This is a genomic window from Streptomyces sp. NPDC048420, from assembly GCF_040651535.1.
Classification (GTDB): Bacteria; Actinomycetota; Actinomycetes; order Streptomycetales; family Streptomycetaceae; genus Streptomyces.
Genome location: NZ_JBEZKG010000006.1, coordinates 177,799 through 232,359, shown reverse-complemented (window position 1 = coordinate 232,359; position 54,561 = coordinate 177,799). Strand labels below are relative to the sequence as shown.

The 54,561-nt window shown below is 68.0% G+C and carries 60 protein-coding genes and 1 pseudogene; 25 read left to right on the top strand and 36 right to left on the bottom strand.

The window, feature by feature from the left end; translation table 11 throughout:
• Nucleotides 1-120: 120 nt before the first annotated feature.
• The 4 genes from AB0D34_RS12740 to AB0D34_RS12725 all read right to left on the bottom strand — a co-directional run bounded on the left by AB0D34_RS12740 (nucleotide 121) and on the right by AB0D34_RS12725 (nucleotide 4,428).
• Nucleotides 121-1,611 (bottom strand): aldehyde dehydrogenase, encoded by a 1,491-nt coding sequence (locus tag AB0D34_RS12740; RefSeq protein ID WP_362660659.1) that lies wholly within the window; start codon nucleotides 1,609-1,611, stop codon nucleotides 121-123.
• 142 nt (nucleotides 1,612-1,753) lie between these two features.
• Nucleotides 1,754-2,158, bottom strand: coding sequence for a nuclear transport factor 2 family protein (locus AB0D34_RS12735; protein ID WP_362660656.1), 405 nt, complete (start codon nucleotides 2,156-2,158; stop codon nucleotides 1,754-1,756).
• Nucleotides 2,155-3,120, bottom strand: coding sequence for a PDR/VanB family oxidoreductase (locus tag AB0D34_RS12730; RefSeq protein WP_362660653.1), 966 nt, complete (start codon nucleotides 3,118-3,120; stop codon nucleotides 2,155-2,157). The genes AB0D34_RS12735 and AB0D34_RS12730 overlap by 4 nt, the downstream gene beginning before the upstream one ends.
• A 9-nt stretch (nucleotides 3,121-3,129) precedes the next feature.
• Nucleotides 3,130-4,428, bottom strand: a complete 1,299-nt coding sequence (locus AB0D34_RS12725; protein ID WP_362660650.1) for a Rieske 2Fe-2S domain-containing protein — start codon at nucleotides 4,426-4,428, stop codon at nucleotides 3,130-3,132.
• A gap of 220 nt (nucleotides 4,429-4,648) precedes the next feature.
• Here AB0D34_RS12725 and AB0D34_RS12720 point away from each other — a divergent pair, with 220 nt between their 5' ends.
• Together AB0D34_RS12720 and AB0D34_RS12715 are read left to right on the top strand one after the other, a co-directional pair.
• Nucleotides 4,649-5,290: a TetR/AcrR family transcriptional regulator gene (locus AB0D34_RS12720; protein WP_362660647.1), complete on the top strand. Its 642-nt coding sequence runs from the start codon at nucleotides 4,649-4,651 to the stop codon at nucleotides 5,288-5,290.
• A 128-nt stretch (nucleotides 5,291-5,418) separates the two neighbouring features.
• Entirely contained in the window at nucleotides 5,419-5,841 is a 423-nt protein-coding gene (locus AB0D34_RS12715) for a heme-binding protein (RefSeq protein WP_126276563.1), read from the top strand.
• Nucleotides 5,842-5,905: 64 nt separating this feature from the next.
• Here the strand turns inward: AB0D34_RS12715 and AB0D34_RS12710 are convergent, their stop codons facing one another.
• Nucleotides 5,906-6,787: a LysR substrate-binding domain-containing protein gene (locus tag AB0D34_RS12710; RefSeq protein WP_362660644.1), complete on the bottom strand. Its 882-nt coding sequence runs from the start codon at nucleotides 6,785-6,787 to the stop codon at nucleotides 5,906-5,908.
• A 71-nt stretch (nucleotides 6,788-6,858) separates the two neighbouring features.
• Between AB0D34_RS12710 and AB0D34_RS12705 the strand changes: the two genes are divergently transcribed.
• From AB0D34_RS12705 to AB0D34_RS12695, 3 genes are read left to right on the top strand one after another with little or no spacing between them, the layout of a single operon-like run.
• The gene (locus AB0D34_RS12705) at nucleotides 6,859-8,064 is read left to right on the top strand and encodes a thiolase family protein (protein ID WP_362660641.1); all 1,206 of its coding nucleotides are present in this window, start codon (nucleotides 6,859-6,861) and stop codon (nucleotides 8,062-8,064) included.
• Entirely contained in the window at nucleotides 8,061-8,756 is a 696-nt protein-coding gene (locus AB0D34_RS12700; protein WP_362660638.1) for a 3-oxoacid CoA-transferase subunit A, read from the top strand. The genes AB0D34_RS12705 and AB0D34_RS12700 overlap by 4 nt, the downstream gene beginning before the upstream one ends.
• Nucleotides 8,753-9,403, top strand: coding sequence for a 3-oxoacid CoA-transferase subunit B (locus tag AB0D34_RS12695; protein WP_362660635.1), 651 nt, complete (start codon nucleotides 8,753-8,755; stop codon nucleotides 9,401-9,403). The genes AB0D34_RS12700 and AB0D34_RS12695 overlap by 4 nt, the downstream gene beginning before the upstream one ends.
• Before the next feature lie 80 nt (nucleotides 9,404-9,483).
• On the opposite strand, the gene AB0D34_RS12690 is transcribed toward AB0D34_RS12695, so the two are convergent.
• The gene (locus AB0D34_RS12690) at nucleotides 9,484-10,560 is read right to left on the bottom strand and encodes a lipocalin family protein (protein WP_362660632.1); all 1,077 of its coding nucleotides are present in this window, start codon (nucleotides 10,558-10,560) and stop codon (nucleotides 9,484-9,486) included.
• 350 nt (nucleotides 10,561-10,910) lie between these two features.
• On the opposite strand from AB0D34_RS12690, the gene AB0D34_RS12685 reads away from it, so the two are divergent.
• Entirely contained in the window at nucleotides 10,911-11,567 is a 657-nt protein-coding gene (locus tag AB0D34_RS12685; protein WP_362660629.1) for a TetR/AcrR family transcriptional regulator, read from the top strand.
• A 735-nt stretch (nucleotides 11,568-12,302) separates the two neighbouring features.
• Here AB0D34_RS12685 and AB0D34_RS12680 read toward each other — a convergent pair.
• From AB0D34_RS12680 to AB0D34_RS12615, 14 genes are all read right to left on the bottom strand, one after another.
• Complete coding sequence (locus AB0D34_RS12680) at nucleotides 12,303-12,653, bottom strand: hypothetical protein (protein WP_362660626.1); 351 nt, start codon at nucleotides 12,651-12,653, stop codon at nucleotides 12,303-12,305.
• 3 nt (nucleotides 12,654-12,656) lie between these two features.
• On the bottom strand, nucleotides 12,657-12,782 hold the full coding sequence (locus AB0D34_RS12675) for a hypothetical protein (protein WP_362660623.1): 126 nt from the start codon (nucleotides 12,780-12,782) through the stop codon (nucleotides 12,657-12,659).
• A gap of 349 nt (nucleotides 12,783-13,131) precedes the next feature.
• Nucleotides 13,132-14,298 (bottom strand): citrate synthase/methylcitrate synthase, encoded by a 1,167-nt coding sequence (locus AB0D34_RS12670; RefSeq protein ID WP_362660620.1) that lies wholly within the window; start codon nucleotides 14,296-14,298, stop codon nucleotides 13,132-13,134.
• Between the two features lie 1,413 nt (nucleotides 14,299-15,711).
• Entirely contained in the window at nucleotides 15,712-16,356 is a 645-nt protein-coding gene (locus tag AB0D34_RS12665) for an HAD hydrolase-like protein (RefSeq protein WP_362661013.1), read from the bottom strand.
• A gap of 91 nt (nucleotides 16,357-16,447) precedes the next feature.
• Nucleotides 16,448-17,728 (bottom strand): hypothetical protein, encoded by a 1,281-nt coding sequence (locus AB0D34_RS12660; protein WP_362660617.1) that lies wholly within the window; start codon nucleotides 17,726-17,728, stop codon nucleotides 16,448-16,450.
• A 44-nt stretch (nucleotides 17,729-17,772) separates the two neighbouring features.
• Entirely contained in the window at nucleotides 17,773-18,945 is a 1,173-nt protein-coding gene (locus tag AB0D34_RS12655; RefSeq protein ID WP_362660615.1) for an ATP-grasp domain-containing protein, read from the bottom strand.
• A gap of 101 nt (nucleotides 18,946-19,046) precedes the next feature.
• Entirely contained in the window at nucleotides 19,047-19,913 is an 867-nt protein-coding gene (locus tag AB0D34_RS12650; protein ID WP_362660613.1) for a hypothetical protein, read from the bottom strand.
• The gene (locus AB0D34_RS12645) at nucleotides 19,910-20,587 is read right to left on the bottom strand and encodes a VUT family protein (protein WP_362660611.1); all 678 of its coding nucleotides are present in this window, start codon (nucleotides 20,585-20,587) and stop codon (nucleotides 19,910-19,912) included. The genes AB0D34_RS12650 and AB0D34_RS12645 overlap by 4 nt, the downstream gene beginning before the upstream one ends.
• A gap of 56 nt (nucleotides 20,588-20,643) precedes the next feature.
• Nucleotides 20,644-21,630, bottom strand: coding sequence for an L-histidine N(alpha)-methyltransferase (gene egtD / locus AB0D34_RS12640; protein WP_362660608.1), 987 nt, complete (start codon nucleotides 21,628-21,630; stop codon nucleotides 20,644-20,646).
• Complete coding sequence (locus AB0D34_RS12635; RefSeq protein ID WP_362660605.1) at nucleotides 21,627-22,826, bottom strand: MFS transporter; 1,200 nt, start codon at nucleotides 22,824-22,826, stop codon at nucleotides 21,627-21,629. Before AB0D34_RS12635 ends, egtD begins: the two co-directional genes overlap by 4 nt.
• A 62-nt stretch (nucleotides 22,827-22,888) precedes the next feature.
• Complete coding sequence (locus AB0D34_RS12630) at nucleotides 22,889-23,302, bottom strand: hypothetical protein (RefSeq protein ID WP_362660602.1); 414 nt, start codon at nucleotides 23,300-23,302, stop codon at nucleotides 22,889-22,891.
• On the bottom strand, nucleotides 23,299-24,315 hold the full coding sequence (locus tag AB0D34_RS12625) for a hypothetical protein (protein ID WP_362660600.1): 1,017 nt from the start codon (nucleotides 24,313-24,315) through the stop codon (nucleotides 23,299-23,301). The genes AB0D34_RS12630 and AB0D34_RS12625 overlap by 4 nt, the downstream gene beginning before the upstream one ends.
• A gap of 158 nt (nucleotides 24,316-24,473) precedes the next feature.
• Nucleotides 24,474-25,667, bottom strand: a complete 1,194-nt coding sequence (locus tag AB0D34_RS12620) for an MFS transporter (protein ID WP_362660597.1) — start codon at nucleotides 25,665-25,667, stop codon at nucleotides 24,474-24,476.
• 713 nt (nucleotides 25,668-26,380) lie between these two features.
• Complete coding sequence (locus tag AB0D34_RS12615; protein WP_037620213.1) at nucleotides 26,381-26,740, bottom strand: hypothetical protein; 360 nt, start codon at nucleotides 26,738-26,740, stop codon at nucleotides 26,381-26,383.
• 560 nt (nucleotides 26,741-27,300) lie between these two features.
• On the opposite strand from AB0D34_RS12615, the gene AB0D34_RS12610 reads away from it, so the two are divergent.
• Nucleotides 27,301-28,059: a hypothetical protein gene (locus tag AB0D34_RS12610; RefSeq protein ID WP_362660594.1), complete on the top strand. Its 759-nt coding sequence runs from the start codon at nucleotides 27,301-27,303 to the stop codon at nucleotides 28,057-28,059.
• Nucleotides 28,060-28,107: 48 nt separating this feature from the next.
• Here AB0D34_RS12610 and AB0D34_RS12605 read toward each other — a convergent pair whose 3' ends face one another.
• Nucleotides 28,108-28,230 carry a hypothetical protein gene (locus tag AB0D34_RS12605; RefSeq protein WP_362660591.1) on the bottom strand — a complete coding sequence of 41 codons (123 nt, stop codon included), beginning with the start codon at nucleotides 28,228-28,230 and terminating at the stop codon, nucleotides 28,108-28,110.
• Nucleotides 28,231-28,982: 752 nt separating this feature from the next.
• Between AB0D34_RS12605 and AB0D34_RS12600 the strand changes: the two genes are divergently transcribed.
• From AB0D34_RS12600 to AB0D34_RS12585, 4 genes are all read left to right on the top strand, one after another.
• A complete protein-coding gene (locus AB0D34_RS12600) occupies nucleotides 28,983-29,927 on the top strand; it encodes a zinc-binding dehydrogenase (RefSeq protein ID WP_362660589.1) in 945 nt (314 codons plus the stop codon).
• 284 nt (nucleotides 29,928-30,211) lie between these two features.
• A complete protein-coding gene (locus tag AB0D34_RS12595) occupies nucleotides 30,212-30,916 on the top strand; it encodes an IclR family transcriptional regulator C-terminal domain-containing protein (protein WP_362660586.1) in 705 nt (234 codons plus the stop codon).
• Between the two features lie 105 nt (nucleotides 30,917-31,021).
• Nucleotides 31,022-31,378 carry a hypothetical protein gene (locus tag AB0D34_RS12590; RefSeq protein ID WP_362660583.1) on the top strand — a complete coding sequence of 119 codons (357 nt, stop codon included), beginning with the start codon at nucleotides 31,022-31,024 and terminating at the stop codon, nucleotides 31,376-31,378.
• 21 nt (nucleotides 31,379-31,399) lie between these two features.
• A complete protein-coding gene (locus AB0D34_RS12585; RefSeq protein ID WP_362660581.1) occupies nucleotides 31,400-31,936 on the top strand; it encodes a hypothetical protein in 537 nt (178 codons plus the stop codon).
• A gap of 36 nt (nucleotides 31,937-31,972) precedes the next feature.
• Here the strand turns inward: AB0D34_RS12585 and AB0D34_RS12580 are convergent, their stop codons facing one another.
• The 6 genes from AB0D34_RS12580 to AB0D34_RS12555 form a co-directional block, all read right to left on the bottom strand.
• Entirely contained in the window at nucleotides 31,973-32,185 is a 213-nt protein-coding gene (locus AB0D34_RS12580; protein ID WP_362660578.1) for a DUF6233 domain-containing protein, read from the bottom strand.
• Nucleotides 32,122-32,352: a hypothetical protein gene (locus AB0D34_RS12575; protein ID WP_362660576.1), complete on the bottom strand. Its 231-nt coding sequence runs from the start codon at nucleotides 32,350-32,352 to the stop codon at nucleotides 32,122-32,124. Before AB0D34_RS12575 ends, AB0D34_RS12580 begins: the two co-directional genes overlap by 64 nt.
• Nucleotides 32,353-32,458: 106 nt before the next feature.
• Complete coding sequence (locus AB0D34_RS12570; protein ID WP_362660573.1) at nucleotides 32,459-33,865, bottom strand: hypothetical protein; 1,407 nt, start codon at nucleotides 33,863-33,865, stop codon at nucleotides 32,459-32,461.
• 79 nt (nucleotides 33,866-33,944) lie between these two features.
• On the bottom strand, nucleotides 33,945-34,736 hold the full coding sequence (locus AB0D34_RS12565; RefSeq protein ID WP_362661011.1) for a DNA ligase: 792 nt from the start codon (nucleotides 34,734-34,736) through the stop codon (nucleotides 33,945-33,947).
• A 290-nt stretch (nucleotides 34,737-35,026) separates the two neighbouring features.
• On the bottom strand, nucleotides 35,027-35,398 hold the full coding sequence (locus AB0D34_RS12560; protein ID WP_133933615.1) for a DoxX family protein: 372 nt from the start codon (nucleotides 35,396-35,398) through the stop codon (nucleotides 35,027-35,029).
• Between the two features lie 100 nt (nucleotides 35,399-35,498).
• Entirely contained in the window at nucleotides 35,499-36,173 is a 675-nt protein-coding gene (locus AB0D34_RS12555; RefSeq protein ID WP_362660570.1) for an SDR family oxidoreductase, read from the bottom strand.
• 101 nt (nucleotides 36,174-36,274) lie between these two features.
• On the opposite strand from AB0D34_RS12555, the gene AB0D34_RS12550 reads away from it, so the two are divergent.
• Nucleotides 36,275-36,967 carry a TetR/AcrR family transcriptional regulator gene (locus AB0D34_RS12550; RefSeq protein ID WP_362660567.1) on the top strand — a complete coding sequence of 231 codons (693 nt, stop codon included), beginning with the start codon at nucleotides 36,275-36,277 and terminating at the stop codon, nucleotides 36,965-36,967.
• Nucleotides 36,968-37,042: 75 nt separating this feature from the next.
• On the opposite strand, the gene AB0D34_RS12545 is transcribed toward AB0D34_RS12550, so the two are convergent.
• On the bottom strand, nucleotides 37,043-37,690 hold the full coding sequence (locus AB0D34_RS12545; protein WP_362660564.1) for a response regulator transcription factor: 648 nt from the start codon (nucleotides 37,688-37,690) through the stop codon (nucleotides 37,043-37,045).
• The gene (locus AB0D34_RS12540) at nucleotides 37,687-38,910 is read right to left on the bottom strand and encodes a sensor histidine kinase (RefSeq protein ID WP_362660561.1); all 1,224 of its coding nucleotides are present in this window, start codon (nucleotides 38,908-38,910) and stop codon (nucleotides 37,687-37,689) included. Before AB0D34_RS12540 ends, AB0D34_RS12545 begins: the two co-directional genes overlap by 4 nt.
• A 179-nt stretch (nucleotides 38,911-39,089) precedes the next feature.
• On the opposite strand from AB0D34_RS12540, the gene lgt reads away from it, so the two are divergent.
• Entirely contained in the window at nucleotides 39,090-39,956 is an 867-nt protein-coding gene (gene lgt, locus AB0D34_RS12535; protein ID WP_362660558.1) for a prolipoprotein diacylglyceryl transferase, read from the top strand.
• Nucleotides 39,957-39,987: 31 nt separating this feature from the next.
• A complete protein-coding gene (locus tag AB0D34_RS12530) occupies nucleotides 39,988-40,410 on the top strand; it encodes a DUF6069 family protein (RefSeq protein WP_362660555.1) in 423 nt (140 codons plus the stop codon).
• A 94-nt stretch (nucleotides 40,411-40,504) separates the two neighbouring features.
• Here the strand turns inward: AB0D34_RS12530 and AB0D34_RS12525 are convergent, their stop codons facing one another.
• Entirely contained in the window at nucleotides 40,505-40,708 is a 204-nt protein-coding gene (locus AB0D34_RS12525; RefSeq protein WP_194038405.1) for a hypothetical protein, read from the bottom strand.
• On the opposite strand from AB0D34_RS12525, the gene AB0D34_RS12520 reads away from it, so the two are divergent.
• Complete coding sequence (locus AB0D34_RS12520) at nucleotides 40,707-40,994, top strand: DUF6207 family protein (protein WP_362660551.1); 288 nt, start codon at nucleotides 40,707-40,709, stop codon at nucleotides 40,992-40,994. The genes AB0D34_RS12525 and AB0D34_RS12520 overlap by 2 nt on opposite strands.
• Before the next feature lie 278 nt (nucleotides 40,995-41,272).
• Here AB0D34_RS12520 and AB0D34_RS12515 read toward each other — a convergent pair whose 3' ends face one another.
• The 5 genes from AB0D34_RS12515 to AB0D34_RS12495 all read right to left on the bottom strand — a co-directional run bounded on the left by AB0D34_RS12515 (nucleotide 41,273) and on the right by AB0D34_RS12495 (nucleotide 44,128).
• Nucleotides 41,273-41,626, bottom strand: a complete 354-nt coding sequence (locus tag AB0D34_RS12515; protein WP_362660548.1) for a DUF6233 domain-containing protein — start codon at nucleotides 41,624-41,626, stop codon at nucleotides 41,273-41,275.
• A 270-nt stretch (nucleotides 41,627-41,896) separates the two neighbouring features.
• Nucleotides 41,897-42,124 (bottom strand): hypothetical protein, encoded by a 228-nt coding sequence (locus AB0D34_RS12510; RefSeq protein WP_362660545.1) that lies wholly within the window; start codon nucleotides 42,122-42,124, stop codon nucleotides 41,897-41,899.
• 302 nt (nucleotides 42,125-42,426) lie between these two features.
• Nucleotides 42,427-42,609, bottom strand: a complete 183-nt coding sequence (locus tag AB0D34_RS12505; RefSeq protein WP_362660542.1) for a hypothetical protein — start codon at nucleotides 42,607-42,609, stop codon at nucleotides 42,427-42,429.
• A complete protein-coding gene (locus AB0D34_RS12500) occupies nucleotides 42,606-43,541 on the bottom strand; it encodes a hypothetical protein (protein ID WP_362660539.1) in 936 nt (311 codons plus the stop codon). The genes AB0D34_RS12505 and AB0D34_RS12500 overlap by 4 nt, the downstream gene beginning before the upstream one ends.
• Before the next feature lie 158 nt (nucleotides 43,542-43,699).
• Nucleotides 43,700-44,128: a hypothetical protein gene (locus tag AB0D34_RS12495; RefSeq protein WP_362660536.1), complete on the bottom strand. Its 429-nt coding sequence runs from the start codon at nucleotides 44,126-44,128 to the stop codon at nucleotides 43,700-43,702.
• 338 nt (nucleotides 44,129-44,466) lie between these two features.
• Here AB0D34_RS12495 and AB0D34_RS12490 point away from each other — a divergent pair.
• The 7 genes and pseudogenes from AB0D34_RS12490 to AB0D34_RS12460 all read left to right on the top strand — a co-directional run.
• Nucleotides 44,467-44,643: pseudogene (locus AB0D34_RS12490) on the top strand (IS5/IS1182 family transposase); the annotation flags it as partial.
• Between the two features lie 405 nt (nucleotides 44,644-45,048).
• Entirely contained in the window at nucleotides 45,049-45,393 is a 345-nt protein-coding gene (locus tag AB0D34_RS12485; RefSeq protein ID WP_362660533.1) for an SH3 domain-containing protein, read from the top strand.
• Between the two features lie 388 nt (nucleotides 45,394-45,781).
• Nucleotides 45,782-46,150, top strand: a complete 369-nt coding sequence (locus tag AB0D34_RS12480; protein ID WP_362660531.1) for a hypothetical protein — start codon at nucleotides 45,782-45,784, stop codon at nucleotides 46,148-46,150.
• A gap of 625 nt (nucleotides 46,151-46,775) precedes the next feature.
• Nucleotides 46,776-47,135, top strand: coding sequence for a GNAT family N-acetyltransferase (locus AB0D34_RS12475; protein ID WP_362660528.1), 360 nt, complete (start codon nucleotides 46,776-46,778; stop codon nucleotides 47,133-47,135).
• A 282-nt stretch (nucleotides 47,136-47,417) separates the two neighbouring features.
• The gene (locus tag AB0D34_RS12470) at nucleotides 47,418-48,005 is read left to right on the top strand and encodes a hypothetical protein (protein ID WP_362660525.1); all 588 of its coding nucleotides are present in this window, start codon (nucleotides 47,418-47,420) and stop codon (nucleotides 48,003-48,005) included.
• Nucleotides 48,002-48,964 carry an alpha/beta fold hydrolase gene (locus tag AB0D34_RS12465; RefSeq protein ID WP_362660523.1) on the top strand — a complete coding sequence of 321 codons (963 nt, stop codon included), beginning with the start codon at nucleotides 48,002-48,004 and terminating at the stop codon, nucleotides 48,962-48,964. Before AB0D34_RS12470 ends, AB0D34_RS12465 begins: the two co-directional genes overlap by 4 nt.
• Before the next feature lie 317 nt (nucleotides 48,965-49,281).
• Nucleotides 49,282-49,770, top strand: a complete 489-nt coding sequence (locus AB0D34_RS12460) for a hypothetical protein (RefSeq protein WP_362660520.1) — start codon at nucleotides 49,282-49,284, stop codon at nucleotides 49,768-49,770.
• A 52-nt stretch (nucleotides 49,771-49,822) separates the two neighbouring features.
• On the opposite strand, the gene AB0D34_RS12455 is transcribed toward AB0D34_RS12460, so the two are convergent.
• Entirely contained in the window at nucleotides 49,823-50,878 is a 1,056-nt protein-coding gene (locus AB0D34_RS12455; protein ID WP_362660518.1) for a hypothetical protein, read from the bottom strand.
• Nucleotides 50,879-51,468: 590 nt separating this feature from the next.
• Between AB0D34_RS12455 and AB0D34_RS12450 the strand changes: the two genes are divergently transcribed.
• From AB0D34_RS12450 to AB0D34_RS12440, 3 genes are all read left to right on the top strand, one after another.
• Nucleotides 51,469-51,795: a hypothetical protein gene (locus AB0D34_RS12450; RefSeq protein ID WP_362660515.1), complete on the top strand. Its 327-nt coding sequence runs from the start codon at nucleotides 51,469-51,471 to the stop codon at nucleotides 51,793-51,795.
• Between the two features lie 154 nt (nucleotides 51,796-51,949).
• The gene (locus tag AB0D34_RS12445) at nucleotides 51,950-52,699 is read left to right on the top strand and encodes a hypothetical protein (protein ID WP_362660512.1); all 750 of its coding nucleotides are present in this window, start codon (nucleotides 51,950-51,952) and stop codon (nucleotides 52,697-52,699) included.
• A gap of 413 nt (nucleotides 52,700-53,112) precedes the next feature.
• Nucleotides 53,113-54,387 carry a hypothetical protein gene (locus tag AB0D34_RS12440; RefSeq protein ID WP_362660509.1) on the top strand — a complete coding sequence of 425 codons (1,275 nt, stop codon included), beginning with the start codon at nucleotides 53,113-53,115 and terminating at the stop codon, nucleotides 54,385-54,387.
• The last annotated feature ends 174 nt before the right edge of the window (nucleotides 54,388-54,561 follow it).

Sequence of the window (54,561 nt, the reverse complement as noted above, 5' to 3'; positions counted from 1 at the left end):
CCAGCCATGCCGCTCCCAGCGCCGGACTGAACGCCGCGGCAAGGAACCACGGCCGGGGGAGCAGTGGCCGCGGGCGGGGCGCACGCCGAGTGACGTGCGCCCCATGGTCTTGTCGCATCATCAGATGGGGTAGTGGCGGGATCCGGACTGGATGGTGATCCAACGCAGCTCCGTGAACTCCTCCAGCGCGGCGCGGGAGCCGAAGCGGCCCCAGCCGCTGGCGCCGACACCGCCGAAGGGCATCTGGGGCTCGTCGTGCACGGTGGCGCCGTTGATGTGACAGATGCCGGACCTGATCCGGCGGGCCACGTCGAGCGCCGCGGCCGCGTCCTTGCCGAAGACCGCGGCTGAGAGGCCGTACTCGGTGTCGTTGGCCACCGCGACGGCTTCGTCGGTGGAGTCCACCTCGATGATCGAGACGACCGGTCCGAAGGACTCCTCGCTGTAGATGCGCATGTCCGGGGTGACACCGCGCAGCACGGTGGGCTTCACGAACAGGCCGTCGGCCGTGCCGCCGGTCAGGATCTGCGCACCCTTGTCACGCGCGTCCTCGATCAGCGCGATGACGTGGTCGCGGGCTGCCGTGTGGACCAGCGGGCCGATCTGTGAGCTGGGGTCGCTCGGGGGGCCGACGACCAGCTTGGCGGCACGCTCGGCGAGCCGGGTGGACAGCTCGTCGGCCACGCTCCGGTCGACGATGACCCGCTCGGTGGACATACAGATCTCGCCCTGGTTCATGAAGGCACCGAAGCTGGCCGCGGCGGCGGCCTCCTCCAGATCGGCGTCGGGAAGCACCAGGAAGGGCGCCTTGCCGCCGAGTTCGAGAACCACGCGGGTCAGGTGGCGACCGCCGAGTTCGCCGATGACGCGGCCGACGCGGCTGGAGCCGGTGAAGTTCACGCGGGTCACGGCGGGGTGGGCGATCAGCGCCTCGACGACGGCCGGACCGTCCTGGGGTGCGTTGCTGATGAGGTTGACCGCTCCGGCGGGCACGCCGGCGTCGTGCAGCACCTGGACGATGGCGGCCTGGGTGAGCGGTGTCTGCTCGGAGGACTTCAGCACCACGGTGTTGCCCCACACCAGCGGCCACACGATGGCGCGTACGCCGAGGATCAGCGGGGCGTTCCACGGTGCGATGCCGACGACGACACCGACCGGCTGACGTACGCCGAGGGCGGTGAGGCCGGGCACGTCCGAGGGGATGACCTCGCCGACGGCCGCGTAGGCCTGGGCCGCCGCCTCGACGAGCATGCCCTTGGCGACGTGCACGTTGAAGCCGCACCAGGGCAGGGTGGCGCCCATTTCGCGGCTCATGGTGGCGACGATGTCGTCGGTACGCTCGCCGAGCAGGACGGCCGCCCGCTCCAGGACCGCCCGCCGGGCGGCGGGCGGAAGGCCCGACCACTCCGGAAGGGCGACGGCTGCGGCGTCCACCGCGAGGTTGACGTCCTCGACGGAAGCCGCGGCGACCCGTGCGATCGGTTCGCCGGTCAGGGCCTCGGTCGTCTCGTAGTAGCGGCCGTCCCTGGCCGCGACGCGCTCGCCCGCGATGAGGAGGTCGCTGGTCCGGACCGCGCCGGACGTGGGTGCCTCGATCTCAGTGGCTGACATGTGTTGCCTCATCTCACGACAGCGGCTCCCTGCCGCACGAACCCTGCATGTCGAACTCTCTGCGGCCGACGGCCGGTCCTGAACCCTCTTGTCCGTTCATCGAACAGCGGCGTGAGGACACGGCCGCCCTCCTCTCGGGGTGTCAGACCGGCGGCATGCGCTTGGCCTGGTGCATGTGTGCCAGACGCCAGCCCGCGGCGGTCTCCTCCCACACGCGCGTCACGGCCTCCTGCACCGGGAACGGCGGGAGGTTCTCGTCGAAGACGATGTGCATCTCCTGGAGACACGTCGTGATCGCGGTGTTGCCGCGCACGGTGATGCTGAGCTCCTCGGCCTTCGCGAAGACGTGGCGGCGACGGGTCCAGGTGAAGTGGGCGAAGTCCTTGCCGTCGTCGATCTTCCCCACGGGGCCGTGGACCGCCCGGCTGTCGTCGAGCATGAGGGCGGTCATGGCCTCCTCGCCCTCGGTGAGTGCCACGAGCCAGGCGGCCTCCGCCTGCTCGACCGCCTGAACTGCCTTGCTAAGTACGGTGGATGCCGTCGTCACAGGTCCAGCTCCAGAATCGGTGAGTGTGCTCGGGACGAGCACGTGGTGAACATGCCGTCGGCGCGTTCACGGTCGGTCAGGATGTCGTCGCGGTGGTCGGGTTCTCCCGCGAGTACGCGCACGATGCACTCGCCGCAGATCCCCTGCTGGCAGGAGTAGGGGGCGTCGACGCCCTTCGCGAGCAGCACGTCTAGGACGCTCTCGCCCTCCTTGATCTCGTACTCGTCACCGGACTTGGCGAGCCGCACCGTGAACGCGCCGCCCTCCGTGTGCGCGGCGGCGTCCTGCACGGGCGCGAAGCGCTCCTTGTAAATCGCTTCGGCGGGCCATCCCGCTCCCTGCGCGGAGGAGATCACGAAGTCCATGAAGCCTCCGGGCCCGCACACGTAGACCGCCGTGTCGGGGTCGGGCGGGCCGAGGTCGCCGACGCTGAACCGCTGGTCGTCCGGGCCATCGTCGAAGTGCAGCCGGACGTGGGGGTTGCGTTCCAACTCGTCGAGGAACGCCGCGTCCGCGCGACTGCGGGCGCAGTAATGCAGCTCGTACTCGGCGCCCGTGACCTGGAGCACGTGCGCCATGGCCAGCAGGGGAGTGACCCCGATACCGCCCGCCACCAGCAGATGGCGACGGGCCCGGGCCGAGACTCCGAACCTGTTGCGCGGCCGGGAGATCCGCAGCCTGTCACCTGCGCGGAGCCGGTGCATCCCGAGGGAGCCGCCGCGCGACGCCGTCTCGGCCAGCACGGCCAGCTGGTACCGGGTGCGGTCGTGCGGCGGCCCGCACAGGGAGTACTGGCGGACCAGCCCGGCGGCGCCGACACCGTCCAGGAGTACGTCGACATGGGCGCCGGCGGCGAACTCCGGGAGCTCGGCTCCGTCAGGGCTGATCAGATCGAGCACCACGATCCGCGCGGTCGCGTCGCGCCGGGCGATCACGATGGTGTCGAGCCACTCGTTGCTCATGGTGCTCGCTCAGATTCCAGCCGTGGCATTGACGTCGGCGTCGGTGTCGTCCGCCGGGCGTTTGCCGATGCTGAACACGCCGGACTGGGTGTGGTGGACCTCCGACGCGTCACGGATGATATTGATCGGGTCCCGCCCGGCCTCGACGTCGTCGGCCATCGTCAGAAGCATCCGACGCAGCATGACGACGCCGCGGTCTCCGGTGGCGAGGGTCTCCTCCGAGTCCAGGGTGATCGCTCCCTGAGAGCCCTGCGCCTCCGTGTCACCGGGGAACCTCTGGCGCTCCTCGTCGGTCAGCTCGTGGTTCTGCTTGCCGTTCTGCGTGATGCCGATGACGAAGTGGACCATGCGCTCCGGGTCGTTGCTGCGGATGGAGAAGAAGAGCCGGTGGCTGGTGTCGTCGGAGGGGACGACCCACAGCAGCTGGTCGGGCCGCGCGTCGGGGGTCACCGTCACGTAGTCCGGCAGCCCGAAGACGTTGGGCAGGTGCTGCTCGACCGCGAAGCCGTACTCGGTGACCTCGCCATCCTCGCCCTCCATCTCGAACCGCTGGGTGTACTTGACGCCGTGGTCGGTGCGCTCGTACGTCAGGCGGTCGGCGATGGTGGCCGGGTCGAAGAAGTTCTCGGGGTAGCCGAAGGTGCCGGTGCCCAGCATCTGGTAGCCGCTGTGCGTGGAGTGCAGCCAGGTGACGTGGGTCGGGTCGGCGGAGTTCTCGTAGATGTTGAGCCAGCTGAAGTCCGCCGGCATACCGAGGACCGCCGCGTGCGGGACCGGCCAGCTCGCGAAGTACCTCTCATCCTCCGCGGGGTCCTCCAGGGCGTCGTAGCGCGGGAGTTCGGGCTTGAGCTCGGGCGGGCCCATGTAGACGAAGACCAGGCCGTAGCGCTCCGCGACGGGATACCAGGGCTGGCGGGCGGCGTCGCGCCGGCGCCCGAGGCCCGGTTCGCAGGCCTGCTCGATGCAGTGGCCCTGCACGTCGAACTTCCAGCCGTGGTAGCAGCAGCGGATGCCGTCGTCCTCGACGCGGCCGTAGAAGAGGCTGGCGCCGCGGTGGGTGCAGCGCTCGATCACGACGCCGGGCTTGCCCTGTCCGTCCCGGAAGACGACCAGTTCCTCGCCCAGCACGCGGGTCTTCTGCGGCAGGGCGCCGGCGATCAGCGTCTCCGAGCTGGCGACCGGGTGCCAATAGCGGCGCAGTGCCTCGCCCATGGGCGTACCGGGCCCCACCTCGCGCAGGCGGGCGTTGTACGAGGGCTTCGGGCGGCCGTAGGCCGTGCCGGTGTCGATCTCTGAAGTGGTGGTCATCGTGCTGACTCCCTGCGGCTCGGGGGGCGTGGCCGGTGGCCCGTGCAGGGCCTTTTCCGGCGGGCCTGCGAGGGTGCCGTCCTGTGCGACCCTCAAACTGATAAGTTGATTCACATTCGCATTCTTCTTCGCTGGGCGTCAAGAGGCAGTTCCGGTGCCGCCTTGATCGCAGGGTCGCGGAGCTTCCGGAGCGGATGTCGGCTCCGTATACGGTGGGCGGGTGACTACCGAACCGGCGCTCGATCTGCCGCCTCCACAGCAGGCGCGTAGTCGGCGGACCCAGCAGCGGATCCTGGAAGCGGGCACGGCCCTTCTTGAGGAGGGCGGCATCGAAGCGCTCACCATCGCGGCCGTCGCCTCTCGGGCGGGCGTGTCCGTGGGCAGTGTCTATCGGCGGTTCGGCGGCAAGGACCGTCTGATCGCGGGCTTGCAGCACGCCATGATCGACGAGTTCCGCGCCGACATCATCCGCCGGTTCGCTCCGCTGCGCACCGATCCGGCCACCCTGGTCGCCTCGGCCGTCGCCGGGCTCACCAAGACGTTCGAGGCGCACGCGCCGCTGATGCGTGTCTTCATCCTGGCGAGCGCCACTGATCCCGGAGTGGCTCAGATGGGGTCCGAGGCCAGTATCGACGCCGGTCAGGTCTTCCGGAGGTTCCTGGAGCCGGTCGTGCCGATGATCGGCGCGCCGGAGCCTGAGCTGTGCCTGGATGTCGCCTTCCGCCTGGTGTACGCGGCTTGCATGAACCGCGTGCTGCACGGTGAACGCTTCGAGTCCGAGCGGCCACTGACGTGGAGTCAGCTCACCGACGAATTGGTCAACGTCGTCTGTCTGTACCTGCTCGGCGCGTCGCCGCGCTGAGTCCGGCGGTAGATCTCCCGATGTGAATGTGATTCTATCTTCACGTTCATATCTGGCGGCGGCACACCGACCCGACTCACGAAAGACGGCCGGTCGACCGTTTGCTCGACGAGGGAAGGAACCGCTCCATGCGAGAGCCGCTCAGCTACGAGATCGCCCACGGCGCCGCACTCGCCGCTCTGGAAGCGGGGAGGGCCGAGGGGCACAAGGTGTGCGCTGTCGTGGTCAATCGAAGCGGCGTCACGAAGGTGCTGCTCAGTGACGACGGCGTCGGGCTTCTCGGTGTGGAGACCGCGCGGCGCAAGGCGTACACCTCGGCCGTGAGCGGTGTCCCGACGGCCAAGTTCGCGGCCTTCGCCGCGTCCCCGCAGATGCAGGTGGCGCCTCCGCACCTGGTCGATGCCAACCTTCTGCCGGTCGCCGGCGGGGTGCCGATCGTGACGGCCGACGGGGAGGTCATCGGCGCCATCGGGGTGGGCGGGGCGGACGACACCACGGACGACCGGATCGCGAACCAGGCACGCGACTCTGTCGCGAAGATCGTCGCGTAGGCCGTTTCCTGGTAGGCCGCGTCAGGGGGAGGGGCGCGTCAGGGAGGGTCACGGTCCCTGTCTCTCAGATCGCCGCGCGGATGATCCCCACGGTGCGCGCCAGGTGCGGTTCGGCGCGGTCGGCTCGGTGGGCGACGGCCAGCTCCACGCGTGCGTCGGCGCTGGTCAGTGGCAGGTAGGTGACTCCGTCGAGTGCCAGCGCGGTCACGGGTTCGGGCACGACGGCGACGCCGAGGCCGCCGGCCACGAGTGTGACCAGAGTCGAGGTCTCGCCGACCTCGTGGCGGATGTGCGGCTCGACGCCCGCAGCGCGCAGAAGGCCGAGCACGACGTCGTACATCACCGACCGGCGGTCGGCGGAGTGCACGATCAGGTCGACACCGGCCAGGTCCGCCGCCCGTAGCCGTGTCCTTCGGGCGAGCGGGTGGTCGGCCGGTACGGCGACGACGAGCCGGTCCCGGCGCAGCGTGTGCACGGTGAGGGAGAGGTCGGCAGCCACAGGACGCAGCAGCGCGACGTCGATCGCGCTGGTGCGCAGCGCCTCGACCTGGTCGGGCGCGAGCATCTCACCGCGGAAGGAGAAGTCGACGCCGGGAAGCTCCGCCGTGAGCCGGCGGGAGAGCGCGGGCAGGAGGCTGTACGTCGCCGAGCCCACGCATCCGATCGCGAGGTGGCCCACCGAGCCGGCGGCGACGAGCCGTGCGTGCTGCGCGGCCTCGTCGACGTCGGCGAGGATCGCGCGCGCCCGCTCCAGGTAGGCCCGGCCGGCCTCGGTGAGGTCGACGCGGCGTGTGGTGCGGTGAAGCAGCTGTACGCCGAGTTCGGCTTCGAGCTGGCGGATCTGCTGGGACAGCGGCGGCTGGGCCATGTGGAGCCGCTCGGCGGCACGACCGAAGTGGCGCTCCTCGGCCACCGCCACGAAGTACCGCAGGTGGCGCAGATCCATATGTCGTCCATATCAATCAGCTCGGATATGAGTACTTCAGAATATCGCGACCCGGGACTAACGTCGCTGCCATGAGTGCTTTCCTCTACTGCGCCACCCGCACGCCGTTCGGCCGCTTCAACGGCGCGCTGGCCGGGGTGCGCCCCGACGACCTCGCCGCCGCCGCGATCACCTCGACGCTCGCCCGGGTGCCGGGTCTCGACCCCGCCGCGATCGACGACGTGGTGTGGGGCAACGCCAACGGCGCCGGCGAGGACAACCGCAACGTCGGCCGCATGGCGGCGCTGCTCGCCGGGCTCCCGGTGAGCGTGCCCGGCACCACGGTGAACCGGCTGTGCGGATCGAGCCTCGACGCGGCGATGACGGCCAGCCGCACGATCGAGTCCGGCGACGCCGAGGTGGTGCTGACCGGCGGCGTGGAGTCCATGACACGTGCGCCCTGGGTGCTGCCCAAGTCGGCGAAGCCGTTCCCGGCCGGCGATGTCACCGCGGTCTCCACCACGCTCGGCTGGCGGCTGGTCAACCCGCGGATGCCGAAGGAGTGGACGGTCAGCCTCGGCGAGGCCAACGAGCAGCTCCAGGAGCGCTTCGGGATCTCCCGCGAGCGGCAGGACGAGTTCGCCGCCCGCTCCCACCAACTCGCCCACGCCGCTTGGGAGTCGGGCTTCTACGACGACCTGGTGGTGCCGGTCGAGGGCGTCGACCTGGCCCGCGACGAGGGCATCCGGGCCGGATCCACGCCGGAGGTCCTGGCCGGACTGCGGCCCGTCTTCCGTACGGCGGAGCAGGGCGGCACCATCACCGCGGGCAACGCCAGCCCGCTCAACGACGGTGCCTCCGCGGTGCTGTTGGGCAGCGAGAAGGCCGCGGCCACGATCGGGGCCGACCCGATCGCCCGTATCGCGGGCCGCGGAGTGATGGCGCTGGAGCCGCAGGCCTTCGGCTACGCCCCCGTCGAGGCCGCCAACCGAGCCTTGGCCCGGGCCGGGATCGGCTGGGACCAGGTGGGCGCGGTCGAGCTCAACGAGGCCTTCGCCGTGCAGTCGCTCGCCTGCGTCGACGCGTGGAAGATCGACCCCGCCATCGTCAACCAGAAGGGCGGCGCGATCGCGATCGGACATCCGCTGGGCGCCTCGGGCGGCCGCGTCCTCGCCACGCTGGCCAAGGTGCTGCGCGAGACGCGGCAGCGCTACGGTGTCGCCGCCATCTGCATCGGGGTCGGGCAGGGCCTGGCCGTCGTACTCGAGAACTGCGCTGTCACGGGGGCGGACCGATGAGCCGCGCGAAGATCCTCGAAAGCACCGACGCCGCGGTCGCCGGGATCGAGGACGGCTCCACGATCCTCGTCGGCGGCTTCGGCCTGGCCGGCATGCCGTTCGACCTGATCGACGCGCTCATCCGGCAGGGCGCCAAGGACCTCACGATCGTGTCCAACAACGCCGGCAACGGCGACGTCGGACTGGCCGCGCTGCTCGCCGCGGGGCGGGTGCGCAAGGTGCTGTGCTCCTTCCCGCGCCAGGCCGACTCCTGGGTCTTCGACGGCCTCTACCGCGAGGGGAAGATCGAGCTGGAAGTGGTCCCGCAGGGCAACCTCGCCGAGCGGATGCGCGCGGCCGGGGCCGGCATCGGCGCCTTCTACTGCCCGACCGCGGTCGGCACACCGCTCGCGGAAGGCAAGGAGGAGCGCGAGATCGACGGCCGGAAGTACCTGCTGGAATACCCCATCAAGGGCGACTACGCGCTGATCGGCGCGCATGTCGCGGACACCATGGGCAACCTCGTCTACCGCAAGACCGCCCGCAACTTCGGACCGGTCATGGCCACGGCCGCGACGACGACGATCGTGCAGGTCGACGAGGTCGTGGATGCCGGCAAGCTCGACCCGGAGGCCGTCGTCACCCCCTCCATCTACGTCGACCGGATCGTCCAGGTCGAGGCCCGTCACTACACCGTCCAGGGGGCACGATGACCACGACGCCGTACGCCGATCACCGTCTGTCGATGGACGAACTGGCCGCCGTCATCGCACGGGACATCCCGGCCGGTTCCTTCGTCAACCTCGGCATCGGCCAGCCCACCAAGATCGCCGACCATCTGCCGGACGGCTCCGGGGTGGTGCTGCACACCGAGAACGGCATGCTCAACATGGGGCCGAAGGCGGAGGGCGACGTGGTCGATCCGGAACTCACCAACGCCGGCAAGGTCCCGGTGACCGAGCTGCCGGGCGCGGCGTACTTCCACCACGCCGACTCCTTCGCCATGATGCGCGGCGGACACCTCGACGTCTGCGTCCTGGGTGCCTACCAGGTCGCCTTCAACGGCGACCTCGCCAACTGGCACACGGGTAGGCCCGACGACATCCCGGCCGTGGGCGGCGCGATGGACCTGGCCATCGGCGCCAAGGACGTCTACGTCATGATGACCCTCTTCACCCGCACCGGTGAGCCGAAGCTCGTGCCGCAGTGCACCTACCCGCTCACCGGCGTCGGCTGCGTCAGCCGCGTCTACACGGACCACGGCGTCTTCGACGTCGGCCCCGAGGGCGTACGGATCCGGGAGACGTACGGCGTCAGCGCCGACGAACTCTCCGAGCGACTCGGCATCACGCAGTCTTAGCGTTTCCGCGCAGCCCCGTACCTGCCTCGGCCTCGGTGCCACCCTTATGGGGCGCCACCGAGGCCGAGGACTGACCGGCACTACATTCCGCTGGTCATTTCGATATAGGTGGTGCCGGTGACCTTGCCGTGGTCGTAGGTGCCGCTGACCTTGGCGCTGCCTTCATAGCCAGGTGTGGGGACCAGCAGTTCCTGGTCCTTGGCGTTGACGGTGACGTTCAGCTTGGCGTGTTCGCCGGGGATGCTGACCTTCCAGCGCGTCGGGTAGCTCTTGCCGCTGGTCGGGCTGGTCCAGCGGGTGGACTCGTCGGGCGTGAGGGTTGCCTCGGTGAGGGTCTGGGTGCCGTCGGGCTTCAGGATGGTCGCGAAGTTGTTCTTCTTGCCGTCGTACTGCTGGTTCCAGATGCTGACCTTGTCGCCGTTGGACAGGTTGAGGTTCATCCAGGACCAGGAGGCGCGACCCGTGGCGACGTCCGGCAGGGGTCCCCACTGGCGGTCCAGCCACGACTGCCCGCGGACCTTCTCGGCGCGGCCGTTGATGGTCAGGGTTCCGGAGGTGTCCACCGTGGGCAGGGCGTACTCGTAGTTCGAGTACTTCGCGTCCCCGAACATGGGGAAGTAGCCGGTGCCCAGGTTGTAGAGGACGTTTCCGCGGGGGCGCAGTGTGACGTCGATGGTTCCCTCGGGGACCTTGGCGCGCAGCTTCATCTCCTTGGCGTCGCCGGTCCAGGTGATGTTGTCGGTGTGGATGTCCACGCCTTCCTTGTCGGAGAGCCCCGTTCCGAGGGGGAGGGGGACCTCCGACCTCGTGTACCAGCCCGTGTCCTCGTTGACCACCGACACCTTCGAGACGGCGCCTCCCTGCTTGCCGACGCCGGCGTTGAGGTAGTGGACCAGGAAGCCGTATCGGTGGCCCCCTGCGGTCACGTGCGCGGTCAGGTACCAGGATTGGTTGGGCTGGTCGGCGTCGTAAGTGAGGCCCGCAGCAGGGTCGACTAGGGCCGGGACGCTGGTCTGTGACAGCCCCTTCTGGGAGGTGGTGGTGTGCGCCGCGGCCGAGCCGGCGGTCGTCGCGGTGGCTGTCCCTCCCGCGGCAAGGGTGAGCGAGGCGACGAGCGCGGAGGCGACAGCGGCTGCGCCGACGGTGGTCTTACGCATGATGACTCCTTGTGCGGTTCCCTGTACTGGACCGACGCGGTGTACGAAACGGTTTCGTACTATCCGAAGTCGCGATGTCGAGTGGAGGAGGACCTGCATAGTGGACAAATGGATGCTCCGCCCGGCAGTGCGGGCGACTTTGTGCGGGCGCCCTGTGAGCGACTCGGATTAAATCCTACACCTGTAGGATTACTTCTAGTTCGCTCCGTGTCAAGCGGGTCCAGGCGGAGCCGCTGTGCCGGATCCGGGATGGGGCGCCGACTCATGACGGTGCTCAAGCGTGAAGATCGGGACGGATACGCTGGTCCGACTGGCGGGCTGGCGCCCGTACAGCCGACTGAGGAGGATGCTTGGGAGACAAGCCGAGTACCACCCGACGCCCGGGCCGCCCCAGGGCGGATTCCGCCGCGGTGCCCGCCGAGCGGGACGTCCTGCTGCGGGGCCTGGAGGCCTTCGCGACGCTCGGATACGACCGGGCGTCGGCGCGGGAGCTCGCCCGCCGTCTCGGAGTCGGCCCCACCTTCATCAACGACCGCTACGGCTCCAAGGCGGCCTATTGGCGGGCCGTGGTGGATGCCGCGCTCGGGGCTCAACTCGAGGGCATGGTGCCGCCAGCCCCAGGGAGTGACGACGGGGAGGTTGTGCGGCAGTTCGTCACGGAGTTCTACCGCGTCAGCATCGGCGAGCCTTACCTCGCCATGTTGATGGCGGATGAGTCTGCACAGGAGACCGAGCGGCTGGACTACCTCTACCAGCGTTACATCGAGCCGACGCTCGCCCTCGTCGTGCCCAGCATCGAGAGGCTGATGACCTCCGGTGGCATGGCGCGGGTCCCGATGGACGTCGTCTTCTTCGCCATCATCGCCCCCGTCTCAGGACTGGTCCAGGAACCTCTCGCCCGGCGCCTGGGGAGCCCGGAACGCATGCAACAAGCGGACCGTCACGCCAGGGCGGAGGCCCTGGCCGGACTGGTGGTGGACGGCCTGCTGGCAAGAAGGCACCAGTGACCCGCTGGACATGGGGTGGGGAAGCCTTGCGTGGGGCGATCAGTGAGCTGATCGCCCGGGCAGTCTTATGTCGACGATGTCGTCCGCCCGGTTGATCCGTTGCTCCCGCCGCGGACTGATGCACGGGGCGGGTTGGCTCCTGTCGGCTCGGCACTTCGCTCGAACGTGAGCCGCGCGCGAGCTGCTGAGGACAAGGGGAAGCCGTACGAGTCGGCCATCCCGTGGCGCTCCCGGGCTGCGGCGCGCTGTTCCTGATCGATATCCGTACTCAGTGCCTTGTCGGCGCCCAGGGTGTCGAACTCCCGTACGCGATCGGGCAGTCGACGATGACCAGAATCGTGCTGTTCGGAGCGGCCGGGGAAGTCGGCTCCCACGTTGTACCGATTCCGGCGGCCGCGGCCGTGGGGTCACCGAAGTCGCCCGAGATCTCGTCCGGTTCGCTTCGGTGCCCAGCGGGGTGTGGCCCGTCTCCGGCCATGTCACCGATCCCGGCGCGGTCAGCGACCCCGCCAAGGATGCCGACGCGCTTCTACTGACCATTGGCGGGCCCGGCTTGCGCAGGGTGCGACTACACCGACAACACGCTGGGCACCGAGGGCGGCGGAAAGATCATGACATGCGCCGTTTGCCGCCCAGTTCGAGCAGGACTGGTTCGAGAGTGACTCACCTCCCGCCTCGTCCGTTCCGGCAGCTGAAGCTGCCGGGACGGCACCCTGCGCCGGGACCGTCGGGAGGTCAGCCGGTTTGAGTTTGCTGAGGACGGCGATGGCGGCCGCGGCGGCGTTCTTGGCGGCCAGCGGGCTGGGAACCCTCCGCGTCCCGCTGGCTCTTGTCCGAGTCGGCCTTGTCGCTGACACCTCGGATGATCAGCATGTCCACGGTGCCGGCGAGGTGGGCGGCCTGCGAGACGCCCGCTCTCTCCCTCTCGATGGCGGCGGCGTCGTTGTAACTCTCGTGGATGTGACGCGCGATCGCGGACTCGGCGTTGGCGAGGACTACGTCCCTGACAGCGATCGGCTTGAAGTGAGTCCGGTACTCGGTGCCACGCAGGGCGTGACGGGCGGCTTGCTCCAGGCGGTGGGACACTCGTCAGGCCTCGGGACGCACGAGGAAGCCCTCCGGGACTTGCTTGTCGCCGTGGATGCCGTACATCTTGGTCGCCACCACGACGTCACCGATGTGAACGTCGTCCGTCAGACCGTCGGCAACCCCCACGAAGAACAAGGCTTGCGGGGCGATTCACGTGTTCACGCGTTCCGTGAGGGTGGCCGCAGTGAGAGTGCCCTCGCCGATCTCGGCCAGGGCCCCTGGAGGTGCCGGGCAGCCGACCGCGCTCGACACGCGTACCGGAAGGGCGGTGGACGAGCTCCCTGAGATCGGTGAGGCACGCCCCCTACAGCGTCATACTCAACAGACAGTGCCGTGAGGATTGCCGCGGTAGGGGAAGTGGTGCCTGCCACGTGATCGGCCTCGACCGTTCTTCTCATACGCGGGTGCAGATTTTCACGGTAGAGCATGAACACACCGGACATCAGGATCGCCGACTCAGTGCAACGTGCCAACGTCAGGCGAAGGCAGGTACCGCTACCGGCGGTTGCGGTCCGATGTACCGCGCCGCCGGGCGGATGATCTTTGAGTCCTGTGCCTGTTCCAGGATGTTGGCGCTCCAGCCCACGACCCGGGCCGCCGCGAATGTCGGGGTGAACATCTCCCGGGGCAGTCCGCACAGTTCCATGACCACGCCCGCGTAGAACTCGACATTTGTATGGAGCTCGCGTCCCGGTTTGAGCTCGGCCAGGATGGCCTCCACGTGCTGTTCGACCTCGATGGCGAATTCGACCAGCGGGCCGCCGATCTGCTGGGCGATGCCGCGCAGCATGCGGGACCGGGGATCCTCGGTGCGGTAGACGGGATGACCGAAGCCCATGATGCGCTCACCGGCGAGGACGCGTTCGCGTATCCACGGGTCGATGCGGTCGGGCGTGCCGATGGCATCCAGGGTGTCCAGCGCGCGCCTGGGAGCGCCGCCGTGCAGCGGGCCGGACAGGGCTCCCACCGCGCCGACCAGCGCAGCAACCACGTCCGCGCCGGTGGAGGCGATCACCCGCGCGGTGAAGGTGGAGGCGTTGAAGCCGTGGTCGATGGTGGAGATCAGGTACTGCTCGACCGCCCGGGCCCGCCGCGGTTCCGGCTCCGAACCCGTCAACATGTAGAGGTAGTTCGCGGCATACGACAGATCGTTGCGCGGATCTACTGGCTCCAAGCCCCGCCCCAGCCGGTACAAGGCCGTCAGCAGTGTGGGCACGGCCGCCGTGGCCGCCACCGTGTCCGCGCGGCGCTGCTCGGCATCAATGTCGTACACCGGCCGGAACCCCTTCACTGCCCCGAGTAGCGACAGCGCACTGCGCAGGCCGGCCAGCGGCCCGGACGGGCCGCTGGCCGCGGCGATGGCGGGCAGTGCGGCGCGAACCTCCTCGGGCAGCCGACGCAGCGCGGCCGTCTCTGTGGCGAAGGCGGCGGCCCGCTCGGCGTCCGGCAGTTCGCCGTGGACCATCAGATGCCACACGTCCTCGAAGCTGCGGGTCTGCGCAAGGTCGACAGCGGAGTATTGGCGATAGTGATAGAAGCCCTCCAGCCCCCTGACGTCACCCAGGACGGTGTTGGTGACCACGACGCCCGCGAGGCCCCGCGGCACGTCGATAGAGACGGATGCGGTCCGGTCGATCGGCATGCTTTCCTCCTTCAACTTGATTCGACTGTCTATGCTTGACTAGATAGCTGTCAATATTGATTGAATCAAGTTGTCGATGCTGCGGACGGCGCCCCTCTATGCGCAAGGCCGGGCCAGCCTCCGCCGAGCCTCGGTTCGATAGGCGGTGAAGTAGTGCGGGAGACCGTGCGCACGATGAACGCCGCCGCCCCCGGGGCGGGCGGACGATGCGGCGGAGCAGCGGACTTGCCGGTACGGCGCAGACGGGCGAGGCGACGGTCAGCCTGACGCGCGGCGAAATTTCGATTACTCAGGTAATCGGTAAGCCGATCCGACCCCGGTCCGACCCAGCCCCCGACGAAACACGCCAGCAAGGCTGCTGACCTGCACAAATGTGAACCGTGGAGGTCAATTGCTACAACCGCCAGCTTGAAACTGCCGCACCCTTTCCGACCTGGGCTTATGAGGGTCGAAGCGGCTGTGACCTGCTAGGACGGTTCGCAAAGGCGATCGGAGGCAAGCTCAGATGCGCTCCCTCTGAACTTGCCTCAAAGCGACCTAAGTTGACCGGGTGGATCAGGGACGATGACCTTCCGACGGGTCTCTCGTTCGAGCCTCGGCCGAGCTGCGATGGGGACGCGTGCCTACGTGGGAGCCAGGCATACGAAAGCCTCCAGGACGGCAATCCTGGAGGCTTCGCTGGTACCGATTGGAGGTCGGTTCCGGACGCCACCCGTGGTTTTAGCGGGCCTTGGTGGCGTTCATGTCTTTGCGAGACGACTCCCAGAATGCCATACGACGTCCCCTCTCTGCACTACTTGCAGCAGGCTTCACCCCAACCAGAGGCAGTCACAGGCGCCCACACCTTGCGGCAGGGGCTCGCTCCGCTCCCGCGGGTCGCGGCCGATCTGGTCCTTCTTGGAGACCTCACTGAGCTCTGGCGTGTCCGGCTCAACACGACGTTGTCGTCGCGCGGTTCGAAGCCAAGCGTTATGTCAGGTCAGCAGACCAGTGTTGGCCGTGGCTGAATGCGGTCAGCTCGACTGGTCACGGTTCCGTGCGGCGAGCCTTCCTGGACCGTCTCGGCGCGGGACCGTGCCAGCTCATCTCTTCGCCTACCAGCTGGCCAATGGAGTCATAGACAGACCTGGGTGGACTGCTGCCCAGGACCCTGTCGTGTGTCACACCTGCGATTTCCATGGCTGTACCAATCCGGCTCATCTTCGGCTCGGGACAGCAGCAGAGAACCGCGCGGAGTGGTCACTGCGACGGGGAAATCCCCACGGCCCTCTCGCGGACACGCATGGAGCTGCTGGTCGCACACGAGCCATCGCTCAGGCGATTCGTGCCGGACCTGAAGTGGGAGAGCCGCCCGAAAGGATCGAGCAACTGATCCTGGCGGCTGAGGAAGAAGGCCTCCCCTTCACCAGAGAGTCAAGCTGTGTGGGCATACTCCACGGCCAGCGCTGCCGCCTCGGCAAGGGTTTCAGCGACGGGTACACCAATGCTGCGGAGGATGTCGGGATGCGTCAGGCCCCCGGCGTACGGCACGGGGTGAATCTGATTCGCGAGCGCAGCGCGGACGTCATCGACGGCATCGCCTATGAGCACAGTCGGCCGGTCTCCAGTGGTCTGGCGCAGCGTCGAAAGATGCCTGGACAGGGACTGCTTCTTGCTCCTGGAGGAAGGGCCGGTGCGTCCGTCGACCCGTAGGAACAGGGAGCCGATGCCAAGATCCGAGATGTGGCGAGTCAGCCCGTTGTGGGCGCTCAGTGACAGAACGGAGTGGCTGCAACCGCTCCGGATCAGCCGGTTGAGGAGGTCCTCGGTTCCGGGCAGGAGGTCAGCCGGCGGTCGCCGGGAGTGGTACGTCTCGAACGCCACACTCGCTCGTGTCCGCTCTCGATCGGTGAGCGCTCGACCGAGTATTCCGGCGCACATGGCGGGGGCCGATGTGGCGAAGTGATGTCGGACGGTGTCGGAATCGACTGGCTGCGCGCCCAAAGAAGCCAGGGCTGCATTCACCGCTCCGACCTGGCGCTCGACGTCGTCAGCGAGCGTGCCTCTCCATCCCCACACCAGGTGTGGCCGGTTCAAGATCCGTGGCACGGACGTGGCTTCCTCTCTTGATCAGGTGAAGAGTACGACTCCGTTTCTGTAGAACGGATAATCACATGTGCCGGATCTTGTGAAGATCCGCCGTCAGGACCCGGATACGCTGGTAGTCCCTCTCGATCGCCCCGGGCATCTCATCGGCAAGGACGATCTCGCAGGCTTTCCCGCCGGGCAGGAGCGGCGCAGTCCTGGGGATGAACGAGCTCGGGTTCGTGTTAATGCACACTGCGGTGGGCAACACGGCAAGGGCCTGCAGCACGGCTGATTCAGGTGCGCCTCCGCGCGGTGCGTTCACGTATATCCGGGCCACACGGCAGCGGGGGATGTCGCTGCTGTGGCGGGAGGTACAGCAAGCCTCGTCCAACGCTGCGTCGATCGGGTCGTGACCGGTGATCTCCCATATCGCCTCGTCGCCACGCGATCGGTTGGTGACCACTCCGGCGGACAGCAGGACCGGACCGCGCTCGGGCTCGAACGCCACGTGGCATGACATCGCCCCCGATGTCACGCCCAGGGTGTCCAGAGCACGGCACACATACAGGGACAGTCGGCGGGCGAGGAGGTCGTGGCGGTGCAGTAGGTCGATTCGGTCGAGTAGTCCCGTCGGAGCGTGCCCGTGTGCCCAGATGCCGGTAACAGCGTGCTGAGGGCCGTCGGGTCCGAGCCGAGTGACGCTGTTGACCACGTACTGTCGCCCCGCCACCCGTTCCCGCAGGACGAGGGCCGCGTTCCCGCTTTGGTGGAAGGCAGCCCCCTGGATCTGCGGCCAGACGGCTGCTATTGACTGCTTCGTGGGGCACTCGGCGGGTCCCGCGGTCACGCCAATCGCGGCGGAGGTCAGTCGGTAGGCCGACGCCGGATGGCAGTCGGCCCATGCAAGTGCCTCGACGAGGCTGGTCGTACGCAGAGTGCGGGGCACGGCGATCCCTGCCCGTGACAGCGCTTCCGTCTGAACACCTCGATCCGTTCGGAGGAGCGCCGACCCCGGCATGCCGCTGCCGGGCAGGCGCAGTTGCCAGGCGATCCGTTCGGCCAGCTCCACGCCTGCCGCGCTTGCGGCCACCACGGCTTCGACTCCGACCGTGCGTAGCTTCTTGACGGTGCGACGCAGATCTCCGGCGTACTCAATGACGGCGGTGTACGTCTCATCCGGCGTTGTGTTCCTGTAGGCCGGAGGCCTTGTGCCGAGACCGAGAGTGACCGCAAGGGCGTCTCGTCCTCGGCGGGCCAGTGCGTCTGCGTAGCCGGAACCGGGTTGCGGGGCGATGACCGCGACGGCCGTTGTCCCCGCCGTATGCGGGGCTGTGGCCAGAGCTGCGGCATGGGCGGTGGTCATCGGGCAGCTTCCAGGGACGTTCCGTGCGTGGGTGAAGGTGGGGCTCACCGTGTGCAGCTCGTGGTGTGGGCGGGGCGGGAGATTCGCACCGTGAGGTGATCGGCGACCAGGTCGAGGCGTTTCGCGCAGTCGGCGGCGGTGGGGCCGGTGACGACCCAGTGGGCGATGCGGTCGTCGATGCTGGTGCGCGGTGGCGCGGCCACTTGGGTGCCGAGGTCGCGTGTCCAGACGAGTCGTTCCAGCCACAGTTGGTCGTGTACGGGCCCGTGGGCATCGAGCCGTTGGATGTGGCCGGTGTGCTCGGGATAGAGGAAGCGGATCGCGGCGGCTTCCGAGCGGGTCGGGGCCAGGTCGGGCTTCTCGCCGGCTGCGAGAGTGGCCAGCGCCTGGGGCAGGTTCACGCCGGTTGCGCGGTCGACTAGGAGGGGGATGAGGTCTCCCGCGGGTCGGCCGTTGATCTCGATCACCCTGAGGCCGTTGCTGGTCAGCCGCAGCTCGACGTGCACGACGCCCCGGGTGACTCCGAGAGCTTGCACTGCCGCGGTCACGACATCGGCGAGGAGAGGGTCGGTCAGCAGCGGGTCCTGCGCGTCGACGCTGTGTTCGATCTCCTGGAATTGCGGTTCGGGGCCGAGTGTCTTGCGAGTAACGGCCACGATCTGGATGTGCTGCGGGCCGAGGATCACGGTCTCTGCGCTGATCTCTGGGCCTAGGAGGTATTCCTCGACCAGGGCGCCGGGCACGGACCACTCCTCCAGCCCCAGGACGCTGTCCACCAGAGCTCGGGGGAAGGCCTCGCGGACGTCCTCGTCGCTGTCGGCCCGCAGGACGCCCGCGCTTCCTGCCCGGCCTCGGGGCTTGACAACGACCGGATAGCCCAATCCACGGGCGATCTCAACCGCCCGGTCGGCATCCTGTGCAAGGTGGGAGCGCGCCGAGGGAACTCGGTGCTCGGCCAGGAGGCGCCTCATGGTGGCCTTGTCCCGGCAAGCAGCAGCCGCAGCTGGGGAGTTACCCGGCAGGCCGAGGTGGTAGGTCAGCCTGGCCGCGAGTTCGACGTAGTGCTCCATGTACGTCGTCACGCCGGCCACCCCGAGCTGGCTGGCGGTATTCCGTACGAAGTCCACCACGTTCTCGGCGTCACGCAGGTCAACTGCCGCCTCCGCTGCCAGGTAGGGACGGGCCCAACTAGGCGGGGCTTGGTCGACGAGCACCACGGGCCGGACGCGGGCGATCTGGCGCAGAACGTATTCGCGATATTCGGGCGCCCCGGCGCCCAACAGTAAAATCGGATTAGATCCAGGGGAAGTGCGGCTGCTCATGCTGCGTCTCCAGTGTCCTGAGAAGGAAAGGAAGGGGTGTGGACTCCTGCTTCGATTGCGGTCAGAACGCGCTGACGCCATGAGAGGGCGTAGCGCAGACAATTCGCTTCATTTTTGTGCGGGCCGCGGGAACGCGGCAGGCGAAATGTGCAGTCACGGGCGGATACACGGCGCCCTTGAGCGGACCATGCGTGTGAGTCAGCGCTGCCCAGGAGGTATGCGACTTTCCGCAGGCCCATGATTTTGAAGCCGAATCCATGGCACCGGCCGGGACCGAGGATGTCGGCAACCGTTTCCACGATGTCGGCTGCTTCGCCGGTTGCCTGGATACGGCAGACGGAGCCGATGCCGACAACTGGTTCCGTCAGCAGATTGATGCCCGCGCGGTGGTAGAGATCAATGCAGTGTTCGTAGTCGGCGGGGCGACGGCCCTGCACGACGGGGATGATGGGGAGGTCCGGGTCCGCGCTACGCAGGTCCAGATAGTTCCCGACGGTGCGCCGTAGGTGCTCCTGCACGCTCAACCCGGTGCCGGGATAGAACTGGCGGCCCACAGATCCGCCGTGAATGATGGCGTCCTCGCACATCCAGTCCTGTGGCGCCGCCCAGACCAGGTTTCCGATTTCGTCGCGATAGCGGCGTATCTGTTGGGCGTATGTGCGCGGGCTGGGGCCGGTATCCCAGGTTCCGTCACGGCTGAGTTGGGTGAATCCGCCGGAGTCCACAGCGAACGGACCCAGCGCTCGTGGATAGGTATGCCGAATGGCCAGGTGGGGATTGGCCACGAAAAGCGGCACGTCAGTGTGAGCGAGGAAGTGAGGCTTGGCGCCGAGGAAGAAAGTGCGGAACTCCGGCCCGGTCACGGGATGGCCTTCGGTGAGGTCTCGTCCCTTTGCTGTGGCCGCTGCTTCGTGCCCACGTTGTGCCCGAAACCGTCGCATCGCTCGCCGTCGCGGTGAACCGGGCGGGCCTCTGCGCGGGGGATGGCCTCAGGGGAACTGTGCTCCAGGAGGTGGCTGCCGCGGCGTAGGCGATCGCGAAGGAGGAGCAGGGCAACGGCGACGCCTGTCATCCAGATCTTCCCGATCAGCTGTCCGGGCAAGTAGTGCAGAGATCCGAAGGCGAGCGACAGGAAGAGGAGGCTGTCCGCGATCAGGCCGGCTGCGTTCGAGATGGCCAAGGCGATCGTGAAGCCGTGTTTGCGGAGCCGTTCGTACACGACGAAGTCGAGGGATTCTGAGAGGGCATAGGCCGCTGCGGACGCGGTCGCGACGGTCTCATTGGCTGTCCAGGACGATAGGACCACTCCGCCTGCCATGGCCATCGCCGCGGGGGTGCGCCCGGCCAGTTCCCTGCTGACGTCGCGCATGACCAGCGTCAGGCCCACGACATACACCCCGGCCGGGGCCAGGACTCCGGGCGCTACGGGTGCGGCCGGGTAGCGGGTGGTCAGCCAGTTCGCGGTCGGGATGGTCGCCAGATATCCCGACGTCGCAAGGACGGCGGCGGCGAGCTGTCGGCCGCTGTAGCCGGTCACGCTGCCGCTCCGTGAGAAGCCTGGTGGGTAGGTGTCGAGTGGTTCATGACGGACCGTCAGCGCTCTGAGGCAAGCCGTGGTGCGGCAGTCGGTCGTGCGAGCGCGAGGCCGTAGAGCGGTCCGGCAGTCCACCAGCGCGTCAATTCCAGCCCCCACAAGGCGAGTTCACGGCGTAGGACCGGTTCGCGGAACTTTGCTGATACCTCGGTGCGCAGATGCTCGCCCGCCGCGAAGTCGACCGCCAGGCCGAGCGCGGGGATCTTGACGATCTGGTTCGTACGCGACCTCAGCCGCATCTCGATCCACTCGTTTTCGGCGTCCCACCGGACCACGTGTTCGAAGGCGCCGAGATCGAAGTCGGCGCCCAGTTCCCGGTTGACCACGCTGAGCACGTTCTTGTTGAACGCCGCTGTCACGCCGGCCGCGTCGTTGTAGGCAGCGATGAGGGAACGCTCGTCCTTGACCAGGTCGGTGCCGAGCAGGAGGGCGTCGCCGGGCGAGAGCAAGGAGCGTATGGAGGACAGCAACGTGGCGCGCTCGCGGGGCAGAAGGTTGCCGATCGTGCTTCCCAGGAACGCGAGGAGCCGGGGTCCGGGCGTGCCCGGCAGGGCCAGGCCGGTGGTGAAGTCGGCGATCAGGGCATGGACGTTCAGGCCTGGCCGGTGCTTGACCAGGGCGTGTCCCGCCTGGGTGAGGGCGCTCTCGCTGACGTCCACCGGCACGTACGTGTCCAGGTCCGGCAGGGCGTCCAACAGGTGCCGGGTCTTCTCGGACGAGCCGGAGCCCAGTTCGATCAGGGTGCGCGCCCCGGTCATTGCGGCGATGTCGGCGGAGCTGGCGATCAGCAATTCGCGCTCGGCGCGCGCGGGATAGTACTCGGGCAGTTCGGTGATCCTTTCGAACAGGTCACTGCCGTGGGCGTCGTAGAACCACTTGGGCGGGAGCGTTTTCGGGGTGCGCGTGAGGCCGCGCAGAACGTCGGCGCGCAGGGCGGCATCGGTGGTCTCCTCGGGCAGGGTGTGGGTGATCAGGAACGAGCTCACTGATGGGGCTCCTTTTCCGCTTCGAGTTCAGGAGTGGGAGGTAGGGCGTGTGAGTACGTCGTGGTGAGGCGTCGTCGGGCCGTGGCGAGGGTGAGGGCTGCGGCAGCTGCTCCGGCCGGGAGGAGGAGCTGGGTGTGGGTGAGGCCTGCGGCGGCGGTGCCGATCGCGCACCCGATGTCCAGGAAGGCGACCAGCAGGGCGTGGGCCTCCGTGGTGTGCCCAGATGGTGCGAGGGCGCTGGTCATGACGAAGGCCGCGCCGAGGAGGGGGGCCATGGCCAGCCCGGGGAGCACTGCCGAGGACAGCACGGTCGCGGGGTTTCCTGCGATGGTCAGGGGGATCCAGCCGGCGGCGAACACGGCGGACAGGACGATCAAGTGGTCGGCGGTGCTGCCCGACCAGGATCGGGCCCCGTAGGCGAGGCCGCCCAGGACGGCGCCGCACGACAGAGCCGCGGGCAGACCTCCGGACAGTCCGGGGGCGCCGAGCCGATCGGCCGCCTCCACGGCCACGGGAGTGAGAGCCCCGATGGTGACTCCGGCACACGCCATCGCCGCGTACAGCACCCGAAGGCGCACCGAGCGGATCGGGCCGAGCCAATCGGGCCGCGCGGGCTGGGAGTTGGCGTGGTGAGCACGGGAGACCGGGGTGCTCACGAACAGGGCGGTGCCGAGCGCACCGACGGCCGCGGTCGCCACGAGCGCCCAGGACGCGGACGTGGCCGTGACGATCGTGGCCACCAGCAGCGGGCCGACGATGTAGATGAGCTCCTGGGTCCCGGAGTCCAGGGCCAGCGCCACCCGCTGATGGGCGGGCGACGGCATCATCCCCTTCGCGCCCCACAGCGTTCTGAGCGCTGCATCCAGCGGGGGCCGTGTTGTTCCCGCGACCGTCACAGCGGCGACCGCCCACCCCACCTCGCCTGGCCCGGTGGCCAAGGCGAGGAAGGCCGTACTGCTCAGGGCGGCACCGACGGGGAACACATGCCTTGGCCCGTGGCGGTCAACCAGGCGGGCGCTGAGTGGGCCGCCGATGGCATTGGCCACCAGGTACACCGCGGCGAGCAGGCCGGCCGTAGATCCGTCCTCGGCACCGTGATCGGTGCCGAGGAGGATCGCCAGCGGGGCCATCCCGGTGGGCAGTCGCCCGATGAGCGCCCCGGACAGCAGCTGCGCCGCGTGAGGCACACGCAGCACGTCGCGGTACCGAACCCCCGGGAGCGGCCTGTCGGCGGACGCCCGCGTGTCGTCGAGCAGGGTCATGGCCGACGTGCGGGGAGGTATCCCCCGGTCCCGACGGTGGGCGCGACGCGTGCGGTGGCCGCGGGGTGGAAGTCCGGCTCCCATCCGGGAGCGTTCCGCCAAGCACTGTGGGCCAGGCACCGCAGAGCCCAGCCCATGGCATCAGCCTCCGCAGTGGAGGGCCCCTGAGGACTGGCCGCAGCGAGTTGGCACTTGTGGTGCCACTGCGTGGAGAGATCGAGCACTCCCGCCGCGAGCTTTCTCTCGGCCAGGCAGCCGGTCGCCTCCACGACGGCGAGTCGCTGGGCAAGGAAGCGCGCGAAGCGCTCGTCGCGCTCGCGCGCCCACCCCTCGTCGTGGAGTGTGGCGGTGAGCCGCAGGCTCGTCTGGGGACTTTCGCTGGCGGGGCTCGTCCGGTGCGGCGCGCTCATCGCGAGTCCACCAGCTGGTACTCGACGCCGAGCACCTTCGGTTCACCGGCGGGTGTGAACTGGGCGAGGGTCTGTCCCTGGAACTCGTCGAGGATCGCCACGCGCGGGGTCTTGTTGAAGACGGCCTGCTGCGCACCTGGGGAGAGCTTGACGTTGCCGCTGTAGATGAAGCCGTCCTTGAGCTGCTCCATCCGGTTGTGCGCGGTGGGGAACACCGCGATCGCGCCGCCGTGTCGGAGGCGGAGGGCGTAGATCTTCGGGTTGGTGGCCTGGGTGGCTTCCCAGTGCAGCGTGGCGTACTTGGCGTTCTTGTAGGTGGCGCGTTCGCGGTAGGTGGAGACGGCGGTGCGGGTGGCTGCGGTGCTGGCGAGTTTGGTGCCGGCGTGCTTCCCGCCGGTCTCGTACAGGTCCTCGAAAGCGGTCGATGTCTGATCGGGGGCGAGGGTGCCCACGCGGGTGGAGGGCGCGACGGCGGTGGCCAGACCGTGATTGCTGGTGTCGACGGCGGGGATCGAGTTCTTCTGGTCGGCGTAGACCGCGGCGACCATCTTGAAATGCTGGCCGCCGGTCTTGTCGAAGACGAGGAGTGCTTCGGACTTCGACCCGCTGGCCGTGGCCTGGACCGCGAACCAGCTCTGGCCTTCGGGGATGTAGTAGGAGCGGTTACGGTAGCTGAAGGGTTTCTCGTAGTACGCCTGGTCCTTCTTCGACCACGTCGTGAAGAGGCGGTAGTAGGCCGTGGACTGCTCGTAGAGCTGTCCGCCTTCCACAGTGCCGAGCAGGTCGCGGTCCTGGATCTTGTTGGCCCTTGAGTTGATCGCCTCGTAGCGGTCGACGATCTTGGAGGCCTGGGTACTCGTCACCACCCCGGTGGGTGTCGGGCTCGCGGTCGCCGTGGGGGGACCTGGCTTGTCGGGATTCGTGCCGCATGCGGTGAGGGCGACGGCCATGGTCGCACCGGCGGCGAACAGGGTCAGGTGGTGCAGGCTCCGGGATCGGGGCGTGTGGGGCATCGTGCCGTGTACTCCTTCTCCAGTGGTGGAATGTGACGGTCCGCGGGTCTGGCCCGGCCTCCCGGCCGCCTGATGAGCGGCCGGCGAATCCACGGGAGGACCTCGGGAGTTGACGAGATTCGGTCCACGGGCGCTGCGGCTTGCTGCGGCGGGGCTCGTCATGCGGACATCCCGGGTGTGCGTGAGGGGCGGTGCAGGAGCGCGGCCAAAGGCAGGCAGAGCGAAGCGCCGAGGAGTCCGGACAGGAGGGTCGCCAGGGCGACGACGTGGTGGCCGCCATGCGCGAGCGCCCATCCGCCCAGGGCAGGGGCGCACAGAACCGCGGCCGCGAGGGTCGTGCCCCAGATGCCCGCGTAGATGCCGCGGCTCGATGCCGGGGCGATCCGGTTGAGGATGTTCGTGGCAGCGACGAACGCAACGATCTCGCCCGGTACGGCGAGGGCTGCGGCGGCGCTGTAGCCGACCGTCGAGGACGCGAGGCCTGCTGAGCCCATCCCGGCGCCGAGGATGATTCCGCTCAGGCCGAGCAGTCCCACCATCGGGGTGGGACGCTGTGCTCGGCGTGCGAGCCAGGGGTTGAGTAGGGGCGACAGCCCGATCACGGCGGCGGCGCTGGCGACCTGTGTCCACCCGTAGGCCGCGGGCGGCAGACCGTCCTGGGCCATCATCATCGGGAGCACAGAGAACAGAGCGGCTACCGGGATCAGGGTCAGCAGGCTCGCCAGCCACAGAAGCCACAGCAGGGGGTCGGTGAAGGCCTCCCGGCTTCCGCTGTGCTCGGGCGTCTGTGCTGGGGCGGAGGGCGGGACAACCCGCAGTGCGACGACGGCGAACCCAGCGCACACCAGCGCATTGCACCAGAACAGCACGGGGATGCCGATCGGCCCGGCGAGGGCTCCGCCGACGAGTCCGGTGGTGGCCGCGCCGAGATTGACGGCGAAGTGCCGCCAGCCGGTGACGCGGGCACGCCCTGGTTCGTCCGGGATCGTGTCGGCGACAGCGGCGGTCACGATCGGCCGTGGGGCGTCGTAGACAAGACCGGCGACCGCAGCAGCGACGCCAAGTGTGATCGGGGTGCGCGCCGCAGCGAGGAGCGGGAAGCTGGCTGCTGCCACCACCATCGCGCCCACCAGGGTGGCCCTGCGGCCGATCCGGTCGGCCAGCCAGCCGCACAGCAACTGGCCTGTGAACCATCCGGCACCCCACAGCGCCAGGACGCCACTGGACGTTGAGGTGTCGAGGTGGAGCTCGTCCAGGCGGTAGGGCAGGTACGGGTAGACAAAACCTGCTGCGCGCACGGCGAAGGTCCCGATGAGCAGGGCCCAGATGAGCGGCGGCCACCGCTTCGACACCGAGGGCACAGACGGGGGTGATGCGGTCTGTGTCTCAGAGGGTGAGGCTGTTGCGGGCACAGGAACTCCAGGTGACCGGAAGGCTGGGGCGCTGCTCGGCACCGGGGCAGTCATCGCTCGCGGTCACGAGCGGAGCTCGCGCCTGGCTGAACTCCTCGCCCTGCGACGGCTGTTGGGGTTGAGCTGATGAGCAATGGCTCAACGCGGTGCTCGGCTTCGGCCTTGTCGCGCGCGGGCCTCTGACGGGCACGCGTCCCGCCAACCGTCCCCGGGCGAGCGCAGAAGTCGGACGCCGCAGAGCCGAGCGCCGCATATCCCGCCGTCCCCCCTTGTTCTCGGTCGACGGGTCTCTGCAGGCAGGCACCCAGGGATGCACGGAAGAGCTGGGGCTGCCGCCGCCGAAGCCGCGCGATGGCCTTCAAGCGAGCGGTGCGCCGGTGTCGAAGGATGTCCACGAAGGTCTCCGTACGAAGAGGAAGCGAAGCGTCTAGGCAGCAGGTCACCGGTGTGGAGTGCCGGGCAGCGGTGAGGGGCCGACGGCGGGCGCCGTGCATCGCGGGGCCGAGGCCTACCGGTTCGGACCAGACGACGGAGGGGCGCCACCGCAGCCTGCGGTGGCGCCCCTCGGGGAGCCGAGGACCGGACGGGGGGTAGGTCCTCGGCTGGTCTGTGCGGGCCGGCGGCTCGGCACTACTCGGGCGCCGCGGGTGCGTCTACGGGCGCTTGGGGTAGGCAGGCGGCGGAGACACCTCGTACGGGTTGACGCAGTAGTAGATCGCGTAACCGGTCACGCGCTTGCCGTCCGATCGGCGCGTCACGGTTCCGCGCGAATACCAGCGCTTCTCCTTGACCTTGTAGGCGAACTGGTTGACCCGGACCTTGTCGCCCTTGTAGCCGATGCCGACGACCTTGCTGCTCTGGCTCGGGCTCTTGTGGAACTTCACGGCGCTGCACGACACCTTCATGGTCGCGGTGTCATAGGCCTGAGCTGCCGGAGCGGCGGCCAGCGCCCCGCCGGCCAACATGAGGCCGAGTGCTCCTGCCGCGATCCTGCGGCGCTTCAGGACGATCATGGCGGACCCCTCACTGCTTCTCGGACGGCATCCGTGAATGCGGAACCCCCGGTGCACGCCCCGCCCCACTGGCACTGCTCAGCGGACACGAGGGCGCGCCCCAGCACCCACATTCATAAACACCTGTAGATGACAGGCGTTGACCATAACCCTCGAACGACGACAGGTCGAGCCCTTTTTGTAAACACACGTAGATGACCTTGGGGATGGCGAAGTCTTGCCCATCGCGAATCCGGAGCCGAGGCGCCGCAGCGCCAGGCCTGCACGGCACCCGACCCTGAGTGGGTGGTGGCCCGTCCATTAGCCCGGTATGTGCTAGATTCACCTAAACGCCTGTAGAGATAACGCCAAGGTTCGCCTGCGACTTCTCACCGTGTGGGAGGCTCACAGGAAGCGGATCGACTCCAGTGGACTAGGCCTGTATGCAGCATCGGAGCTGCATGGTGAGACCACTTGACGCGACCTGGCCGCGAAGTGATATTCACGTGCGTAGATGGCGACAGGGGTCGCACATCTCCGCAGAATGATCAAGCCACACAGGAGAGGGGGAAGGGCCGACGATGCCGGGAACCGGCGGTGACGGCGCCATTGACCCGCCGCGCACGCTCGCGCAGAAACTGTCGATGCTCCGCGAAGCACGTGCGCCTGAAGGCGGGAAGCCGCCGTCCTGGGAGGCGCTGGCGAGGGAGATCAGCGACACGACCGGTACCCCGATCTCAGGGGCATACCTCTGGGAGCTGGGAACCGGCAGGCGAGACGACACCGTGACCCGGCGTCACCTCAAGGCCCTCGCCGCGTTCTTCAAACGACGCGTCTCCTATTTCGCCGAGGACGAAGCGGCGTTCGAGGACGACGCACAAGCGCAGATGGCACTCCTGGAGCAGCTGCGCCGTCTAGACGTTCGCCAAATCAGGCTCCAGAACATGGAAGGGGACGTCGGCCCCGACACGGTCACCGACCTCCTCGGGCGGCTGCAGACGATCGACATTCTGCGCGACCCAGATGTCCGCGCCATCGCCCTGCGGATCACCAGCCTGACGCCCGACCAGCGGGAAGCGCTCAGCAGCCTGGCCGGCGAGCCGTCACTGCTCGACGTCCTCCCGCGTGCGATGGGCCTCCTTGAAGCCGCAGCCAGGGTCACGGACGAGCAGATCGCTTCAGCCACCCGCGCCCTCGGCCAGGTCTGCATCCTCCAGTTGCTCCAGGACGAGGGGGCCGTCGAGGTCGCCCGCCAGTGCAGTCAATTGCTGCCCTCCAGCAGGCAGGCAGTCCTGTCGATGATCGGACAGCTCGAACGCCTGGAAAGCGGCAAGGCGTAGGAGTCGGGCCGTCCACTGAAGCGGACGGCCCTGTACTCCCTCGCCGAACTAGGCGGCGTCGCCGCCACCGCGGTACGGGCCCAACTGAAGGTATTCCGCGATCAGTTCACGCGGAAGGAGGGGCATCAGCCGGCTGGCCGCATCGAGCGTCATCTCGTCTGCTTCTTCCATGGAGGCGGCCTCCGGTGCCCGCCATCGGCCTGCACCCTCCGTACCCGTGGAGACGGGATGGAAGAGCATGGTTCCGTCCCCGGCAAAGAGCCACACCCCGCTAGGAGCATCGGGTTCGCTCTCCTCGCCGCGGTGAACGAGGCCGTCTCCTTTGCGCCCCTCGCGACTGACCTCACCGATTACGGATGGGTCCGCGAATTCGTGGGAGTCCGAGGGTTCCATGCTTTGCGGATCCTCGTCCAGGACTCCGTTCCAGTTTTCCCGCCGGCTCCCGCCCGGCACTGTCATCGCTATCGCCCCCGCGGTCCGTCCTTCGCTTTCCGTGCATTGCGTGACTGCGGCTCGTTCCCCGATAAGTACACGCGTCTCTTCTCCCTGCCAACGAGGGCGGTACGCGCTAGGCCCCGAGGCCCAACTGCCCGTCTTGGCGCATGACCCCAGGCACGGCAGCGTCCAGCCGCCCGGCGCGCGACGTCCTGGTCGATGCGGACGATCGCCCTCCCTGCGTCCTGATTCCTACCCTCGGAAATATGCCTACGTCAACGAGGAAACACAGAGAGTCGTATACGCGATTGCGTTTCTCACGTGATGAGAAACTGACCCGCTGAACACATCTCATGCGGTGAGAATGCGGTTTCATTTCTCACCACATGAGAAACGGAAGGTGTTTGCAGGCACTCCGCGAAAGCGTCACCTTCGTGCCATAACCTGGCGGCAAGGACTTACGCAGATCCACAAACACAGGGAGAAGTGTGCGCGCCATCAGGATGGAGCAGTTCGGCGGCCCGGAGGTACTGCAGCTGGTCGAGGTCCCCGACCTTGAGCCGCGAGGTGCTCATCATCTCTTGCAGGTGAATCGCTCCGGGGTGAACTTCGCGGACATGCACGTGCGGGGCGACGACTACCTCGCCCCGGTAACGCTGCCCTACATCCCCGGCAACGAGGTCGTCGGCCGCACCGCGGAGGGCAAGCGCTTTGTCGGGCTCACCCGGGGCGGCGGATACGCCGAGCAGGCCCACGTCCACCGCCGCACTTCGTGGGAGGTGCCCGAGGGGGTGAGCGATGAACAGGCCGTGGCGCTGTGCCTCCAGGGCAACTCGGCCTACCACCTGCTGCACACCGTCGCCGGTGTCCAGGAAGGCCAGAGCGTGGTGATTCCGGCTGCCGCCGGCGGCTTGGGCTCCATAGCCGTCCAGCTGGCCACGACCCTCGGCGCGAAGGTGATCGCCCTGGCGAGCACGAAGGACAAGCGCCAACTCGCGGAAGACCTCGGTGCGTTCGCCGTTGTCGACTCCACGAGCGAGAACCTCGCCGAGGAGATCAAGGAAGCGGCGGGCGGCCCGGTCCAGGTGGCCCTGGAGATGACCGGGGGGTCCACCTTCCACTCCACCGTCGCCGCTCTCGCCGACCGCGGCCGACTTGCCGTGTACGGATACGCATCAGGTGAGCTGACCGAAGTGTCGACCAAGGTGCTGATGGAGCGGTCGATCACCGTGTCCGGGTTCTGGCTGCCGTCGCTCTACAGCGACCGAAACGCCCTGCCCACCAGCATGAACGCACTGTTCGAGGCCGTGCGCGCCGGCTCGCTGCGGCCTGTCCTCGGGCAGGTCTATCCGCTGAGCGAGGCGTCCGCCGCCCACGCCGCGCTGGCCGCCCGCGCCCACACCGGGAAGCTCTGCCTGGATACCGCCAGGTAGTAGAAACCTTAAAATTTCCCTTAGATTATCCCTCCCCCGGAACAAGGGTGAGACGCAGGACGTCGTTCAACTAGTCGTCAATGTGGGGGATTTGGTGGGCCGCCTTCCGTGCCGGGAGCGCGGCCCACCCGACGGGAGGTAGCGGTTGCATGACCGGCAACGAAATCTCGAACACATCAGAGGCGGGTTCGCGCCTCGTCGACCGATTCATCCGCGTTCAGAAGGCCTTCGGTCAACTTGGAGGCGAAGTGCACGGCACGGGTGAGATAGCCAGGGCAGCTAAATTGGACGACTCGACTGTCTCCCGGATTCTGCAATCCGGCGTCTACGGCGGCTTCTTCGAGCGCATCAGCCACGGCAAGTACCGACTCGGTGTCGGCGCGGTGCACCTCGGCATGCACGCACTCGCCCACGCGCCCGCGAAGGACGACAGCACACACGCGATCCTGGAGGAGCTGCGCGAAGCGACCAACGGAGGCCTGGTCTTCCAGTACATGATGGCACCGTTCGGCGGCGCCCAGCGTCAGTGCATCGACATGGCCGTGGGCGACTCTGACCTGGTGGAACTCGGCATGACCGCCCTCGACATCCTGTCCATCACGCGCTCGCTCCGCACCGGAGCCAGCGGCCGGACCATCCTGGCCTACCTCCCCGACACCCTCCAGGAGCTCGTCCTGGACGAACCCATTCCGGCCGAAGCGGGCCCGGGCGTCTACCGCGACGACAAGGAACTCCTCACCTCACTCGAAGAGGTCCGCGACCGCGGATACGCCCTCGGCTACGAAGAGTGCATGCCCCTGTGGAATTCCTGCGCGGCACCCATCGTGTGGGGCGAGGCGATCATGGGCGCTGTCCTCCTGCTCAAGCCCGCCACTATCATGCCCGAGGCGCCGGAGTCGGTGATCGAGGCCACCACAGCAGCCGCTTCCAAGCTCAGCGCCAAGCTGAGCCACCTGTCGGAACCCATGGCCATGATGCTCGGCTCGTAACCGACACCCAGGACAGAACTAGGGAGAAACGCGGGCGAACGCCGGGCGGGCTGACGGCAGAAATCGCAGCGCCAGCCGACGGGTTTGGTGTCTAGGGTGAATCACATGAGCGAACATCAGGCAGTTCACTCCGTCGCCCGAGTGGCAGCCACCCTCCGCACGGTGCTGGCCGGCTTCCGTGAGGGCGGGGCACGAGCCCTCCCGCTGCTGGTCGGCGAGCAGGAGGGAGGCGAGCCTGAGGCCGCCATCCTGCCGTACGACCTCTTCGTGCTCCTTCTCCAGGCCGTGGAACGTGCTGACGACGTCGCCATCGGCGATCTCGCAGGGCAGCGGATCGCCGAGGCGCCCGCTCCTGGGCAGGGGCTGGACACAGCGGCTCTGGCCCGCCTGGTCGCCGACGCGAACCCCGGGCAGGCCGACGAGATCCTCCGGGCCGGCGGTGCGTCGGCGCAAGAGGACTAACGACAGCAGGACGGAGAACTCGTGGCGGCGTCCGACCCCTTCCGCGGGGACCACCTGCCGCAGGTCGGCGCTGACATCCTGAAGCTGAACCCTCAGCTGCAGAAACTGGCCATCATCCGCATCGCACAACTGGCCAGCGGGGAAGCCGAAGGCATCCGCCTGGAACGGATGTCCGACTCCTGGCCGGCGGAGCTTAGAGACTGCTGGAAGCTCTACTTCGACGAGCAGGAGTACGACGAAGGGCAGCGGCTCAACCGTCAGGCCCCGCGCTATCGCATCGTTTATCGATTCCTCGATCCCGTGCCAGACCCCGCCGATCGCGATCGGCGGCCACGCCTCCAGGTCCTGGCGGTCGGCCCGCGCTACCAGGCCGAAGCGTACGAGCGGGCAGTCTCCCGGCTCGCTCGACCGGAGGTTGCCAGCGAGCGCTCGGTCCAGCCAGCACGTCGCGCTCCCCAGCAGCGCGGGCAGCGCGCTGCTGATCGGGGCAGGCGTGCGCAAGAGCAGCAAAGGCAACAACCCCGACAAGGGTCCCCCCACCCAAGGCGCGGGCGATAGCGCACGGCCCAGGGCCTCCGGCCCCGGATGGGCCCCTCACCGCGCGAGGGTCCGCGGCAGGTCAGCCCTTCTTGCGCCGCCCTCAGCCGAGGATCCCAACTCTGTGTCGGGGCGACAGAACGCGCATGCCTCCATCTGCGCGTCGGCGAGCGCAAGACGAGCATCGTGCGTGCCGTGGCGGGGCTTCAACCTGCCCAGCCCACGTCGTAGACAACGATCCCGCCGACGAAGGCGCTGAACACCACCCACGACCGAGACCCGAACACCACGGTCCCGTCCCAGCCACCGAGCGGAGGCCATGACCCGGGCCGGACCAGAACCGCGGCGATCACCTCCATGACCTCTTGATGGCCGTGTTCGGGCAACTCGTTCAGTGCGTCCTCGGCCCGGACCGCCAAGTCCACCTCGTACGTCATGTACACCCCCGTGCTCGTGATCAACCCGGGCCAGCAACGTACGGCGCGACGGCGAATCGTGTGACGGCCTGTGGATAACCACAGCCGCGCCGGCGCCACAGTGGCGTCAGATGCTCACCTTGAAGCGACGGAACATGTCCGGGAGGAACTCCCTCAGAAGCGCGCGGGCGCTATCAAGTTGCCTTAGCTCGTCGTGGCCGAACCGGAACACCTCGTACCCCCGGAGTTTGAGGTCCCGGTCTGCTGCGACCATCTCCGCGTACTTGGCAGTGTCCGGAGTACGGCCATGATCGCGGGTGTAGTGCTGCATTCCGTCGACCTCTAGAACGATGCGCAGACCATGGGGCAGAAGCAAGAGGAAATCCATACGGGAGCGCAGCAACGCCTCAGGGCCGCGCTCTTCAACGGTCTTGTGGTCCCAGTGCAGCCACACTTCGGGCAGGAGCGCCGGAACTTCGACGGAGGGTGCCAGTACCTCGTGATAGGCAATGAAGAGATTGTTCTGGCCGTCCGAGTTTTTTGGCAGGCTCTTGAGGAGTCGCTGGTAGAGGTCCTTCCTGGCGTCGATCGCACTGCTGAAGTTGCGGGCGTCCTGCCACCAGACGTGGAGATCACGCCAGCGCAGGCCCTCGGTGGGGATCTCCCGGTCATAGACGAGGGTGTTGTCCGGGCGCCCTCCTACGATCTCGATGTCGTTGTCCACCGAGGACCGGAAGCGGATATCTGGTTTGCTGAGCGAAGCGAAGATGATGTTCTTCGGCCGCCGGTTGCCATGTAGTCGCGTCGATACCACTGTGAACAGGGGATAGCCGCCATCATTGCCGGTCCGTCGCAACTCGACCCCATCAGCACGGAGATGAACGTTGATCGTGCTGACGGTCGCCTCCTGGAGGCCCTCGTCGAGGAGGACGTCCGCTGATACCAGGCCCTCCAAGAAGCGGGCGAACCTGGCATCTCCGGCCTCGAATACGCCGAGCTTCTCGAAGAGATCTTCTGTTGACCAATCCCAGTTACGGAAGACGTGCTGCTCGATGAGGCCCCTCAGCGTCACTGGCCTCGTCCCGTTCAGCAGCAGGCCCTCAAGGTCGTCGAAGGAGAGACCCGAGTCTTCGGCTATCCAGAATCGTTCAAGCAGGCGCAGGAAGCGGTCGTGGTGCTGAGTCAGCTCCGACAGGATGAGGGCGCGCGCCAGCTCACGGCGAGCCTTCTTGGAGATCTCGGGCGGCGCGTCCTCTGCCCACAGCAGGTCTTCGAGCCTGTAGCGGATTGACGGGCTTACAGGGACGAGGGTCTGTTCCAAGGCACTCCGCGTGACCTGCGGCAGTTCAGCGTCAGGTACCTGTCGGAGGCTCAGCTCAATCCGCTCACGCTTGCTCCCGGCATCAGGAGGGACCGATGGCATGCCCAACTGTTCGAAGGCCGGGGTCAACTCCTTGTGCGTCAGGTTGCCAAGACGCGCGACGACCTCGCCGACCAGTGCGCGCAGCACCGAACGATCCCTGCTGTCGACCATTGGCAGATCGTCGCAGAAACCAAGGGGATCCGGCAGCGAACACCGTCGGGACCCCCTCGGGGCAGCACCGCAGGGCAGCTCACCGCAAGCGTGTCGCCACCACAACGGCGTGCCGGGTCGTACCGGCCAGCACCTCCACCACTAGGTCGACGGCCACGGCCGTGTACGACTGACCGGTTCCCAGACGCGCCGCGCGCCCTGGACCGGACACGGCCAACTGCACCCCGATTTGGGAGCCCAACCGCGCGCCGATGGCCCGGGTCATCCGCAGCCGCCCATCCGGCAGCCGTACGACGAGCGCCCTTGGACGCTTGGCTGGCCCGGTGTAGCCGACCAGGACGGAGTCGACCGTTTCCGCGTGCCGGACCTTTTTCCACGACGAGGAGCGCCCGCGTCGGTACGGCGATGTCCCGAGCTTCGCCACTACGCCCTCAACGCCCGTGTCCTGGAGAGAGTCGTACCAGGCCTGTGCCACTGACAGGTCGTCCGTTGCCGACACCGCCTGTATCCGCGATGGCGACGGCAGTCCGGCGAGCACGTCGAGCATCATCGCTCGCCGTTCGACATACGGCCGCCCGCGAACATCTCCTGACGGCAGGGCCAAGACGTCCCACACGACGTACAGGGCCGGGCGCTCCTCGGCCAGCTGGCGGGCCCGCGCGGGTGCCGACGCGGCTCGGGACTGTGCGGCCTCGAAGCTGATTCGCTCGTCCACGACGACCACGGCCTCACCGTCCAAGACCACGCCAGACGGCAGCTCCATCCCGGGCAGCGCTATGTCCATCCAGTTCGCGGTCACATCCCGCCCGGAACGCGCCTGGAGCCGCACACCGTCCGCCGTACGCCACATCACCGTCCGGTGACCGTCCAGCTTCTGTTATGCGCTGTTGAGCTGTCCACGGCTATCGGCCAGCGTCATGTCGATCACAGGGTGGCGGGTGCACTTCACCCGGCGAGACCTCGCGTGGCCGAGAGAAGTGAGCCCATTCATACGGGAGTTCAATGCGCTGTTCGACGGTCTGGATCAGCGGCTGGATGACCTGGGCGTGCCCGAAGGTCAGCCGTTCCTGATCAGTCCGGCGGCCGAGTACGACCTTGCCTTGCGGCCCGGCCGGCGTGGTCGCGGGCCGGGCCGCTGTGAAGGGACGGGAGACCGGGTGGTCAGAAGGAGTGGGGTCCGAACCGGCCCCACATGATGACCGCGGCGACGATGAGCAGGATCGCGTTGAACCCGATGGCCTGTGGCTCCTTGCGGCGGGCGTGGAGGCCCATGGCCAGGACCATGATTACAGCCAGGCCGGTGGCGGCCAGCGGGGTGAGCACCGTGGCGATATCGAAGGCACCCGGCAGGATGAGCCCGAGGCCGCCGGCGAGTTCGGCGACGCCGATCAGACGCACCACGGGTGTCGAGACGTCACTGACCCACGGCAGCTGGGATATGAGTTTTTCGCGGGGCTGGGTGGACTTGGTGACGCCGGCGGCCACGAACAGCGCGGCGAGGACGCCTTGCAGGATCCACAGGAACACGTTCATCGGAGCGGAGACCTTCTTCTTCGGATCCGCCGCGGCGGGGATCGCCGCGGCGGATCAGGGCTGAGCGGATCAGGATTCAACGGGGGAGAGCTGGGAGGCGTCAGACGGTGAAGACGCGCTCGGCTTCTTCGCGCTGAGTGTGCAGGTCCCAGTAGAGAGGGGCGATGTCCTCGGCCTCGGCGGTCGGGATTTCGGGAGGGCCGCCCGCGCCGATCCACACGCCGATGGCGACGTGCGCGGCCTGGATACCGGTGCCGGCCAGCTCCTTGTGCAGGTTGAGTACCCAGTTGCGCAGCGCCGCCTGGGCGGGGTTGACGTTGCCGAGCATCGGGATGGGTTCGACCGAGCCGGCGCCGTTGGTGAAGAGCAGGGTGCCCGCGCCGGCCTCACGCATCGCGGGCAGGACGGCCTGGGTGGCGGTGATGGCGCTGTAGAGCAGGAAGTCGATCCATCCCTGCACATCGGACGGGCTGGTCTGGGACGGGGAGGTGAGGTTCACGGAGGCGATGCTCGGAGCGGGGGAGTGCTCCAGGACGTCGATGCCGCCGAACCGGCTGGCGGCGTCCTTGAGGGCCTGGGTCAGCGCGTCGTGGTCGCGCACGTCCGCCGGGAACGCGGCGGCGGTGATGCCCTCGGCGGTGAGCCGGCCGACGAGGTCGTCGAGCTTGGCGCGGTTGCGGGCGATGAGAGCGACGTCGTAGCCGCGCGAGCCGAAGGTGCGGGCAATGGCGAGGCCCATGCCGGGGCCGGCTCCGACGATGGCGATGCTGGGCATGGTGAAGTCCTTTCAAGTAAGTGGGCCAGGCGTCCCACTTTCGCTGTCGCTCACCGTACAGCAGAAACGGGCCGACCGTTCCACTTGGGTAGAGTGGGGGTATGACCTCGCCACCTTCGGACCAGACGCCAGGCCAGCAGCCCGGCCCGGGACTGCGCGCCGACGCCGAACGCAACCGCTGCCGCATCCTGGCCGCCGCCCGCCGCCTCTACGCCGCCGAAGGACTCGGCGTCTCCATGGCCTCGGTCGCCCGCGAGGCAGGCGTCGGCAAAGCCACGCTCGGCCGGCGCTTCGCCACCCGGGAGGAACTCGTCAACGCGGTCTTCGCCGATCGCATGGATGCCTACGCCGACGCCGTCGCCGAGGCACTGGCCGACCCCGATCCCTGGCACGGTTTCATCAGCTACCTCCACGCCGTCTGCGCCATGCAGGCCGCCGACCGCGGCTTCGCCGACGTCCTGACCATGACCTTTCCCGCCGCCAAGGCGCTGGAGGCACGCCGCGCCGAGGCGTACGAGCGGCTGCTCGAGCTCATCACCCGTGCCAAGGACACCGGGCACCTGCGCGAGGACTTCACTCACCAGGACGTCGTCATCCTGCTCATCGCCAACGCCGGAGTCGTCACCGCCACCGGCGACGCCGCCCCCGACACCTGGCGCCGCCTCGTCGGCCACATGCTCCGCTCCTACGCCGCGCCCGGCGCGCCGATCCCCCCGCTGCCCGACGCCCCGAGGCCCACCGCCCTCTACCGCGCCATGGTCCGCCTCTCACAAACCGGCCCGGGCACCGCCTAGCTACTCGGTGGAGGACCGACTGACGGAACTCCTCGGCCTCTCGCCGTACCGCCGAGCAACACTCCAGCAAGGCCTTCAGTCCATGCGGATGATTCCTCGGCCAAGTGCGGCGGTGACGGCGGCGGTCCGGTCGCCGACGTCGAGCTTGGTGTAGATGTGCAGCAGATGGGTCTTGACGGTGGCCTCGGACAGGCGCAGGGCGCGGGCGATCTGTTTGTTGCTCTGCCCCCGGGCCACGGCGGACAGGACTTCGAGTTCCCGGCCGGACAAGCCGGTGCCCCGGTTGCCGCGCATATGGGCGAGGACCTTGGCGGCCACTGTGGGCGACAGTGCCGCGCCTCCCCGAGCCGCGGTCCGAACGGCCTCGCAGAGCTCGTGTCGTCCGGTGTCCTTGAGCAGGTAGCCGACTGCGCCGGCGTCGATGGCGGCAGTGATGTCGGCGTCCGTGTCGTAGGTGGTCAGGACGAGTACCCGCACCTCGGGGTGGGCGGCACGGATGGCGGCGGTCGCGGTCGTGCCGTCCATTTCGGGCATCTGCAGGTCCATCAGCACGACGTCGGGTGTGAGTGAGGCGGTCTGGCGCAGTGCCTCGGCGCCGGTGGCGGCTTCGCCGACGACCGTGAGGTCGGGCTGGGTGGAGAGCATGGCGGCAAGCCCGTCGCGGACCACGGGGTGGTCGTCGGCGAGGAGGACTCGGATCGTGGGACCGGTCGAAGTCTTCATGACGCCGGGGCCATCCGCTCGGTGCCCGGCACGGCTGAGGGGTCGGAGGCGGAAGGCTCGACTGGGAGGGGCACCGTGACGGTGACGGTCGTCCCCTCGCCCGGGGAGCTTTCCACCGTGAACGTGCCGTGCACAGCGGCGATGCGCTCCCGCATGGTGGTCAGGCCAACGCCCGTATGCCGGGCAGCGGGTGCGAACCCGGTGCCGTCGTCCTGGATGTCGATTGCCAGGACGTCGCCGAGGTACGAGAGCGTGACCGAGACACTGATCGCGCGGGCGTGCCGCCGGGCGTTGGTCAGTGCCTCCTGCACGACCCGCAGCAACTCGCCCTCGGTACTGGGAGGCAGGGCGGCCGGGCGGCCGGTCACGACCGTGTAGGCCTCGGTGCCGGTCTCCTCCGCGAGGCGGGCGGTGAGTTCGCGGACAGCGTCCGCCAGGTGCGTGCGGTCCAGTGGCGCCGGGCGGAGGGCGTGCACGAGGCGGCGGCTCTCGGCGAGGTTGTCCCGGGCCGTGCGCATGGCCTGCTCGACGCGGCGGGCCGCAGGGGAGTCGGGTGGCAGGTCGTCGCGTGCGGCGTCCAGCAGCATGGCGATGGAGGCGAACCCCTGGGTGAGCGTGTCGTGGACCTCGCGGGCCAGGCGCTGGCGTTCGGCCAGGGTGCCCGCCTGGCGTTCCGCTGCCGCTCGTTCGGCCTGGGTGGCGGTGAGCTCGTCGAGGAGTCGCTGCCGCTTGTGACTCTCATGGTCGAGGGTGGCGACGTAGCAGGTGATGGTGACCGCCACGGCGGTACCGAGTACGCATCCCGTGAGCGCCCGTACGTCGACGGAGCCGTCCGTGGTCAGGCTCTGCCATGACCAGCCGGCGCCCAGCACCAGCACCCCGCCGGCCGACCACCAGGCCCGCCTCAGCCAGTAAGGGCTCAGCACCGCCACGGCGACCGGGAGGAACGCGGGGTCCACCACGGCCATGAACGCCCATCCGGCCAAGGCGCCGACAAGGTAGGGCAGCGGCGGGCGGTCGGCGCCACCGCGCAGCGCGATCCAGTACGCGTACCAAAGGGCGAGCCCCACCGCCAGGCCGATCCGCGACAGCGCCGCGCCGGTCGTCATACCCGCCCCGGCCAGCGCACCCGGCATGGACAAGGCGAGCACGGTGGCGAAGAAGGCGTGCTGACCCATGGCCTTCCACCGCTCCCACTCCCACGCCTGTCGCAGTGCCATGGCCCTCAGAGTAGGCGCAGCCGCGTAGCGGGAGAATCAGCCGGCCAGTGGGGGCGGCTCCACCGATCGGTGGATGCAGGGCGCGTCGATCGGTCGATGTGCGTGAGGGGCGCGGGCGGCGACGATCGGCCCCGCAGCCGATGGCCTGCTGCCCCACCGCCCCTTGTGAGGAACCACCAGTGCTCCTGGCCTTCATTCCCAGTCCGTCCATCGGCGAGGTCCACCTGGGCCCGCTCCCACTGCGCGGCTACTCACTGATGCTGATCCTCGGAATCACCGCCGCGGTGTGGCTGGGCGGCCGCCGCTGGGCCGCTCGCGGCGGAGAGAATACCGTCGTGGCGGACATCGCCCTGTGGGCGGTTCCATTCGGTGTCGTCGGTGCCCGCCTCTACCACGTGATCACGTCCGGCGAGCTGTACTTCGGCAAGGGCGGCGATCCGGTCAAGGCCCTTTTCATCTGGGACGGAGGCATCGGTATCTGGGGCGCCATCGCCGGTGGGGCCGTCGGAGCCTGGATCGGCTGCCGCCGCAAGGGCGTTGCCCTGTCCGCGTTCGCCGACGCCGTCGCTCCCGGCATCGCACTGGGGCAGGCCCTCGGCCGCTGGGGCAACTGGTTCAACCAGGAGCTCTACGGGCGGGCCACCACTCTCCCCTGGGCCCTGGAGATCGACCCCGCGCACCGGCCTGAGGACACCCCGAACCTGGCCACTTATCACCCGGCGTTCCTGTACGAGTCGTTGTGGTGTCTCGGTGTGGTCGCCCTGGTCCTGTGGGCGGATCGCCGTTTCCGTCTCGACCGGGGGCGGGCGTTCGCGCTGTACGCCGCCGCGTACGCCGCAGGTCGCTTCTGGATCGAGTACCTGCGGGTGGACGAGGCCCACCACATCCTCGGCCTGCGCCTGAACGACTGGACCGCGCTGCTGGTTTTCGCCGTTGCCGTCGCCTACCTCGTGGCTACGACACGGCGCGCGGCCGACAGGCGTGACGGCGTCGACGTCGGCCGTCTCCTTCAGCAAGTGGATGCCACCAGTAGCCCCAAGAACTGACCAATGTCCCTCACATCCGTTTGGAGTTGCCATGTCCCGTGTCTCCGAGACGCTCCCCACCCGTCGGAGTCCGATCATGGTGGCGGGAGGTGTCTTCGTCGCCTTCCTGCTGTCCTCGCTGGTGAACGCGTTGATCGCCGTACTGGCGCACGCGCTCGGTGCACCGGACGACTTCAGCCAGTTGGAGCCATCGAGGTACGTCTCTCTGACCGCGCTAGGAGTGCTGGGAGGATCCGTCGGGTGGACCCTCGTCCGCAGGTTCTCCCCCGATCCCGAACGGCTGCTCCGCCGACTCGTCCCGTCGGTCGTCGTGTTGTCCTTCGTGCCGGACTTTTTCCAGTTCGGCGAGGGCGAGGTGACCGGTGTCTTGGCGCTGCTCGTGATGCACGTCGCGGTCGCGGCGATCGCAGTGCCGACGTACCGCAGAGTCATGCCACTGAGCTCGGCGCGCTGACCCACGCGCCGACCGGGCCATAGAGCGTTGAGGAGGCACGATCCGCCCGGCACCCCCCAAAGAACCCCCGAAGACCGACCGGGACGGATAGTGATCAGCCGGCCCACCCGATGTCACGGACCTCGATCGCTCCGGCGTGCGGCATGTACTGGATCCAGCACCGCCGCCCGAAGGCCTCCCGGATCTCCTCAACCGAGCCCGGATCACGCACATCGGGCCAGGCCCGCGGATCCATCCGCGCTACCTCCACGAGCGCCATCACCTCCTGCCGCGCCCGGTCGTCCGGCAGCTGCGCCATGACCTCCACCGCCAGTTCCTCCACCACCACGCCGTACCGCCTGGTCGTCGACGTCGCGGCCGCTGACGAAGCCACCGCGCTCGCCTTCCAGCAGCTGCTCGCCGGACGGGAGAAATGGCGAAAGCGGAGCGGACGACGCTGGATGCGAGGTCGGCCGCGCCAAGGACAGCGGGCAGCTGCGCGAGGACTTCACCAGCCGCGATCTCGTGCTGCTGATGGCCAACGCCGGAGTCCTCGGCGCCACGGCCGATGCCCCCCGGACGCCTGGCGCCGACTGATCGCCTGAATGATCCAGTCCTTCCAGGCCCCGCCCCTGAGCCCGGAAAGCGGCGCTTAACCAGCGACCGGTGAGATAGGGCGACCGCGGTGAGGCCGCCGTCGATTTCAGGACTATCAAGCAGGACGAGTCTGGACACCGGACAGGCTGAAACCCTGTCCATAACTTGATCTCGAACCACCACCCAGGCGCAGTCGGCAGCCCTGCGATGAGTTCGGCCAGCGCGACCTCCACAGGAAACTCCACGTGATCAGCCTCCGCCCACGAGCGGCCATACGCCCGCCGACCTACTCCGGGATGACCCGGAGCGCCGTGTCCGGGTTACAGAAGGGGCAGGCCTCGACATGCGCGTACAGGGCCCGCTTCGCCTGGTCCTCGCTGATCGCCTTGACCCGCACGCCCTTCGCCATGACGCACCCGCCTTGGTGGACGCGTACGGGTGGGCTCCCGGCCCCGATACCCCGCTCGATCAGCCATTCGGGCGGAGGAGGACGCCGCTCCTCGGCCCTCCGCCGCGCGCCCTCGCGCTCCTCCTCTACGGCGATCCACCGATCAAGCTGGGCAAGGCTTGCCGCAGCCTGCTGCACGATCACGCGGCGCGCGAAGTGCAGCAACTCCAGACGGGAAGGGGTATCGCTCACGCGTTCGAGTCTAGGTCTATTTCGGCTGGTCAGCGCTAAGTCGAATGCGCGGGTGGCGCTCATCCTCTGTTGCGACGAGACTCCCTTGCTCCCACGCCATGAGCACGCGATCGCATCCTTCTATGTCCTGGGTCAGTCGTATGACGACATTTTTGTCGCTGCCGTAGAGGCCGACCCAGCCCCGCCAGGTTCGGCGGGCGGTCGCACCGTCGGCCCACTGTCCGGTGACCGCCGGACCGTCGGCCATGAACTGAAGTCGGACCAGGTGTGTCACGACGACCGCTCCAGAGCACGGGCCTCGCGGCGCAGCTCTACCCGCGCGCCGGGCAGCCGGCCGGGGCTGGACCAGTACGGATGAAGCAGCAGTTGGCCAGACAATGTGTGCAGGCGGCGGCGCAGCGCGGTGGTGTGCACCGGGCGCGGCACGGCGAGCGCGGCGTAGGTGCGCTGCCAGTCCGCCTGGAGCTGGATCAGGTCGGAGGGGAAGGTGTGCTCCATGGCAACTATTAGGCCACATGTTCGATTTTCTGGCCAAGGGCGCCCCGCTCAACCATGACGTCATCTGTGACTGGGCACGCCAGGCGGCCTTTGCGCGCTTCACTTGGGCACCCGCCTGCTCAGCCTCATGGATGCGACGCGTCCCAACTGCGTGACACTTGGTCGCGGTGATTGGCCCGGGAGGGCTTAGGACGGGGAGCCGGGACCTTCGCGCCCCGGTCCGGCCGACTTCGGCGGCTTCCGCGGTCAGGTTCCAGCGGGCTTTCCCCGGCGGCGCGCATGGGCGTGCCGCCGGGGAAAGGTCAGCTGCGGGTGACGGCAACCAGGAGCCCGGTGAGCGTGGCCATGAGCATCATCGCGGCGAGAGCACCCGTAAGCGGGGCGCACCAGGCGGGACGATCGAGGAGCAGCGCTAGGACGCCGATGCCGACGAGAAGGGTGACGACACCGAGTAGCAGCATCAGGATCAGGGCATTCAGGGTCATGCCTGCTCCGACGGCCCGGCGGCTGCGGCAGCGCGGGCGGCGTACCGGTCGCCGAGCCGCCTGAGCTTGCGGCGGACGCGCGCGCCCAAAGCAGCCGGGGCTATTCCGGCGAACCCTGCCGGGGCAAGGGCGAGTACGCTGGATGCCGCCTCGGTCCAGCTGGTCACCTTCGAGTCGGCCCAGGCCAGGGCGACGGCACGTTCGATCCGCGTGAGGGCACCGAGGACCGCGGCCACCCGCCGGTCGTCTGGCAAGAGGCCGGTGAGCGCCTCGTATGGGTCCGGGCCGAGGGCGATCATGTCGTAGGTAGTCAGGCCATCCCCGAAGGGGAAATCCAAACTCTGTATCCGTTCCCCGTTGATGCGGTGCCGCCACAGCGACGTCAACTGTCGGTGGATGTCCCGTGTCTCGGCCCGGAGGCGATCTACGGCGCTGAGCGGGAGCCCGTGGCCAGTGAAGAGCGGGGCGGCCCAATCCCCTAGCAGTGCAGTAGAGGCCGCGTTCCGCCACTGGTCACTGCGTCCCAGACGAAGCACGTCCAAAGCGAAGGTGTCGATGGCGGCCTCGTCGCCGGCCATTGCCGACTGAAGCGCCCAAACCGCTCGAACGGTGCGAGGCTGCTCGGCTGACGGGACAAGCTGACGGGCCGGCTCATCCGGCGTCCAGACGTGGGGCGGCCGAGGCATCCTCCCGTTGCGGCCCCGCAGGTGGCAAGGCTGCAAAGTGACAGGTGTCGCTCGACTAGGCGCCAGCGTCCCATCAGGCTCAACGGCGAACAGGACGAACACGTCATCCATTGGTTCGCCGCCTGGGTAATAGGCAGGCTCCAGCCCCAGGTCCAAAGTCACCAGGTGCTCACGGGAAGCTTCGGGGAGCTGTTTTCTCGTGGGGGTACCCACGGTAGGCGGTTCAGCAGCGGAAATGATGGTCATGGGGAGAGGCAGCTCCTTCTGTGTGCGACGTCAGCCTCATCCTTCGGTCTCCGCGCGGGCCCCATGTGACAAAGAATCTTCAGATGATGCATGTGATCTGCATCACGTCGATAAGTGGTCGTACCTTCCTGGCCAACTGTGCCGCTCAGTCACATCAACTAAACCCCCGTCACTTCTAGCGACCTCTGGGACTCTTCCATGAAGACCCTTAACGCGGCCGAGAGTTCTCGATAGCCCTCGCTGATGCGGTGGTGATGGACGCTCGTCCTCTCTTTATAGCCGCTGAACTCTTCACTCTCGATATCACATCGAATATCAGCAAATTGCTCGGGCACCTGTGCAGGATCTATAAGGCTGTACAGACTTTCCACACGTGCGACGATATGGTACGACCGCTCCATTAGCTCCAGGACTACATCATTTACAGAAGATGGCCCCAGGAATAGCGTGTCCATGCAGGCTTCCTTTATTGCATTGTGCATGGGAAAGACTGCCTCTGCGTTAGATGTATCATCCCAGTAGGCATCCTCTCTAACGCAGCGCGCTAACCCCTCACATATCCCTCTCGCTCGCTCGTCCAGTTCCATACATGAGGCCGCAAGTCTTTTGTACGCGTCGCGCCGCGGAGTCCGCAGTTCTCTCTGATGTTCAGCGCGCACCGTGGCGCGCACCGTGGCACGTGCCGACCACGTGGACAGAAAAGAAGCTCCAAACGTTGCTGCTGCACCTGCGAGTGCGCCACCAATGGCGGCCAATCCTGCGTCCATAAACGCGAATCTTACTGCCGTGCGTCGAGTTGCGTGCCTAAAACCCGAAATCCAACATGAGGGGGACATCTATATCTCTTAGGGGTCCTCGCAGATTGATCCTTTTGTGGCACGGTGGAGGTGTCTGTGGTCCCGTGTTTTGTGGGGTGTGACCATGGCGCGGCCAGCCGCACGGCTCGGGCCTGGGCCGCGTCCGGTGGGTCGCCGAGTCCGCCATCGCCTCGCTCCACCCCTGCCGACTGCGGACCCGCTGGGAAACCCGAGACGCCATGCATGACGCCTTCCTCCAACTCGCCCACTGCATGCCCCTCGCCCGCAAGCATCCGGCTTTCTGAAAGGACCACCCCTTAGGCCCAAGCGAAAACCGTATGGCCGAGGTTGATGGCGTCGGTGCCCCCTGAGCCCGCGAGCCCGCGCGCTCAGGGGGCACCGGCAGGAACCAGGCGCAGCCGACCCTGGCTCCCCGCATGGCGGCTGGCTGCCGTACGAGCATCGCAATGTCAGCTGAGCAGCGATCGCACGTCTGGCCATGTGACCAAGAGCAGTCCCTTCTGAGGGCAACGAATCAATCGCCGTACTCCTCAACGCGACCATCCCACCAGTGCATATGCACACACGTTGATAGACATGACTCTAGTAAGGCCCTCCTTTCGTCGGGAAGAGTTGCCTAACATAAACGTCTGTTGATGACGGCGACTTCGTGCCGCCGCGCCCGTATGCCTCACAAGGAGTCCCGAGTCATGACCATGCTGCGTCGAACCGCCGCCCTGGCCGCGTCCACCGCTCTCCTCGCCGGAGGCGCGATGTCCCTGGCCCCGACCGCGTCCGCGGCCAGTGCTCCCAAGTGCGCCTACAACCTGGCCGACTTCACCGGGACGGTGGACGGGAACGGCGTCAACTACCGCACGGGCCCCAGCACCGGCTACACGGCCAAGGGGCGGCTCTACGACGGCGACCGCCTACGCATCTACTGCGGGAAGGGCCACTGGTACTACAGCTCGTTGGCCAAGCGTTCGAAGGGGGGCCTGGCCAAGGGCACCACCGGTTGGATCCGTAGCGACATGCTCTACCAGTTGGCTGGCTGAGTGGCGCCGGGAACAGGGACGTTGCAGGTTCCGTACTTTCGTGTGGCTGTCCGCGCTCGGATGCCGGCCCTGCGTCGCATGCGACACGGCGGTTGACGTGAGCGCTGTGCGTACAAGGCAGGTCCATCCGGAACCTGCCCCCGTTCGGCTGGCGCACAGCCCCTGTTCTGCATACGACTTCGTGGGCCGTGTCGGCCCGCCCCACGGACGGTTTCCCACCGGTTCCATACGTCGTGGCGAACTCCCGCGCACAGAGATCGCCTGACCCAGCCGGGCACCGTGCCGTGCCGTCACCGGTCGATGCACGGCTCAGCCGGGCGCAGGTCTGTGCCGCCTTCCGCACGCCCCGTCTCAGCACAAGCAATTCGTCTTGAAGGGAAGAACTCTCATGAAGCTGCACACCCCTGCGCGTCTGGCCACGTCGGGTCTGCTGGCCCTGTCGGTGGCTGCCGGTATGACGGTGGCCGCCACCTCGACCGCCACCGCGGCCAGCAGTGTCGGCAAGAAGGCCTGCACCACGTCGGTGGGATTGAACACCACCGTCTCCACCACCGTGCGGCTGCGCACCGGCCCGGGGACCAAGTACCTCGCGAAGGGCCAACTTGCCAAGAACACACGGGTCTACTGGTCCTGCAACCGGGGTTCGACCGGCAGCGGGACGTCCTGGGGTTACGTGCTGGTGAAGTCCGGTGCCAACAAGGGCAAGTCGGGCTGGGTGTACCGGACTTACATCAACACGCCGATGCAACTTGACTGACGAAGCCGATGCCGATCCCCGACAGGGAATCCAGGCCCTACACGGCGTGGAGTATCTGCCGCCTCGTCTCCCGTCCAGGACCGACGGTCCGGAGTAGCGCCCTCCATGCAGATTTCCCGCATCGACCCTCGGCGAGCCTCCGTACCTACCTCAGGGCTCGGCGTCGAACAGATCGGTGCGTCTCAGCAGACTGCGGCGCCTTCGAGATCCCGGCAGGCCCGAAAGCCGCCTCCGTGGAGCGCACACAGGGCTGAGGCATGGAGCCCCCTCGAATGGCCCGTGAAGAGCTGATCAGACCTCCGCGCACCAGGTGCCGGGGGGAAGAGCGCTGTGGGAGGAAGAGCACCCGATGACGAAGAAGGGCATCGGCTCGGATGCCGCTGGTCAAAACCGCGGCTCGCCGGCGGGGAGCCCGGACCTCATACGCGAGCCCGCGTCTGCACTATCGCAGTTGCCGGCTTCCTCGCTGCTTTTCCCTCCCACTCCGCTGGAGACGACCACGCGGGCAAATCAGGTCACGCTGACCCGAATTGCGTCTCTCGACGACCTCGACGAGGCCAACGCGATGCATTCCAGGTGCTCAGTGGAATCGCGCTTCGCTCGCTATCACGCCGCTCGGCGGGCCTTGACGCCCCAGGAGTGGTGGAGTCTCTGCGACCTGGCCAACGGGACGACCTTGATCACGGTCCCGCTTGACGAACCGTCCCGCGTCATCGCCATCACCCACCTCCTGCGGACGCCAGTCCCGCATGTCCGCGAACTCGGCATCCTCGTCGAGGACTCCTGGCAGGGCCAGGGGTTGGGCACGGTCCTCGCCCACTACGCCGTGGACCTCGCTCGCACCCACACCCTCGACTGCCATGAGATCACGGCCATGACAGGAAGCGGCAACCGGCGGATGCTGTCCATCCTGCGGGGGCTGCGCGCTCGCGTGACGGGCCGGGACGGACCCACGCTGGACACCGTGATCCAGGTGGAGGCATAGGTCCATGCACCATGCCCTCCAACAAGTTCATGTGCGTCGTGATGCCGGAGCCAGCAGGGGCCGGCGGCACCGGGATCGCGGGCCTCACACACGCCCCCTCTTCTTCCGGTGCCGCCGGGGCAGCAGCCGACAGAAACGCGGTCCCGCGGCTCGGCGAACTCCACAGGACAGACCCAGCTCAGCGCGCGACCGGTCATCTCGGGGGGCTGACATCGAGCAGCACCGTCAGCTTGTTCCTGGCCAGCCACATGACGTATCCGACACCGATTGGGAGATCCTCCAGTGCCCCCGCTCCTCACCGATGCCCGACACGACATGCTCCTCGTTCTCGACGACGGCACGATCGCCTACGCTCGCGTAGCCACCGTCGAGGACCACCATCTCGTCGAAGATCTGCACGCACGGTGCAGTGTCGCGAGCCTCTTCGCGCGCTACGGAGGACGCCGTCCGGGATTTTCCTCCGCCGAGTGGCAGCACGTGGTGGAGGGCCCGCGCGGTCGTGTACTCCTCGTCACACCGGACAAGTCCGATCACGTCGTGGCCATGGCGTCGATGGTCGAGCATGCCCGCGCGCCGGAAGTGTGCGAGGTGTCGCTGCTGATCGCCGACAGTCCTGCGGATGCGTACCAGTCGCGCGGGCTCGGCACGGGCCTGGCCGACCTCGTCGCCGACCTTGCCCGCTACGCCGGATTCACGTCCCTCGCCGTAACGTTGCTGTGGACGAACTGGCGGATGCTGCTCATTGTCGAACACCTCGGCGGCCCGGTCCTGCCTCAGACCTCGTACGTGCGCAACATGGCGGTGCTCGGCTTGCTGCCGAACTCCGGCCTCGACGTGGCCGACGAGCTCGAATTCCGGATCGCGCTGTGAGGGCGGCTGCGCCCCCGGGCACCCGACGGTCCACGGTCGTCACCGACGACGGCGCCCGGCTGACGGTCTACACCGATGGTCCGTCACACGCCGGCGTGACGGCCATCCTCAGCCACGGATACCTGATGACCGCGGACGTGTGGCGCCTCCAGGCACGCGAACTGTCCGTCCGCGGCGTTCGGGTCGTCCGCTATGACCAGCGAGCCCACGGCACCTCGGACCCCGGCCACGCCGCTCTCACCATCGACCGGCTCGGCGCCGACCTCGCGCACGTCATCGAAGCGACCACACCCCAGGGTGCGATCGTCCTCGCCGGCCACAGCATGGGCGGCATGGCAGCCCTCACCGTTGCTGCCCGGCAACCGGAGCTCATCCGGCGCCGGAACCCCCATGTGGCCCTGATCTCGACGGCCTGCAGCAGAGCCCAGTTGGCGCCGGGCAACCACCCTCGCCACTGGATCAAGGCGGCAGTCCGTGCCAGTTACTCGTACCCCCTGTGCTGGATGCCGCCCGCCGCCGACGTCGTACGGCGTCGGCTCCCGAACCGTCACCCGTGGGCGCTGCGCCCCGAAGCACAGCACAATGGCGACATTCCGCCGCCGGGTCGGCAAGCTATCCGCCGTACGCCGACGGAGCAGATCGCCGAGCTGTGGCAGTCCCTGCGCACCTACACCACGGCAGATCAGCTTCACGCGCTCGACGCCCTCGACGACCAAGTCGAGATCATCACGGGCGAGCTGGACGACTGGATCCCCCTGTCCCAGACCCGTGAGCTGGCCCGGCAGCTACCCAACGCACGTGTCCACGCGCCCGTCGCGGGCGCCGGGCACCGACTGCCCACCAACAGGTTCGGCCACGCCGCGGTGACCCAGGTTCTGAGCGGGATGGCCGAGGCCGCGCTCCGCGCGCCCGAATCCACGGCCGCGGCGCCGACGCGCCTTCGAGGCGTACTCACATGAGCCCCGCCCGCCAACAGCCGCCTTCCGCTGCCCCGTTGTCCATCCGGCTCGGCCCTGACACTGCGATGACCCTGCGGTTCATCGCCGAGCCGACAAGGCCCCGAAGGCGCCACCGAAGCCGCGTTCAACATCTCCACGGTCCCGCCGAACCCGGGCCACGGGCATCCTCCGGTTCCGGAAAGCCCTCAGCGTAAGCAGGTCGGTCCGGGCCCACAGCGCCCACCGGCCTCACGGCGAGCCAGGCAATATGGCCCGGTCTGCAGCGATTTGCGCCACCTCACCCTTGGCCTTCTCGATCGTGTTGGATCGGAGAGCCCATGCAGCCGCACGCCCGCCGCGCCCTTGAGGGCTGGCACACGGCCTGGACCGCCCAGCAGGACGCCGCCCTGGTCGCCTTTGCCGCCGCATTCCCCGGCCTTGGACGAATGGAGCCCCCAACCGGCTGCTGTGATCCGCGCATGAAAGTCGAACGGCCCGGAGAAGCATCCGGCTTCGTATGCTTCGACGATCACGGCCGCGCCACAGTGGATTTCAGCGGAATCCCACAGAACACCCTCGGTGAAACACTCGAAGTCATCTTCGGACGCGGGTGGTTCGACGAAGGCCCCGATGGAATTGGCGCCGCTCCGCCCGGCACCTACAACTGGGACGACGACGCCACATACGCCGAATTCGAAATCAAGGTCGAGGCCGATGCCACGGCCTCGATCTGTATGTCGTACGTGACCGTGGACGAGGCAGTGGTGCTCCTGGACGAGTTGCAGACCCACCTGGTCGGGCGCACCGGCGGCCCCGAGGAATCGTAACGTCGCCTCGCTCGGGCCTGCGCTCGTGCAAGGGGTGTGCGGGCGGAGCCATTCAGCGTTTCCAGATTCCGGTCAGACGTTCCGGAGCAGGTGTCCGAGCCTCCGCGTTCTCTCGCCATGCCGCCGTGAACGGGAACTCGTTGTCCAGCCAGAGCACTCCGGCCAGCTCCGAAGGCATCGTCCACCGGGGCGGCTTCCCGGGCTGGAACTCGATGGGGCTGTGGATGAAGGTGTCTCCGAAGTTGAACTGCACCGTCACCGTGGGTCTGCCGTTCAAGAGACAGTCCAGCTGTTCGATGCCCAGGCCTGTGAACTTGTCGGCTCCGGCGGCGACGATGAGCGGCAGGCCCGTCTCGTTGGCCAGGGCCCGGTACTTGCTGACCTTCTCCTCGATGCCTGCAACCAGCGGCTGGGCCGAGACGACTCCGGGCAGGCCGCTGGGCGGGGACAGGATCGCACGCATCCCGGGCACGCGCATTGTGGAGCCCGTCTGCGGATCGGCCATCAGGAGAAAGGTGTAGCCCTGGCTGGCGAACTGCACCTGATGTAGGGGGGACAACAGGTAGCGCCGCAGGTCCAGGGCGATCTTCTTCGCTGTGCGCGCGTCCGGCGGATTCAGAGGGCGGTCAGTTGGGCCGGCCACGGTCAGCACCACGGGCACGGGGATCTCCTTGACCCGCTCGACCAGGTCGTGCCACGCCTTCATCCTCCCGTACAGCTCTTTCGACGGGCTGTGCGTCAACACCTCGACCAGGGCGACCGGCCGGCCTTCGTCGTCGAGCACGGTCCAGTCCGGTGTCTTCGTGCCCCACAGTCGTTCGTACTCCACGTGGAGACCCGACGCCCGGAGCGCCTCGCCGGCGGCGAGTTCGATGTGATCGCTCCAGAAGTTCTGGTCTTTCCAGAGGTTCCTCGCGTACGTGTCGGCGTGCTTGTCCGGCAGCAGGGCGAGCTGCGTGTCGAGCCATGCCCGCCACGGGCCGTATTCGTCTTCTACGGCGAGGTCATACGAGAGGGGCCGCCCCTCGGGGCGGCGGTGGCCGTATCGGCTTTTCTGTTCGGCCACGAAATCGGGGCCGAACCGGCGATTCGGCAGATCGGTCGTCATAGGAGTGGATTATGAATCCTCGCGCCCTTGTGCCGCACCCGAGTTGACAGTAGGTCCGGCCCCATCCATGTCTCCCGATCCACGTAGCCGTGTTCAGGTTGCTGTCTGTGTCCAGCCCTCCGGTCGGCGAAGAGCGATGTCGAATATGGCACCCATTCACAACAAGCCAGGTAAAGCGCGTCGGGGTTGATGCACTCGGCCGGGTGCGGGTGGTGTCCCTCCCGGCTATCGAGTATGGGAGGCCGCAACGAACTCCGCGCAAGGTCGGCCGCCCGGTTTTTCTCCGCTCCTGCGTCACGGAGAAAAACCAGCCGTCCTCCCCTGCACTCCGTCCGACGGCCCCCCAAATCTCTCTTCGCCGGGAGGGGCCGGGGGCCGATCTCCACGGCAACGCCCGCGCGGGGCCGCGCCCGTCACCCGACCGCGACACACGAGACCAGACCGCACCAGACAACGCCCCCCCACATCCATATCTGCCCAGCCCAGAGCCCCTTTTCCGATTGACCACGACACCCGCAAAAGGTAGATTTACCTATGTCGAACAAGGGGCAGGGCAAGCCCCGGAACCCACTCGCGGATCAGGAGATCCCATGGACCTCAACCACTTGACGCAGCCGCTCCAGCTCAACGACACCACACAGCTCAAGGCGGTCTTCGACCCGGCCCTTCGCTACTTCTCGGCGCAGCTCTGGAAGGACGGCGAGCCGACCGGACTGCTCGGCATGGTCGGCCAGTTCACCCACCCCGACGACGTACTGGACGCGGTCGACGAGTTCCTCACCGAGCACGGCGAGAGCCCGCTGACGGAGTCGCAGATGGGGCAATTCGCCGGGATGCTGATCATGGCGAAGGGCGGGCCGGACGCCGCGATGCTCCAGCTGGCCATCGAGAACCCGTCCAGCGTCCTCCTCTTCTGACTCACGGCCCCGTCCGGGCGCAGGGCTGTCGCGCCGCCCTGCCCCCGGACGCGGGTCCCGACCGTCGGCGTGGCGCTCCTGCCCGCGAGACGCGTGTGCCGACGGCGCCTCCCCAGCCCGAATCCCCACCGGAATCGAAGGGATCAGTCAGACCTTGCATACTCCCGCAGACATCGCGCAGCTCGCCGCCGGGATCCTCGGCGGCACCTGGGCGGCCGAGCGCGGCCCCCGAGGGGCCAACGGTCGCCTGGCAGCTCCCGGGACGGACGTGTTCACCCTTCACTTCGACGACCACGGTCATCTGCGTCTGGAAACCGTCTTCGGCGGCTCCGGCGAGATCGCCCGATTCCCCGGGCCGACAACCGGCGACGCCGAGACGATCGCCCGAGACGTCGCCCAGGCCATCCGCCAGCACCTGGCCAACGGTGAAGGCGAGCTGGGCGCCGCGCTGTACCGGGAGCTGAACCTGGGGGCGCACTTCTCCTGCGCGGACTACAGCGACCTGGAGATGCCCTGCCACCCCAACGTCACCATCGCGGGGGCCGCCTGCTTCTTCTACGTCGACGAAGCCGGAGTGGCTCGGATCTCCGCCCACATGGACGGGCTCACCGAGATCGGCACCCGGATCTGGGGCGAGGACGCCGTACCCCTGCGGATCACGCTCGACGGCGGAGTCGTGTTCTCCTCCACCGGTACGTGGGTGGTCCAGTTCCAGCACCCCGAGGACGGCGGGGACGACGGTGTATGGGAGTACGTGATCCCCGCGGAGGAGGCCCCGACCGAGGCGTCGGCCCGCGCCGTCGCCACGGAGCGGTTCGTGTCCGACATCAACTCCCACGAGAACGCGGATGCCTGGCACGGCAGCACGATCCGCAGCGTGCGATTCACGGCTCAGCCCCGGTGACGTGAGGTTGCTCCGCCCGCAACCGGCTATCGGTCGGCCCTGAACAGCTCGGCGGCCCCCTGTCTGACGCACGCCGGGGCCTCCCGGATGCCGCCCGCCTCCCGCGCGGGCGGCATCCTCCCGAGTCCAACACCTTTTCCTCGGTGGAAAGTTCGGTTCACCCCCGTGAGGGTGTGCGCCGTGCAGTGCCGGGGCCGCGCTCGGCAGAGCGCAGATTCATCTACGTCGTATCAGGGGGCAGGGCAAGGCCCCCGGAACCCACCTTCGGCAAGGGGACTACACGTATGGGTGCCCACAGCCCGCAACTGCAACTCGACCTATGGCAAGAGCCTCCCCCCGCTGCGGTCGACGTCAAGCCGACGACCGTGCTCTCTTATGGGCTGGGAGCTGATTCCACACTCGTCCTGATCGAAATGCTGCGCGACCCTGTCAGCTACGGCCTGGAGCCGGATCTCTCCGACCTGATTGTGATCACGGCGACGGTCGGATCGGAGTGGGCGGACACCGTCAGGCTCGTCGAGGACCACGTATTCCCTCTCCTCCGGCGCCATAGGGTCAGGTACATCCAGGTCGCGCGGTGCGGCCCGTACGAGGCGGACGGCTGGGAAGTCCTCGCGGATTCCCGCGAGCCGCGGCGCTTCGTCCCGCGGGGCCGCTGGACCCTGATGGACGAGCTCTCCGTCAACGGCACGGTCGTCCAGGCCGCCGGCGGGAACTCGTGCTCGTTGAAATACAAGGGCTGGCCGCTGGACCAGTGGGGGCTGGCGGAGTTCCCCGACCGGCCGTTCCGGAAGATCGTCGGCTACCACGCCCGCGAGCACAAGCGCGCCCGCACCTACGACGGATGCCAGCACACGGACAACCTCAAGGCCCGACGGACCATCTGCACCGTCGAGTACCCGCTCATTGGGCAGGGCTGGGACCGCGACATCGTGGAGGCCCGGCTGTTCACCGAATTCGGTTTCCTGTGGCCCAAGTCCTACTGCACGTTCTGCGTTTACTCAGGCTCCTGTTCTGCCCAGCCTGCCCATCTGGCGCGCCTGCGCGACCACCTTGAGCAGGCTGTCGAGGTACTGGCGCTGGAGTACACGTCGATGGCGCTGAACGAGAACGGCTCCTTCTACCCGAAGGGCACCCTGTACGAGCTCGTCGCCGGGGACGGCAACACCGCGGCGCTGCGGGCACTGGACGGCCACTTGGCGTCGGCGGAATGGGCGCTGTACCGAGTACGGCGTGTCTTCCCACCAGCTCGCACCGGCAGCTGCCGGGAACGGCACGGTGACTCCTGCCCCTCGCCGTGGCCTGGCTGCCTCGATCCGGACACCGGCGAGCGGACACCGCCGTGCGTGCAGTGGCACGGACCCGCCTGCCGCGACCCGCAGCCGGGTTGCCGCGACGCGTCCCGGAAGGGGAAGGCGAGCAGGTCCGTCGAGGTCGTGATCACGGGAACGCATGCGCAGGTCGCCGACCTCATGCGCCGTCGCGCGCAGGAAGGCGGCGAGCATGTCGAGAAAAGCGCCCTGCACCCCCTCGGCCACCTCCGCAGCCAGACCCTCTCGCGCGGCACCCGTTTCCCCAGCGTCGAGGAGTTCCACGCGATCGCCCCCAGCGGCGTGATCGCGAAGCAGAAGAAGAACTTCGAGGAGCTGTGGCGCACCACCTGCCGACAGCTCCGACTCCCCGCCTGATCCCGCAAACGGCACTCCCGGCCCGCCGATCCGCCGCCGTGGCGAGCCGGCCGGGGCAACCCGTCTTCCCGGCCTTTCGAGTGTGGGGCCCTCGGCGGGAGGGGTGCAAGGACGGGCTCCGCCGCGATTTCGCTCCACACCTGTTTGCCGCCGCTCACGGGGAGGGTGCCCCAG

Bases quoted from the DNA above. Each gene is read 5' to 3' on its own strand.
- AB0D34_RS12700 (WP_362660638.1), top strand. From the start codon at position 8,061: ATGAGCCGCGCGAAGATCCTCGAAAGCACCGACGCCGCGGTCGCCGGG.
- AB0D34_RS12740 (WP_362660659.1), bottom strand. From the start codon at position 1,611: ATGTCAGCCACTGAGATCGAGGCACCCACGTCCGGCGCGGTCCGGACC.
- AB0D34_RS12530 (WP_362660555.1), top strand. From the start codon at position 39,988: ATGTCCCGTGTCTCCGAGACGCTCCCCACCCGTCGGAGTCCGATCATG.
- AB0D34_RS12450 (WP_362660515.1), top strand. From the start codon at position 51,469: ATGGACCTCAACCACTTGACGCAGCCGCTCCAGCTCAACGACACCACA.
- AB0D34_RS12525 (WP_194038405.1), bottom strand. From the start codon at position 40,708: ATGGCGCAGCTGCCGGACGACCGGGCGCGGCAGGAGGTGATGGCGCTC.
- AB0D34_RS12730 (WP_362660653.1), bottom strand. From the start codon at position 3,120: ATGAGCAACGAGTGGCTCGACACCATCGTGATCGCCCGGCGCGACGCG.
- AB0D34_RS12440 (WP_362660509.1), top strand. From the start codon at position 53,113: ATGCTGCGCGACCCTGTCAGCTACGGCCTGGAGCCGGATCTCTCCGAC.
- AB0D34_RS12505 (WP_362660542.1), bottom strand. From the start codon at position 42,609: ATGACCCTGAATGCCCTGATCCTGATGCTGCTACTCGGTGTCGTCACC.
- AB0D34_RS12725 (WP_362660650.1), bottom strand. From the start codon at position 4,428: ATGACCACCACTTCAGAGATCGACACCGGCACGGCCTACGGCCGCCCG.
- AB0D34_RS12695 (WP_362660635.1), top strand. From the start codon at position 8,753: ATGACCACGACGCCGTACGCCGATCACCGTCTGTCGATGGACGAACTG.
- AB0D34_RS12660 (WP_362660617.1), bottom strand. From the start codon at position 17,728: ATGACCACCGCCCATGCCGCAGCTCTGGCCACAGCCCCGCATACGGCG.
- AB0D34_RS12485 (WP_362660533.1), top strand. From the start codon at position 45,049: ATGACCATGCTGCGTCGAACCGCCGCCCTGGCCGCGTCCACCGCTCTC.
- AB0D34_RS12630 (WP_362660602.1), bottom strand. From the start codon at position 23,302: ATGAGCGCGCCGCACCGGACGAGCCCCGCCAGCGAAAGTCCCCAGACG.
- AB0D34_RS12710 (WP_362660644.1), bottom strand. From the start codon at position 6,787: ATGGATCTGCGCCACCTGCGGTACTTCGTGGCGGTGGCCGAGGAGCGC.
- AB0D34_RS12590 (WP_362660583.1), top strand. From the start codon at position 31,022: ATGAGCGAACATCAGGCAGTTCACTCCGTCGCCCGAGTGGCAGCCACC.
- AB0D34_RS12540 (WP_362660561.1), bottom strand. From the start codon at position 38,910: ATGGCACTGCGACAGGCGTGGGAGTGGGAGCGGTGGAAGGCCATGGGT.
- AB0D34_RS12610 (WP_362660594.1), top strand. From the start codon at position 27,301: ATGCCGGGAACCGGCGGTGACGGCGCCATTGACCCGCCGCGCACGCTC.
- AB0D34_RS12690 (WP_362660632.1), bottom strand. From the start codon at position 10,560: ATGCGTAAGACCACCGTCGGCGCAGCCGCTGTCGCCTCCGCGCTCGTC.
- AB0D34_RS12510 (WP_362660545.1), bottom strand. From the start codon at position 42,124: ATGGAGCACACCTTCCCCTCCGACCTGATCCAGCTCCAGGCGGACTGG.
- AB0D34_RS12520 (WP_362660551.1), top strand. From the start codon at position 40,707: ATGACCTCCACCGCCAGTTCCTCCACCACCACGCCGTACCGCCTGGTC.
- AB0D34_RS12555 (WP_362660570.1), bottom strand. From the start codon at position 36,173: ATGCCCAGCATCGCCATCGTCGGAGCCGGCCCCGGCATGGGCCTCGCC.
- AB0D34_RS12570 (WP_362660573.1), bottom strand. From the start codon at position 33,865: ATGGTCGACAGCAGGGATCGTTCGGTGCTGCGCGCACTGGTCGGCGAG.
- AB0D34_RS12625 (WP_362660600.1), bottom strand. From the start codon at position 24,315: ATGCCCCACACGCCCCGATCCCGGAGCCTGCACCACCTGACCCTGTTC.
- AB0D34_RS12460 (WP_362660520.1), top strand. From the start codon at position 49,282: ATGCAGCCGCACGCCCGCCGCGCCCTTGAGGGCTGGCACACGGCCTGG.
- AB0D34_RS12705 (WP_362660641.1), top strand. From the start codon at position 6,859: ATGAGTGCTTTCCTCTACTGCGCCACCCGCACGCCGTTCGGCCGCTTC.
- AB0D34_RS12605 (WP_362660591.1), bottom strand. From the start codon at position 28,230: ATGGAAGAAGCAGACGAGATGACGCTCGATGCGGCCAGCCGGCTGATG.
- AB0D34_RS12545 (WP_362660564.1), bottom strand. From the start codon at position 37,690: ATGAAGACTTCGACCGGTCCCACGATCCGAGTCCTCCTCGCCGACGAC.
- AB0D34_RS12715 (WP_126276563.1), top strand. From the start codon at position 5,419: ATGCGAGAGCCGCTCAGCTACGAGATCGCCCACGGCGCCGCACTCGCC.
- AB0D34_RS12670 (WP_362660620.1), bottom strand. From the start codon at position 14,298: ATGCCGATCGACCGGACCGCATCCGTCTCTATCGACGTGCCGCGGGGC.
- AB0D34_RS12550 (WP_362660567.1), top strand. From the start codon at position 36,275: ATGACCTCGCCACCTTCGGACCAGACGCCAGGCCAGCAGCCCGGCCCG.
- AB0D34_RS12500 (WP_362660539.1), bottom strand. From the start codon at position 43,541: ATGACCATCATTTCCGCTGCTGAACCGCCTACCGTGGGTACCCCCACG.
- AB0D34_RS12575 (WP_362660576.1), bottom strand. From the start codon at position 32,352: ATGACGTACGAGGTGGACTTGGCGGTCCGGGCCGAGGACGCACTGAAC.
- AB0D34_RS12455 (WP_362660518.1), bottom strand. From the start codon at position 50,878: ATGACGACCGATCTGCCGAATCGCCGGTTCGGCCCCGATTTCGTGGCC.
- AB0D34_RS12480 (WP_362660531.1), top strand. From the start codon at position 45,782: ATGAAGCTGCACACCCCTGCGCGTCTGGCCACGTCGGGTCTGCTGGCC.
- AB0D34_RS12560 (WP_133933615.1), bottom strand. From the start codon at position 35,398: ATGAACGTGTTCCTGTGGATCCTGCAAGGCGTCCTCGCCGCGCTGTTC.
- AB0D34_RS12615 (WP_037620213.1), bottom strand. From the start codon at position 26,740: ATGATCGTCCTGAAGCGCCGCAGGATCGCGGCAGGAGCACTCGGCCTC.
- AB0D34_RS12495 (WP_362660536.1), bottom strand. From the start codon at position 44,128: ATGGAACTGGACGAGCGAGCGAGAGGGATATGTGAGGGGTTAGCGCGC.